At 63.2% G+C, this 56626-nt stretch carries 53 protein-coding genes and 1 pseudogene (2 of these 54 only partly in view); 33 read left to right on the top strand and 21 right to left on the bottom strand.

Annotation, left to right across the window (positions count from 1 at the left end; genetic code table 11):
• The 3 genes in view from M1E10_RS23015 to M1E10_RS23005 are tightly spaced (at most 13 nt apart) and all read right to left on the bottom strand, a layout consistent with a single transcriptional unit that may run on beyond the window.
• Positions 1–838 carry the 5' portion of an amidohydrolase family protein gene (locus M1E10_RS23015; protein WP_499175108.1) on the bottom strand. The gene continues 38 nt to the left of window position 1, outside the view, so 838 of the gene's 876 nt are visible here — the first part of the coding sequence; its start codon is at positions 836–838; its stop codon lies beyond the left edge, outside the window.
• A complete protein-coding gene (locus M1E10_RS23010) occupies positions 835–1305 on the bottom strand; it encodes a MarR family winged helix-turn-helix transcriptional regulator (RefSeq protein WP_499175107.1) in 471 nt (156 codons plus the stop codon). The genes M1E10_RS23015 and M1E10_RS23010 overlap by 4 nt, the downstream gene beginning before the upstream one ends.
• A gap of 13 nt (positions 1306–1318) precedes the next feature.
• Positions 1319–2113, bottom strand: a complete 795-nt coding sequence (locus M1E10_RS23005; protein ID WP_499175106.1) for a crotonase/enoyl-CoA hydratase family protein — start codon at positions 2111–2113, stop codon at positions 1319–1321.
• A 120-nt stretch (positions 2114–2233) separates the two neighbouring features.
• On the opposite strand from M1E10_RS23005, the gene M1E10_RS23000 reads away from it, so the two are divergent.
• Genes M1E10_RS23000 through M1E10_RS22990 form a run of 3 tightly spaced genes read left to right on the top strand, consistent with a single transcriptional unit; the run spans position 2234 to position 6440 of the window.
• Positions 2234–4090 carry a feruloyl-CoA synthase gene (locus M1E10_RS23000; RefSeq protein WP_499175105.1) on the top strand — a complete coding sequence of 619 codons (1857 nt, stop codon included), beginning with the start codon at positions 2234–2236 and terminating at the stop codon, positions 4088–4090.
• Entirely contained in the window at positions 4087–4848 is a 762-nt protein-coding gene (locus M1E10_RS22995) for a Rossmann-fold NAD(P)-binding domain-containing protein (protein ID WP_499175104.1), read from the top strand. Before M1E10_RS23000 ends, M1E10_RS22995 begins: the two co-directional genes overlap by 4 nt.
• Complete coding sequence (locus tag M1E10_RS22990; protein ID WP_499175103.1) at positions 4845–6440, top strand: acyl-CoA dehydrogenase family protein; 1596 nt, start codon at positions 4845–4847, stop codon at positions 6438–6440. Before M1E10_RS22995 ends, M1E10_RS22990 begins: the two co-directional genes overlap by 4 nt.
• Positions 6441–6472: 32 nt before the next feature.
• Here the strand turns inward: M1E10_RS22990 and M1E10_RS22985 are convergent, their stop codons facing one another.
• Complete coding sequence (locus M1E10_RS22985; RefSeq protein WP_499175102.1) at positions 6473–7213, bottom strand: GntR family transcriptional regulator; 741 nt, start codon at positions 7211–7213, stop codon at positions 6473–6475.
• 206 nt (positions 7214–7419) lie between these two features.
• On the opposite strand from M1E10_RS22985, the gene M1E10_RS22980 reads away from it, so the two are divergent.
• The 18 genes and pseudogenes from M1E10_RS22980 (at position 7420) to M1E10_RS22895 (ending at position 30279) form a co-directional block, all read left to right on the top strand.
• A complete protein-coding gene (locus tag M1E10_RS22980; protein ID WP_499175101.1) occupies positions 7420–8190 on the top strand; it encodes a LamB/YcsF family protein in 771 nt (256 codons plus the stop codon).
• Positions 8191–8236: 46 nt separating this feature from the next.
• Positions 8237–9838 (top strand): 5-oxoprolinase subunit B/C family protein, encoded by a 1602-nt coding sequence (gene pxpB, locus M1E10_RS22975; RefSeq protein WP_499177281.1) that lies wholly within the window; start codon positions 8237–8239, stop codon positions 9836–9838.
• A complete protein-coding gene (locus M1E10_RS22970) occupies positions 9835–11601 on the top strand; it encodes an acetyl/propionyl/methylcrotonyl-CoA carboxylase subunit alpha (RefSeq protein WP_499175100.1) in 1767 nt (588 codons plus the stop codon). The genes pxpB and M1E10_RS22970 overlap by 4 nt, the downstream gene beginning before the upstream one ends.
• Positions 11598–13424: an ABC transporter ATP-binding protein gene (locus M1E10_RS22965; protein WP_499175099.1), complete on the top strand. Its 1827-nt coding sequence runs from the start codon at positions 11598–11600 to the stop codon at positions 13422–13424. Before M1E10_RS22970 ends, M1E10_RS22965 begins: the two co-directional genes overlap by 4 nt.
• 42 nt (positions 13425–13466) lie before the next feature.
• Positions 13467–14999, top strand: coding sequence for an ABC transporter substrate-binding protein (locus M1E10_RS22960; protein ID WP_499175098.1), 1533 nt, complete (start codon positions 13467–13469; stop codon positions 14997–14999).
• A 61-nt stretch (positions 15000–15060) separates the two neighbouring features.
• Positions 15061–15984: an ABC transporter permease gene (locus tag M1E10_RS22955; protein WP_499175097.1), complete on the top strand. Its 924-nt coding sequence runs from the start codon at positions 15061–15063 to the stop codon at positions 15982–15984.
• A 5-nt stretch (positions 15985–15989) separates the two neighbouring features.
• A complete protein-coding gene (locus M1E10_RS22950) occupies positions 15990–16835 on the top strand; it encodes an ABC transporter permease (RefSeq protein WP_499175096.1) in 846 nt (281 codons plus the stop codon).
• 6 nt (positions 16836–16841) lie between these two features.
• Positions 16842–18590, top strand: coding sequence for a M14 family metallopeptidase (locus M1E10_RS22945; RefSeq protein ID WP_499175095.1), 1749 nt, complete (start codon positions 16842–16844; stop codon positions 18588–18590).
• A 431-nt stretch (positions 18591–19021) separates the two neighbouring features.
• Positions 19022–19537 carry a putative pterin-binding protein gene (locus tag M1E10_RS22940; protein ID WP_499175094.1) on the top strand — a complete coding sequence of 172 codons (516 nt, stop codon included), beginning with the start codon at positions 19022–19024 and terminating at the stop codon, positions 19535–19537.
• Positions 19534–21708: an ATP-binding protein gene (locus M1E10_RS22935; RefSeq protein WP_499175093.1), complete on the top strand. Its 2175-nt coding sequence runs from the start codon at positions 19534–19536 to the stop codon at positions 21706–21708. The genes M1E10_RS22940 and M1E10_RS22935 overlap by 4 nt, the downstream gene beginning before the upstream one ends.
• Before the next feature lie 11 nt (positions 21709–21719).
• On the top strand, positions 21720–22814 hold the full coding sequence (locus M1E10_RS22930; protein ID WP_499175092.1) for an HD domain-containing phosphohydrolase: 1095 nt from the start codon (positions 21720–21722) through the stop codon (positions 22812–22814).
• A 268-nt stretch (positions 22815–23082) separates the two neighbouring features.
• Complete coding sequence (locus M1E10_RS22925) at positions 23083–24438, top strand: ABC transporter substrate-binding protein (RefSeq protein WP_499175091.1); 1356 nt, start codon at positions 23083–23085, stop codon at positions 24436–24438.
• Between the two features lie 64 nt (positions 24439–24502).
• Positions 24503–25813, top strand: a complete 1311-nt coding sequence (locus M1E10_RS22920; protein ID WP_499175090.1) for a carbohydrate ABC transporter permease — start codon at positions 24503–24505, stop codon at positions 25811–25813.
• Complete coding sequence (locus tag M1E10_RS22915; protein ID WP_499177280.1) at positions 25807–26649, top strand: carbohydrate ABC transporter permease; 843 nt, start codon at positions 25807–25809, stop codon at positions 26647–26649. Before M1E10_RS22920 ends, M1E10_RS22915 begins: the two co-directional genes overlap by 7 nt.
• Positions 26649–27704 (top strand): ABC transporter ATP-binding protein, encoded by a 1056-nt coding sequence (locus M1E10_RS22910; RefSeq protein WP_499175089.1) that lies wholly within the window; start codon positions 26649–26651, stop codon positions 27702–27704. The genes M1E10_RS22915 and M1E10_RS22910 overlap by 1 nt, the downstream gene beginning before the upstream one ends.
• A gap of 1 nt (position 27705) precedes the next feature.
• Positions 27706–28473 (top strand): annotated as a pseudogene (locus M1E10_RS22905) (glycerophosphodiester phosphodiesterase); the annotation flags it as partial.
• Between the two features lie 24 nt (positions 28474–28497).
• On the top strand, positions 28498–29451 hold the full coding sequence (locus M1E10_RS22900) for a LacI family DNA-binding transcriptional regulator (protein ID WP_499177279.1): 954 nt from the start codon (positions 28498–28500) through the stop codon (positions 29449–29451).
• Entirely contained in the window at positions 29452–30279 is an 828-nt protein-coding gene (locus tag M1E10_RS22895) for an inositol monophosphatase family protein (protein WP_499175088.1), read from the top strand.
• On the opposite strand, the gene M1E10_RS22890 is transcribed toward M1E10_RS22895, so the two are convergent.
• From M1E10_RS22890 to coxB, 4 genes are all read right to left on the bottom strand, one after another.
• Positions 30276–31136 (bottom strand): glycerophosphodiester phosphodiesterase, encoded by an 861-nt coding sequence (locus tag M1E10_RS22890; protein WP_499175087.1) that lies wholly within the window; start codon positions 31134–31136, stop codon positions 30276–30278. The genes M1E10_RS22895 and M1E10_RS22890 overlap by 4 nt on opposite strands.
• A gap of 158 nt (positions 31137–31294) precedes the next feature.
• Positions 31295–31645, bottom strand: coding sequence for a hypothetical protein (locus M1E10_RS22885; RefSeq protein WP_499175086.1), 351 nt, complete (start codon positions 31643–31645; stop codon positions 31295–31297).
• The gene (gene ctaD / locus M1E10_RS22880) at positions 31642–34158 is read right to left on the bottom strand and encodes a cytochrome c oxidase subunit I (RefSeq protein ID WP_499175085.1); all 2517 of its coding nucleotides are present in this window, start codon (positions 34156–34158) and stop codon (positions 31642–31644) included. Before ctaD ends, M1E10_RS22885 begins: the two co-directional genes overlap by 4 nt.
• Positions 34155–34829 (bottom strand): cytochrome c oxidase subunit II, encoded by a 675-nt coding sequence (coxB, locus tag M1E10_RS22875; RefSeq protein ID WP_499175084.1) that lies wholly within the window; start codon positions 34827–34829, stop codon positions 34155–34157. Before coxB ends, ctaD begins: the two co-directional genes overlap by 4 nt.
• A gap of 54 nt (positions 34830–34883) precedes the next feature.
• Here coxB and M1E10_RS22870 point away from each other — a divergent pair, with 54 nt between their 5' ends.
• Positions 34884–35384, top strand: a complete 501-nt coding sequence (locus tag M1E10_RS22870; RefSeq protein WP_499175083.1) for a DUF2231 domain-containing protein — start codon at positions 34884–34886, stop codon at positions 35382–35384.
• On the opposite strand, the gene M1E10_RS22865 is transcribed toward M1E10_RS22870, so the two are convergent.
• Positions 35362–35862, bottom strand: coding sequence for a CopD family protein (locus M1E10_RS22865; RefSeq protein ID WP_499175082.1), 501 nt, complete (start codon positions 35860–35862; stop codon positions 35362–35364). The genes M1E10_RS22870 and M1E10_RS22865 overlap by 23 nt on opposite strands.
• A gap of 312 nt (positions 35863–36174) precedes the next feature.
• Here M1E10_RS22865 and M1E10_RS22860 point away from each other — a divergent pair, with 312 nt between their 5' ends.
• From M1E10_RS22860 to M1E10_RS22850, 3 genes are all read left to right on the top strand, one after another.
• Complete coding sequence (locus tag M1E10_RS22860; protein WP_499175081.1) at positions 36175–36708, top strand: DUF992 domain-containing protein; 534 nt, start codon at positions 36175–36177, stop codon at positions 36706–36708.
• A gap of 216 nt (positions 36709–36924) precedes the next feature.
• On the top strand, positions 36925–37971 hold the full coding sequence (locus M1E10_RS22855; RefSeq protein ID WP_499177278.1) for a carboxynorspermidine decarboxylase: 1047 nt from the start codon (positions 36925–36927) through the stop codon (positions 37969–37971).
• Between the two features lie 39 nt (positions 37972–38010).
• Positions 38011–39252 carry a saccharopine dehydrogenase family protein gene (locus tag M1E10_RS22850; protein ID WP_499175080.1) on the top strand — a complete coding sequence of 414 codons (1242 nt, stop codon included), beginning with the start codon at positions 38011–38013 and terminating at the stop codon, positions 39250–39252.
• Between the two features lie 55 nt (positions 39253–39307).
• On the opposite strand, the gene M1E10_RS22845 is transcribed toward M1E10_RS22850, so the two are convergent.
• Both M1E10_RS22845 and M1E10_RS22840 read right to left on the bottom strand, forming a co-directional pair.
• The gene (locus M1E10_RS22845; protein ID WP_499175079.1) at positions 39308–40030 is read right to left on the bottom strand and encodes a response regulator; all 723 of its coding nucleotides are present in this window, start codon (positions 40028–40030) and stop codon (positions 39308–39310) included.
• Positions 40031–40044: 14 nt separating this feature from the next.
• A complete protein-coding gene (locus tag M1E10_RS22840) occupies positions 40045–41268 on the bottom strand; it encodes a GAF domain-containing sensor histidine kinase (protein WP_499175078.1) in 1224 nt (407 codons plus the stop codon).
• A gap of 264 nt (positions 41269–41532) precedes the next feature.
• Between M1E10_RS22840 and M1E10_RS22835 the strand changes: the two genes are divergently transcribed.
• From M1E10_RS22835 to M1E10_RS22815, 5 genes are all read left to right on the top strand, one after another.
• Complete coding sequence (locus tag M1E10_RS22835; protein ID WP_499175077.1) at positions 41533–42549, top strand: ABC transporter substrate-binding protein; 1017 nt, start codon at positions 41533–41535, stop codon at positions 42547–42549.
• Positions 42550–42637: 88 nt separating this feature from the next.
• Complete coding sequence (locus M1E10_RS22830; protein ID WP_499175076.1) at positions 42638–44101, top strand: sugar ABC transporter ATP-binding protein; 1464 nt, start codon at positions 42638–42640, stop codon at positions 44099–44101.
• Positions 44098–45039, top strand: a complete 942-nt coding sequence (locus tag M1E10_RS22825) for an ABC transporter permease (protein ID WP_499175075.1) — start codon at positions 44098–44100, stop codon at positions 45037–45039. Before M1E10_RS22830 ends, M1E10_RS22825 begins: the two co-directional genes overlap by 4 nt.
• Positions 45036–45974: an ABC transporter permease gene (locus tag M1E10_RS22820; protein ID WP_499175074.1), complete on the top strand. Its 939-nt coding sequence runs from the start codon at positions 45036–45038 to the stop codon at positions 45972–45974. The genes M1E10_RS22825 and M1E10_RS22820 overlap by 4 nt, the downstream gene beginning before the upstream one ends.
• A gap of 47 nt (positions 45975–46021) precedes the next feature.
• On the top strand, positions 46022–46930 hold the full coding sequence (locus tag M1E10_RS22815; RefSeq protein ID WP_499177277.1) for an SMP-30/gluconolactonase/LRE family protein: 909 nt from the start codon (positions 46022–46024) through the stop codon (positions 46928–46930).
• Here the strand turns inward: M1E10_RS22815 and M1E10_RS22810 are convergent.
• Both M1E10_RS22810 and M1E10_RS22805 read right to left on the bottom strand, forming a co-directional pair.
• Entirely contained in the window at positions 46927–47184 is a 258-nt protein-coding gene (locus M1E10_RS22810) for a DUF982 domain-containing protein (RefSeq protein ID WP_499175073.1), read from the bottom strand. The genes M1E10_RS22815 and M1E10_RS22810 overlap by 4 nt on opposite strands.
• Before the next feature lie 138 nt (positions 47185–47322).
• Positions 47323–47802: a pyridoxamine 5'-phosphate oxidase family protein gene (locus tag M1E10_RS22805; RefSeq protein WP_499175072.1), complete on the bottom strand. Its 480-nt coding sequence runs from the start codon at positions 47800–47802 to the stop codon at positions 47323–47325.
• A 179-nt stretch (positions 47803–47981) separates the two neighbouring features.
• Here M1E10_RS22805 and M1E10_RS22800 point away from each other — a divergent pair, with 179 nt between their 5' ends.
• Complete coding sequence (locus tag M1E10_RS22800) at positions 47982–48809, top strand: bifunctional allantoicase/(S)-ureidoglycine aminohydrolase (RefSeq protein WP_499175071.1); 828 nt, start codon at positions 47982–47984, stop codon at positions 48807–48809.
• Between the two features lie 23 nt (positions 48810–48832).
• Here the strand turns inward: M1E10_RS22800 and M1E10_RS22795 are convergent, their stop codons facing one another.
• From M1E10_RS22795 to M1E10_RS22780, 4 genes are all read right to left on the bottom strand, one after another.
• Positions 48833–49453: a nucleoside triphosphate hydrolase gene (locus tag M1E10_RS22795; RefSeq protein ID WP_499175070.1), complete on the bottom strand. Its 621-nt coding sequence runs from the start codon at positions 49451–49453 to the stop codon at positions 48833–48835.
• A complete protein-coding gene (locus tag M1E10_RS22790; RefSeq protein ID WP_499175069.1) occupies positions 49450–50229 on the bottom strand; it encodes a sugar ABC transporter ATP-binding protein in 780 nt (259 codons plus the stop codon). The genes M1E10_RS22795 and M1E10_RS22790 overlap by 4 nt, the downstream gene beginning before the upstream one ends.
• Positions 50229–51311 (bottom strand): ABC transporter permease, encoded by a 1083-nt coding sequence (locus M1E10_RS22785; RefSeq protein WP_499175068.1) that lies wholly within the window; start codon positions 51309–51311, stop codon positions 50229–50231. The genes M1E10_RS22790 and M1E10_RS22785 overlap by 1 nt, the downstream gene beginning before the upstream one ends.
• A gap of 146 nt (positions 51312–51457) precedes the next feature.
• Entirely contained in the window at positions 51458–52483 is a 1026-nt protein-coding gene (locus tag M1E10_RS22780) for a sugar ABC transporter substrate-binding protein (RefSeq protein WP_499175067.1), read from the bottom strand.
• A 193-nt stretch (positions 52484–52676) separates the two neighbouring features.
• Between M1E10_RS22780 and M1E10_RS22775 the strand changes: the two genes are divergently transcribed.
• Positions 52677–53915: an ROK family transcriptional regulator gene (locus M1E10_RS22775; protein WP_499175066.1), complete on the top strand. Its 1239-nt coding sequence runs from the start codon at positions 52677–52679 to the stop codon at positions 53913–53915.
• Between the two features lie 71 nt (positions 53916–53986).
• Here the strand turns inward: M1E10_RS22775 and M1E10_RS22770 are convergent, their stop codons facing one another.
• The gene (locus M1E10_RS22770) at positions 53987–54175 is read right to left on the bottom strand and encodes a hypothetical protein (protein WP_499175065.1); all 189 of its coding nucleotides are present in this window, start codon (positions 54173–54175) and stop codon (positions 53987–53989) included.
• A gap of 128 nt (positions 54176–54303) precedes the next feature.
• Between M1E10_RS22770 and M1E10_RS22765 the strand changes: the two genes are divergently transcribed.
• A complete protein-coding gene (locus M1E10_RS22765) occupies positions 54304–54708 on the top strand; it encodes a DUF4112 domain-containing protein (RefSeq protein ID WP_499175064.1) in 405 nt (134 codons plus the stop codon).
• A 31-nt stretch (positions 54709–54739) separates the two neighbouring features.
• Here M1E10_RS22765 and M1E10_RS22760 read toward each other — a convergent pair whose 3' ends face one another.
• The 3 genes in view from M1E10_RS22760 to M1E10_RS22750 are tightly spaced (at most 31 nt apart) and all read right to left on the bottom strand, a layout consistent with a single transcriptional unit that may run on beyond the window.
• On the bottom strand, positions 54740–55078 hold the full coding sequence (locus M1E10_RS22760) for a cupin domain-containing protein (RefSeq protein ID WP_499175063.1): 339 nt from the start codon (positions 55076–55078) through the stop codon (positions 54740–54742).
• 24 nt (positions 55079–55102) lie between these two features.
• Entirely contained in the window at positions 55103–55951 is an 849-nt protein-coding gene (gene kduI / locus M1E10_RS22755) for a 5-dehydro-4-deoxy-D-glucuronate isomerase (protein ID WP_499175062.1), read from the bottom strand.
• A gap of 31 nt (positions 55952–55982) precedes the next feature.
• Positions 55983–56626, bottom strand: the 3' portion of a protein-coding gene (locus M1E10_RS22750; protein WP_499175061.1) for a FadR/GntR family transcriptional regulator. It continues 127 nt past the right edge of the window; 644 of the gene's 771 nt are visible here — the last part of the coding sequence; its start codon lies beyond the right edge, outside the window; its stop codon occupies positions 55983–55985.

The raw sequence follows: 56626 nt of genomic DNA, 5'->3' as shown, positions 1-56626 counted from the left end.
TCAACGGACGGACCTCGTCACGGATCTCGATGTTCTCGAAATCCGCCAGCCACCGGTCCGGGGTGATCGCCGGCCAATCGGAGCCGAACAGCATCTTGTGCTTCAGCATCGTGTTGGCGTAGCGGACCAGGATCGGTGGAAAGTACTTCGGCGACCAGCCGGACATGTCGATGTAGACGTTGGGCTTGTGGGTCGCGACAGACAGCGCCTCCTCCTGCCAGGGAAAGGAGGGATGCGCCAGGATGATCGGCATGTCCGGGAAATCGGCCGCCACATCGTCCAGGTGGATGGGGTTGGAGTATTTCAGGCGCATGCCCATGCCGCCGCGCATGCCGGCGCCCACCCCGGTCTGGCCGGTGTGGAAGAGTGTGATAGCTCCCTCTTCGGCGATCGCCTCATAGAGAGGATAGGCGCTGCGGTCGTTGGGATAGAAGCCCTGCATGGTGGGGTGGAACTTGAAGCCCCTGACGCCGAATTCGCGCACCAGGCGTCGCGCCTCGCGGGCACCGCTTTTGCCTTTCGCCGGATCGATGGAGGCAAAGGGGATCATGATGTCGCTGTTGGCAGCGGCGATCTGTGCCACCTCCTCGTTCTCGTAGCGCCGGAAGCCGGTTTCCCGTTCGGCATCGACGGGGAAGATGACGCAGCCGATCCTGCGTTCCCGATAGTAGGCCGCCGTTTCCTCGACGGTCGGCAGCATGCCCTTGGCGCCGGCCGGGTTCTTGAAGTATTTCGCCATGCCGGCCTGGAACTCGTCGTAGCCGTCGTCGCGGTGGCCGCAGCAGGGTTCCTCCGCATGAGTATGGATGTCTATGGCGATCAGGTCGTCGATGTTCACTGGCCCGTCTCCTCCGCCAGACCCACATATTTCTGCAGGAGCGCGATCAGCTGTGCCCTTTCTTTCCGGCTCAGCGGCGCGCCGGTCGTCTCTTCATAGCCGAAGAAGGCGGCACTGGCCTTGTCCACGGTCTGGCGACCCAGCGTCGTCAGCGTCAGTTCCACCGCGCGGCGATCGGCGTCCGGGATTTCCCGGGACACCAGACTTGCGTCCTCCAGGGCCCGGACGAGTTTCGTCATATGCGCACGCTTGATCATAAGGCGCTGGCCCAGCGCACTCTGGCGAATGCCGGGGTTGCAGGCGATGACCCACAGGACGGAGAACTCGCCCGGCTTCAGCCCACGGGGACCATGCTCGGAAAAGAAATCCTCGAAAGCGTGCAGTTGTGCGAGCCGCAGCAGAAAGCCGAGCGAACCTGCGAGTTCACCCACCTGGACCTTGTCGGAACGCCGTGTAGATACATCCATTCCGGCCTCTCCCTCAGCCTGCACCGGGCGCCTTCACCCGTGCCGCCCGCTTGTCGAGAAAGGCGCGAAGCCTTTCCTCGGCTTCCGGGGTGGTGGCGGTGAAGGAGGCGATGAAGGATTCGACAAACAGGCCGTCTTCCTTGGCCATGTCCTGGATCCGCGGCAGGGCGTTGATGACGGCATAGTTGGAGATTTCGGCATTGCTGGCGGCGGCACAGGCGAGCTCATGGGCCCTGCGGCGCGCCTCGCCCTTGTCCACGACGTATTGGACGATGTTCCAGCGCTCGGCCTCTTCGGCGGCCGCCACCCGGCCGGTCAGCATCATGTCGGTCATGCGTGGCACGCCTATCAGGCGTGCCACCCGGACGGAGCCGCCACCGCCGACGAAGATGCCGCGCTGGCCTTCCGGAAGCGCGAAGAAGGCGGAACGATCGGCAACGCGAATATGGGTCGAGGCGGCAAGCTCCAGGCCCCCGCCGACGACGGCGCCGTGCAGTGCGGAGATCCAGGGAATGGTGCCATGTTCTATGCCTGCGAAGACCACGTGCCATCGCCGTGAGCCGCGAACGCCCTGCATGGGTGTCTTCTTGATGTGTTCGGCGAGGTCCAGCCCGGCGCAGAAATGATCGCCGTGGCCGTAGAGAACGACGGCCTTTGCCTCGTCTTCGGCGCGGGCCACAGTCTCTGCGATGGTTTCGACGAAACGGTCACTGATGGCATTGCGCTTTTCGGGCCGGTTGAGGCCGATGTGAGCGATCTCGTCGCGAAGCTCATAGGTGACGAAGCTGCTCGCCGTTGCGTCGGCCATTGTGCATCCACTCCTCTGGTGACGGGCCTCCCGGAGCCGTCTTTATTGCATGATTGTTTACAGAGAGAATGTTTCCTTGTAAACAAAATTCGGGAGTATCAATCTCTGGGAGGAGATGTCATGGCCGACAACGCCGTGCAGGATGCAAAGCTGTGGTCGCCAGTGGTGAACTGGGAAAAGCGACCGAACGGGGAGGTGCTTGTCTGGCGGGAGGATCCGCTGGGCGCCTATCCCGACAAGCTGAACGAGCGTCTGGTGCATTGGGCGACAATCGCGCCGGACCGGGTGTGGATGGCGGACCGCGAGGGAATGGGTGACTGGACCACGGTCACCTACAGCCAGGCCCTCGGCCAGATCCGGCGCATCGGCCAGTTCCTGCTCGATCTCGGGCTGTCGGCGGAAAATCCCCTCGTCATCCTGTCGGAGAACTCCATCCCGCATGCGCTGATGGCGCTCGGGGCGCAGCATGTGGGGATCCCTTCCGCTGCCATCGCCCCCGCCTATACCACCAATCCCTCCGGGCTTGGCAAGCTCAGCGACATCGCCCGGCAGATCACGCCGGGACTGGTCTTTGCCGAAGACGCAGGACCTTTCCTCGAAGGCGTCACTGCGGCCTTCGGGGCCGACATTCCGTTTGCTGCCGTTCGCAACCTGCCCCCGGCGCGACCGTGTTCATTCCTGTTTCAGGATATCCTGACGACGGAGCCGACCGCGGCCGTGGACCGTGCCTTCGACAGGGTCGGTCCCGACACCGTGGCGAAATTCCTGTTTACCTCCGGGACCACCGGCTCGCCGAAGGCGGTCATCCAGACGCAGCGGATGCTGTGCTCGAACCAGGAGATGATTGCCGATTGCTACGGCTATTTCCGCGACGAGCCGCCGATCCTCGTCGACTGGGCGCCCTGGAATCATACGGCCGCCGGCAACAAGTGCTTCAACATCGCGATCTACAACGGCGGCACCTATTACATCGACCGCGGCAAGCCGGCGCCGGGGCTGATCGGGCAGACGATCGCCAATCTCCAGGAGGTCTCGCCGACCTGGTACTTCAACGTTCCCGCCGGCTTCGAGATGCTGATCCAGGCGATGCGCGAGGATCAGGCGCTGCGGGAGAACTTCTTCAAGGATCTGAAGCTGCTGATGTATGCCGGCGCCGGGATGGCTCAGCATACCTGGGATGCGCTGCTCGAGCTGTCGGAGATGGCAACCGGCCGGAGGATCCCGCTCTGCACCGGCATAGGCTCCACGGAGACAGCACCTTTTGCACTCTTCTGCACGGAGCCACAGGACAAGCCCGGAAACATCGGCATTCCGGCGCAAGGGGTGACGATGAAGCTGGTGCCTGCGGACGAGCGATACGAGCTGCGCCTGAAGGGCCCTAACGTCACGCCGGGTTATTGGCGAAACGAGAGGCTGACGGCGGAGGCCTTCGACGATGAAGGCTTCTATCGCATCGGCGACGCGGTCAAATTCGTCGAGGCAGACGACCCGCGACGAGGCTTCTATTTCGATGGGCGAACGGCGGAAAACTTCAAGCTCCAGACGGGCACCTGGGTGGCGGTCGGGGTTTTGCGAGCACAGCTCGTCAACCAGTTCGGCGGCCTGATCCGCGATGCGGTGATCACCGGCGAGAGCCGAGCAGAGCTCGGGGCGCTTGCCGTTCCCTTCATGCCGGCGCTTCGGGATCTGGTCGCCGGCGAGCCCGACCTCAGCGACGAGGCGGTGATTGCCCATCCCAAGGTGCGGGCGGCGATTGCGGCACGGCTCCTGGAACACCAGCGACAGTCGAGCGGGTCGGCAACGCGGGTGATGCGCATCCTGCTGATGACGGAGCCGCTGCGGTTCGAGAAGGGCGAGGTGACGGACAAGGGCTCGATCAACCAGCGGGCGGTGCTGGCGCATCGCGGTGAGCTGGTCGAGGCGCTCTACGCCGATGCGCCGGGTGTCATTCAGGTGGGCAAGGAGCTTGCGGCATGAAGATCGGAGGATCCAGCGCGATCGTCACCGGAGGGGGCTCAGGCCTCGGCGAGGCGACGGCGCGCCTTCTCGCAAGGCTTGGGGCGGTGGTGCACGTGTTCGACCGCAATGGCGATGCTGCCGAGCGGGTTGCGCAGGACATCGGCGGCGTGGCCGTCACGGGAGACGTCACGGACGAGGGGGATGCCACCAAGGTCTTCGGACTTGCAGCCAAGGCCGGCGACGGGCTGCGTATTCTCGTCAATTGCGCCGGCATCGGCACCGCAGGACGTATCCTCGGCAAGGAGGGCCCCATGCCGCTCGCTGATTTCGAGCGCGTCATCCGCGTCAACCTCATCGGCACCTTCAACATGATGCGCCTGGGGGCAGAATGCATGGCCGCAAACCCCGAACTGGACGACGGGGCGCGGGGCGTGATCGTCAACACGGCCTCCGTTGCCGCTTTCGAAGGTCAGGTAGGGCAGGCGGCCTATGCCGCGTCCAAAGGCGGGATCGTCTCCATGGCGCTGCCGGCCGCGCGCGAGTTTGCGCGGTTCGGCATCCGGGTTAACACGGTGGCGCCCGGGATCTTCCTGACGCCGCTGCTGGCCGGGCTGCCGCAGGAGGCGCAGGACAGTCTCGGCGCGGCAATCCCTTATCCCGCACGGCTCGGCGATCCGGCCGAGTTTGCCGATGCTGTCCGCTTCGTGATCGAGAACCAGTACATCAACGGCGAGGTCATTCGCCTCGACGGCGGAATCCGGATGCAGCCCCGGTGACGGCGAACGGATATTCCGACCAGGCGCGGCGGACACTGGCGCTTCTGGCAGTGACGCCGGGCTGGCAGCGGGTGAAGGAGCTGAGCCCGGACTGCGACGACGCGACGGTTTCAGCGATCGTCGAGGAAGCGGCGCAGTTTGCCGAAGGGGTTCTGGCACCGCTCAACATTCCCGGAGACAGGATAGGGGCGCAACTCGTCGAGGGGAGGGTGCGAACGCCGACCGGTTTTGCAGAGGCCTTCCAGCGCTACGGCGCATCCGGCTGGCTGGGGATGGACGTCTCCGATCGTTACGGCGGACAGGCGCTGCCGCTGACCGTCCAGGCGGCCTGCGCGCCACTGTTCGAGCGCGGCTGCGTGGCGCTGATGATGGCTGCCGGTTCAACGCGCGCTGCCGCCCACCTGCTGGCTGAGGCTGCCGACGAGGCAGTCGCGGATGAATGGCTGCCGAAGCTTCTGACAGGGGAGTGGGCGGCGACCATCTGCATCTCCGAGCCGGAGGCCGGATCCGATGTGGGCCGTCTGCGCACGAGGGCGCAATGCCGTGACGGGACCTGGCGGATCACCGGCCAGAAGATCTGGATCTCGTTCGGGGACCACGACATGGCCGACCGTATCGGCCACTGCCTGCTTGCCCGCACCAACGACCAACCCGGCACCCGTGGCATCAGCCTGTTCCTGGTGCCGGACGGGATCGATGGGCGCCGGAACGGCGTGAGTGTCGAGCGCATCGAGGAGAAGATGGGCCTGCATGGTTCGCCGACCTGCGCGATGCGGTTCGAGGAGGCTGGCGGGATCCTGATCGGTGACGAAGGACGCGGGCTGTCGCAGCTTTTCACGATGATCGAGCTGATGCGCCTGCAGACCGCCTGCCAGGGCCTGGGGCTCGCTTCGGCTTCGGCCGATATTGCGGTGGGCTATGCCCGAGAGCGGCGTCAAGGTGGACGTGCCGAGCGGCCACCGGTCGTGATCGCCACGCATCCGGACGTCCGGCGACAGTTGCACGAGATGCGCTGGCAGACGGAGGTGCTGCGGGCGGCGGTGCTGGAACTGGCGACCATCATGGATCTCGCGCGTCTGGAGCCGGACGAGCACAATCGCCGCGCGCTTGCAGACTTTGCCGGATGGATGCTGCCGCTGATCAAGAATTTCGGCGCTGCGGCGGGCTTTGATGTTGCCAATGCCGCCATCCAGGTGCTGGGCGGAGCCGGCTATACGCGCGACTGGCCGCTCGAGCAGTATCTGCGTGATGCGCGCGTTATGACCATCTACGAAGGCACCACCGGCATGCAGGCCATCGACTTTCTGACGCGACGGCTGTGGCGGGACGAGGGGCGCGGCCTGCGGGTGTCCGAGCAGCGGGCGAGGACGGAGATCGAGGCTCTCGCCGGCCAGCATCCGGACATGGCGGCGGGCGCGCTTCGGGCTCTGGGGGACCTCATGGACTTCAGCGCGCGCATGGCGCCCCTTCGCGACGATCCGGAAAGGGGTCTTTATCTGGCCGACAGCTATATGCGGGCGGGCTGGCAGGCGGTCAGCGCCTGGATGACAATGCGGATGCAGCAGTTGCCGGAGGGGGATGACCTCTCCTGATCGCTATCCGATCATTGGTCGGCTCTGGTTTATCAGGGATCTGCCGAGACCCTTGCATAGGCCCCCAGGATGAATCTTTCCGCCTGGAACAGATAGGCTTCCAGGATCTCGGAAGCACCTTTCGGATTGCCAGCTTCCAGCTGCGTGACGATGCTGCGGTTCTGGTCGATGAAGGGCGCGTGGAGAAATTCAGGGTCGTGCAGCAGTCCGAAGACCAGCCTGAGTTCCAGGGAGATCTGCCTGTAGAAATCGCTGAGACGCGGGCTGTCGGCAAGCTCGACGATTGCTGCATGGAATGCGATATCGGCTGTGCCGACGCCCAGCCAGTCACCCTTGTCCCGGCAATCATGGGCCGCTTCGACGGCAGTCCGCATCTTGGCTGCTGCCGGATGGCGGGGATGTGCCTGCGCCAGCGCCGGGCATTCGATGAAGCGACGCACCCGGTAGATATCGACGATCGTCGACATGCTGGGCGTCGTTACGAAGACGCCGCGATTGGCTTCGTAGCGCAGAAGCCCTTCCTTGGTCAGCTGCCGGAACGCCTCCCGCAGGGTGTTGCGGGAGACCTGCAGTTCGTCGCTGAGGTTCTGCTCGGAGAGATGGCTGCCCGGAACCAGCCTGCCGGAAATCACCTGTTCGCGAATCCGCCCGGCCAGCGTTTCCGCAAGCGTCGGGGAGGGCTCGACGCCGTTGCCGTTCAGTCGCGCAGGCCGCTTTACAATCAAGGCTTCCTGCTCGTTCTCGTTCAGATCACCTGTCCTTGAAATCGTCATCAGAATGCCCGTCCCCGCTTCACCCAAGCCAATCGCAGGAGCCCCTGCGGAGTTCAATAGAAATCCGTGCGGCCGCCATGGAACAGCCGCGCCATCCTAACCGAATGATTATTTGTAGGGCAATGTATGAAAATTGTTCAACAGTCTGGACAGGGATATCGGGAGTTGCTAGCTTTCACCGCAGTAATGAGTGGGAAACAGGTCTCATGAGGATGATCGACCTTAACAGCGACCTTGGCGAAAGCTTCGGCGCCTGGCGCATGGGCGATGACAGCGCGATGCTGGATGTCGTCAGCAGCGCGAACGTGGCCTGCGGCTTCCATGCGGGCGATCCGGCAGGCATTTTGCGGACGCTGCGGGCGGCTGCAGAGCGGGGTATCGCTATCGGCGCCCATGTCGGTTACCGCGATCTCGTCGGGTTCGGTCGGCGCAACATGGACCCCACCAGCGAGGAATTGATCGGCGACGTGATCTACCAGATCGGCGCGCTGAAAGGGCTTGCCGCAGCGGCAGGCACGCGCGTCACCTACGTCAAGCCGCACGGCGCCCTCTACAACACCATCGCCTTCGACACGCGTCAGGCGGCCGACGTGATCGCCGCCATTCTGACCGTCGATGCTTCGCTGGCGCTTGTGGCGCTGGCGGGCTCGCCGCTCATCGCGCAGGCGAGGGCTGCCGGTCTGACGGTCGTGGCCGAGGCCTTTGCGGATCGCGGCTACACGGCGGAGGGGGCACTCGTCTCCCGACGTGAGGCCGGAGCCGTCCTGCACGATCCGGAGGTCATTGCCAAGCGCATGGTGCGTCTTGTCCAGGAGGGCGTGCTCGAGGCCGTCGACGGCACGATGACGAAGATCGATGCCCAGAGCATCTGCGTGCACGGCGACAGCCCGGGTGCCGTTGCGATCGCGCAGCGTCTGCGCAGTGTGCTCGAGGAGGCCGGCATTGCGATCGGCCCCTGCGCCGGCGCGGCAGGCTGAGACTGGCATGCAAGCAACCGTTCCCGCACCGCTGCGCACTCCGTCCATGCGTGTCCTGCCCGTGAGGGAAGACTGCATTCTCGTGGAGCTTTCCGATCTTGGCGAAACGCTTGCGCTCTTCGAGGCCCTGCAGGACCATCCGATTGCGGGCATCCGCGAGATCATTCCCGCTGCCCGCACGCTGCTGATCGACTTCGATCCGCTGGAGATCTCTGCTGATGCGCTCGGATCTGCTGTTGCTTCGTATCTCGGAGGGGACAGCAAGGCGTCTTCCGGATCCCTGGTGGAGATACCTGTCCACTATGACGGAGAGGATCTCGGCGAGGTCGCAGGCATTCTGGGCATGACGACGGAAGAGGTCGTCCGCCTTCATGGCGCCGCCGAATATCTGGTTGCCTTTACCGGATTTGCGCCCGGCTTTGCCTATCTGGCCGGCGGCGATCCGCGGCTGGCAGTGCCGAGACGTAAGTCGCCACGCACGCATGTGCCGGCCGGTGCGGTCGGACTGGCAGGCGAATTTACCGGTGTCTATCCCAAGACGAGCCCCGGCGGCTGGCAGCTGATCGGCACGACTCCGCTGTCGATGTTCGACATCGACCGCGATCCGGCGGCGCTCCTGCAGCCCGGAAGCCGTGTCCGCTTCATCGATACCGCGAGTGCCAAGCCTTACCAGATGGCCGACGCGCCAAAGGCTCTGGCCAAGATCAGCCAGCCACCGGCCGAGGGCGCGGCTGGCATTGAAATTCTCTCCGTCGGCCTCCCGGTCCTGTTCCAGGATCTCGGTCGTTCGGGACAGGCAAACCAAGGTATCAGCCGGTCCGGCGCAGCCGATCGTGGAGCCCTGAAGTTGGCCAATCGGCTGGTCGGCAACTCGCCGAATGCAGCGGCGCTGGAGGTGACGCTCGGTGGGCTGGCGTTCCGGATGCGCGGTCGGGGTGTTCTTGCCGTGGCCGGGGCTCCGGCGCCTGTGTCGATCGTCAGCGCCAGAGGTGTGCGGCTGACGGCTCCCCATGCCCATCCGTTGGCGCTTGACGACGGCGATGTGGTGACGCTCGCGGCCCCTCCCGTCGGCATGCGCTCCTACCTGGCGATGCGCGGCGGCTTTGCCGTCGCTCCGGTGCTGGGAAGCGCTGCCACCGACACGCTGGCACAGATTGGTCCAGCGCCGCTTGCGGCGAGCGATCACGTTGCGGTCTGCAACGCGCCGGTCGGAAGCCTGGTCACGATCGATGAACTGCCGCCCGTCTCCCTGCCGCGTGCCGGCGAAGAGGTGGTGCTGGACGTAATCATGGGCCCGAGAACGGACTGGTTTACCGCAGGCGCCGTGGAAAGCTTCCTGTCCCAGCCGTGGCAGGTCACGGCGCAATCGAGCCGCGTCGGCATCCGGCTTACGGGCGAGGCACTGGAACGGGCGATCATCAAGGAACTTCCCAGTGAAGCCACCGTCCATGGCGCCATCCAGGTGCCGGCCAGCGGCCAGCCTGTGCTCTTCCTCGCTGACCATCCGCTGACCGGTGGCTATCCGGTGATCGCCAATGTCTCGGGCTACCACCTCGATCTTGCAGGGCAGATCCCGGTGGGTGCACTCATACGCTTCAACCCGACACACCGCTTCGTCGACAGACTTATTCCGGGGAAACAGACATGAAGAAGGTTCTGATCGCCAACCGCGGCGAGATCGCGGTGCGGATCATCCGGGCCTGCAAGGACTATGGGCTGGCCTCCGTCGCCGTCTACGCCGATGCCGATGTCGGTGCGCTCTTCGTCGCCCAGGCGGACGAGGCCTATGCGCTGGACGGGGCAAGCGCGAAGGACACCTATCTCGACATCGAGAAGCTGATCGCGATTGCCAGACGGTCGGGTGCCGATGCCGTCCACCCCGGCTACGGCTTTCTCTCCGAGCGCGCCGAATTCGCGCGGGCAGTGATCGACGCGGGGCTGATCTGGATCGGCCCGGATCCGCAGGTGATCGAGGCGCTGGGAGACAAGCTCGAGGCGCGCCGCATCGCCCAGCGGGTCGGGGCACCGCTGGTTGCCGGCAGCGAGGGCGCCATCTCCAGTGCGGCGGAAGCGCTGGCGTTTGCGAAGCGCTTCGGTCTGCCGATCGCCATCAAGGCCGCACATGGCGGCGGCGGGCGCGGGATGAAGGTCGCGCGCCACCTCGACGAGGTGGAGGAGATGTTCCTGTCGGCGACCCGCGAGGCGGTCGCCGCCTTCGGGCGCGGCGAATGCTTCGTCGAACAGTTCCTCGACCGTCCGCGCCACATCGAGGCGCAGGTGCTTGCGGACCGGTTAGGCAATGTGCTCGTCGTCGGCACCCGCGACTGCTCGCTGCAGCGACGCAACCAGAAGCTCGTCGAAGAAGCACCAGCCCCGTTCCTGTCGCCGGAGCAGCGGGAGAAGATCCACGGCGCGTCCCGCGATATCTGTGCCGAGGCCGGCTACACCGGTGCGGGCACCGTGGAGTTCCTGCTCAGCGCCGACGGGATGATCTCGTTCCTGGAGGTCAACACGCGGCTGCAGGTCGAGCATCCGGTGACGGAAGAGACGACGGGGCTCGATCTCGTCATCGAGCAGTTCCGCATCGCCGAAGGCCTGCCGCTCAGCACGACCGAAACACCTCTGCCGCGTGGCCATGCCATTGAGTTCCGGATCAACATGGAAGATCCCGGCCGCGGCTTCCTGCCCTCGGCTGGCGAGATCACTAACTTTTCTGCACCCTCCGGTCCGGGCGTGCGGCTCGATTCCGGCGTTGCCAGCGGTTGCGTCATCCCGCCGATGTTCGATTCGCTGGCGGCCAAGCTCATCGTCTGGGGTGCCGACCGGGCGCAGGCGCTTGCCCGCGCACGCCGGGCGCTCGGCGAGTTCCGGATCGAGGGTGTGCCGTCGGTGCTGCCGTTCCACCGGGGGGTCGTCGACCATCCCGATTTCGCCGGCGAGAGCTTCCGCGTTCACACCCGCTGGATCGAGACCGATTTCGCCGGGATGCTGGAGGCCGAGTCCCGGCCGCTGCAGCCGGACACGGCGCCGCTTCTGCGGGCCACCGTCGAACTCGACGGAAAGCTCGTCCGCCTCGGCATCCCGGACGCCTTTCTCAAACTGCTGGGTCAGGCGCCGTCTTCGTCGCAGCAGGAGCCGGACGCGCAAGCCGACGCGGGCGATGTTCGCGCACCCGTGCCCGGGACGCTGGTGCAGTGGAATGTTGCCGATGGCGACCTGGTGAAGAAGGGGGACGCGCTTGCGGTCATGGACGCCATGAAGATGGAAACTGCCGTCTCGGCACCGGCAGCGGGCGTCATCTCTCTCCTCGCGGAAGCAGGATCCTTCCAGAACGCAGGCGGCGTCATTGCCCGCATCTCGCCTTCCAGTTCCAACCTTGCCGGGCCGAGCGTGCCGGAGACACTGACATGAGCGCCACCATGGACAATCACACGCCGCTTCTGTCGGTCGAAGGGCTGAGTGTCGATTTCGGCGCCAGTCGGGTCGTCGAGGATCTCTCGTTTTCCGTCCAGCCGGGCCGGACGGTTGCCATCGTCGGCGAGTCCGGCTCCGGGAAGTCCGTGACGTCGCTGTCGATCATGCGGCTTGCCGACATGATGGGCGCAAGGTTTGCCGCAGGGCGCATCATGTTTGGCGGGCAGGACCTGCTGCAGGCGTCGCAGAAAGAGATGCGCAAGATCCGCGGCAAGGAGATCGCCATGATCTTCCAGGAGCCGATGACCTCGCTCAATCCGGTCTTCACGATCGGCGACCAGATCTGCGAAGTACTGCTTCTGCACGAAGACATGAACAAGGCAGAGGCTCTGGCCGAAGCCACGCGGCTGCTGGACCTCGTCCGACTGCCGGATTCCGCCGAGCTCGTATCGCGCTATCCGCATCAGCTGTCGGGCGGCATGCGCCAGCGCGTCATGATTGCCATGGCGCTCGCCTGCCGGCCGAAGCTCCTGATCGCCGACGAGCCGACCACGGCGCTCGACGTCACCATCCAGGCGCAGATCCTCACCATCATGCGGGAGCTCCAGAAGGATCTCGGCATGGGCATGGTGTTCATCACCCATGACATGGGCGTCGTCGCCGAGATGGCCGACGACGTGGTGGTCATGTGGAAGGGCAAGAAGGTGGAGCAGGGGCCGGTCGAGGAGATCTTCGCCAATCCGCAGCATCCCTATACCCGCACGCTCCTGGCCGCTGTTCCACGTCTCGGCAGCATGACCGGCGAGGCCTTCCCGAAACGCATGCCGCTCACCGTCCTGGAAGATGGCCAGCCGAAGTTGGTGGGTGAAGAGCGCGTCCAGGACACCGCCCGTTACGGGGAGAAGCCGCTCCTCTCGGTGAAGGACCTCTCCATCCGCTTCGATATCCGCAAGACGATCTTCGGAAAGGTGACGCACCGGCTGAGCGCCGTCTCCAAGGTCGCCTTCGACATCTATCCGGGCGAGACCCTGGCGCTGGTCGGGGAGTCCGGATCGGGAAAATCCACCATCGGGCGGACGATCCAGCAGTTGCAGTCGGCCCATTCCGGCGACATCTCCTTCAACGGTCGGGGCTATTCGGACATGTCGGCGGCGGACCGCTTCCGCATGCGCCAGGAAATCCAGTACATCTTCCAGGATCCCTTCGCGTCGCTCGATCCGCGCAAGACGGTCGGCTTCTCGATTGCCGAGCCGATCAACACACATGGCCTGATCTCCGGCAGCAAGGCCGTCCGGCGCCGGGTGGACGAACTGCTGGAGCGTGTGGGACTGGGTTCGGAATATGCGGATCGCTATCCGCACGAGTTTTCCGGCGGCCAGCGGCAGCGCATCTGCATTGCCCGCGCGCTGGCGTCCGATCCGAAGCTGATCATTGCCGACGAGGCGCTGTCTGCTCTCGACGTCTCGATCCAGGCGCAGATCATCAACCTGTTCATGGACCTGCAGGCGGAGCGCGGGCTCGCCTACCTGTTCATCAGCCACGACATGGCGGTGGTGGAAAAGATGAGCCACCGGGTGGCCGTCCTCTATCTCGGCCAGATCATGGAAATGGGCAGCCGCCGGCAGGTCTTCGAGACGCCGGAGCACGACTACACACGCCGGCTGCTCGCGTCCGTGCCGGTCGCAGATCCCGCCGCCAAGCGCAACACGGTGCTGATCGAGGGGGACATCCCCAATCCGGTCCACCGTGTCGGCGAGGAGCCCGCAATCCTCGCCCGCGAGGAAATCCATCCAGGCCACTTCATCGCGAAGAGCGCCTGAACAACCGCGAAGACATCGCACGCATCTGAGAGGAACAGATACATGACCATAATGAAACGGGGACTTCTATCGGCAGCCGTCGCGCTGGCCATGGCCGGAACGGCGTTTTCCGGCCCGGCGCTGGCCGCCGGCAAGCTAACGCTTTCGAGCTCGCAGGATCCAGGCAGCTGGGACCCGGTCGACACCTTCCTGGTCGCATGGGCTGCCGTCTCCACCAACATCTTCGACGGCCTGACCTACCGCGGCCCCGACATGGAGCTGGTGCCCGGCCTTGCGGAAAGCTGGGAAGAGCTGGACGAGGGCAAGCGCATCCGCTTCACGCTGCGCCAGAACGTTTCCTTCCACAACGGCGAGCCCTTCAATGCCGAAGCGGTGAAGTACACCTTCGACCGCCTGCTGGGCGAAGAAGGTGCCAAGGGTCCGCAGCGCTCGAACTACATCGCGATCGAGAGCGTCGAGGTCATCGACGAGTATACGGTCGACATGAAGCTCACCACGCCGGATCCGGTTCTCCTGACGAAGCTTGCCGGCTACGGCGCGATGATCGTTCCGCCGAAGTACATCGAGGAAAAGGGTGAGGACTTCTTCAACCTCAACCCGGTCGGTACCGGCGCCTTCAAGTTCGTATCCTACCAGCCGAAGGTCGCCATCAACCTGGAAGCCAACGCCGACTACTGGGGCGGCGCGCCGAGGCTCTCCGAGCTCGAGTACCGCTTCATCACGGAGCCGGCGACAGCCGTTGCCGAGCTGCAGGCCGGTCGCGTCGACATCGTCATCCCGCCGATCATTCCGATCGGCATGATCCCGGTCATCGAAGCCGACGATAACCTCGAGATCGTCAGCGTGCCCGGCCCGACCGTCGATGCGCTGCGCTTCAACACCCGCGACGGCATCACCGCCGACCCTCGCGTGCGCAAGGCGATCATCATGGCGGTCGATCGCAAGACCATCGTGGAATCGATCCTTGCCGGCCAGGGCGCCGAGATCGCGACCTTCCAGAGCGCGCTCTCCTTTGGTCATGACCCGGAACTTGTTCCGCTGCCCTACGATCCAGAAGCTGCCAAGGCACTGCTTGCAGAAGCAGGCGTTGCTGCCGGCACGCCGCTGCAGATCGACATCCGCGGCAATGATGCCACCATGAACGAAGTGGCGCAGGTCGTGGCGAGCTTCCTGCAGATGGTCGGTATCAACGCCACCATCCAGCCCTATGAAACGAACGTGCTGCTGAACGACATCATCCCGCAGGGCAAGACCGGCGCGATGTTCCAGCAGAAGTGGGGCGGCTGGACCTTCGACTACGACAACACGGCCTACTCGATGTACCACTCGGGCGAAAAGTGGAACCCCTACGAGAAGGACGAAACGCTCGACGCACTGCTGGAGTCCCAGCGGCCGCTGACCGATCGTGCCGAGCGCGAGCGGATCCTGAAGGAAGTCGGCGCCTATATCGCCGATCGTGCGCTGGAGCTTCCGCTCTACAACTCGAACGCCATCTACGGCGTCTCGAAGCGGGTGCAGAACTTCACGGCAGCTCCGGACAACCGCCTGAAGCTGACAGACGTCACCGTCGAATAATCGCCAAACCGGTGCCGCCCGGCTCGCGGGCGGCACCCCACTCGACTTCAAGGAAAAGAACGTGGCCGGCTTTCTTCTCAAACGCGTGTTGCAGGCGATCTTCGTCGTCATCGCCATCACACTGCTCGTCTCCTTCGCTATCCGGCTGACGGGCGACCCTGCCGTGACCATGTTCCAGGGTGGCGGCAGCATGACGGAGGACGATCTGGCGCGCATTCGTGCAGCGCTCGGAACCGACAAGCCGTTTTTCGTCCAGTACTTCGATTTCCTCAAGGGCATCCTGACCCTCGACTTCGGCCGCAGTTTCGTGGGCGGGACGCAGGTCTCGACGCTGATCGGCAATGCCATTCCGGCCACGCTGATGCTCGCCTTCGTCTCCATGGCGATCTCGATCGTGCTGTCGATCCCGCTCGGCATCATGGCCGCAACCTCGCGGGGCAAGGGGCTGGATCAGGCGATCCGGATCTTTTCGCTGATCGGGCTGTCCTTCCCCAATTTTTGGCTGGCCACCATGCTGGTGCTCTTGTTCTCGATCACGCTTGGTCTCCTGCCACCGAGCGGAATGGGCGGCATCGAGAGCTACATCATGCCCGGCGCCACGATGGCGATCATCCTGACGGCCACCAACGTCCGCCTGGTGCGCACCACCATGCTTGATACGCTTCAGTCGCAGTACGTGATGGTGGCCCGCGCCAAGGGCTTGAGCGAGACGAAGGTGCTCTACAAGCATGCGCTGCGCAATTGCGCGATCCCGCTCATCACCTATTTCGGCCTGCAGTTCGGCGGCCTGCTGGGTGGCATCGTCGTCATCGAGCGGGTCTTCAACTGGCCAGGTCTGGGAACGCTGGCCTTCGACGCCGTCGGCGCGCGTGACTACCCGGTCCTGCAGGCCGTCATCACCGTCCTTTCGCTGTTGATCGTCGGCATCAATCTCCTGGTTGATATCGCCTACGGGCTCATCGATCCCCGCATCCGCACGGAGTAAGCACCATGGCCGCAAAAACTTCCCCCCTGCAGCGGTTCTACAGCCTCGAGTTCATCCTCGGCGCCTCGCTCACCGTCATCATCTGCGGTGCCGTGCTTCTTTCGGACGTGCTCTTCCCGGGCGCCGAGAAGGTCAACCTGCTTTCCCGCCTGGTGCCGCCCTTCAGCGACATGACGCATATCTTCGGGACCGATCCGCTGGGCCGCGACGTGCTGGCGCGCGTGGTGGCGGGTGGCAAGATCTCGCTCCTGGTCGGCTTCACGTCGGTCATCGGCGCCGTCATCTTCGGCGTGCTGATGGGATTGATCGCCGGCTACTACCGCGGCTTCTGGGACATGCTGGTCATGCGCTTCGCCGACCTGCAGCTCGCGATGCCCTTCATCCTTCTCGCCATCACCTTCATCGCCATTGTCGGCGGCAGCCTGACGAACACGATCATCCTGCTGATCGTTTCGCAGTGGGTCCAGTACGCCCGCGTGGTGCGCGGCTCGGTCCTGACCCTGCGGGAGCGGGAATTCATCCTGTCGGCCCGTGCCATCGGCGTGCGCGACTGGCGGATCATCATTCAGCACCTGCTGCCGAACCTGATCGGGCCGGTGATCGTGCTGATGACACTGAACGTCGCCAACAACATCCTGCTGGAAAGCAGCCTGACGTTCCTCGGGCTCGGCGTCGATCCGACGATCCCGAGCTGGGGCGGGATGCTGGCCGATGGCCGGACCTATCTGCAGACAGCATGGTGGGTCAGCGTCTTTCCGGGCCTTGCCATCCTTCTGACGGTGCTCGGTCTCAACCTCCTCGGCGACTGGCTGCGCGACAGCCTCGACCCGACCGGCAGAAGCTCAAGGTAATTTCCCATGACCAAGATCCTGACGACGTCATTCGAGCGCACGCTCGACCAGTTGGTGGCGGGCGCGGTGGCCGGCCAGTCCTTCGAGGCCTGGACCTTCGACGACCGCAACAGCCGCAGCGCGGCGGAGCGCCGACTGGCGGAGAGGGGCGTGACCGCCCGCATCCGCAGCGCCTACAAGCCGCTCCTCTACACCTTCCTCGAAGAGGTCGACCTGCGCGGGGTCGAGGCGATCGAAATCCGCTATCCGGTGCATCCCGACGCGCCGCGCAACCGGTTCCGTCTCGAGGCCTATCCGCTGGCGGCACTCGTCGGCGATGCGAAAATCGATTTCGTCGAACGCGCGGACGGCGATTTCCACTACGACGTGCTGCTGACGCGGGCTGCCGGCGTGAAGATGCTGAAGGTTCTGGCGCCGAACCGCGTGCATGTCGATATCGTCGGCGAAACCAATGTGTCGCCGACAGGCTGGTATCGCGCCGCCGGCGACGAACAGGGTGAGCGCGTGGAGACGGACTACGAGGCGCTGTTTGCGGCGTCGATCGGTGCTGTCGCCGATCAGGATTGGGGCTCGGAGGAACCCTATTTCGAGGAGTTGAACATCCGGGTGGCGCATCCTGCCGAGGACGAGCCGCTGGCAGTGGGCGACGAAGTGGTCAGCCTGCGCGAGGCGCTTCACGAGGACTTCTACTTCTCGCTGCTGGAGTTCTTCCAGAAGAAGTCCGGTCGGCCGCTCGGCGATCGCGGACTGAAGCCCGGTCAGATCGTGCCGGAGATCGTCAAGAGCCAGGGCGAGATCTCGGTCGCGATTGAAGTGAGGCCGCTCTCGATCCATTTCCTGGACGGTGACGAGCAGGATGCCGACAATGCACGGGAGCCGCTGGCGGCCGCGCAGGTTGCCAAGCTACTCGGCGCGATCGATGGCGAGGCCTTTGCGGCAAGCTCGCGCTCGGGGCGCAGCGTTTCCGCCCGTTATGTGGCCGGTCACGATGTGCCGGTGATGATCAGCGGCGGGCAGCACCCCAACGAGACGACCGGTATCGTCGGGGCCCTGCGCGCGGCCGACAGGCTTCGCCAGATGCCGGAGGCCCACTTCACCATCTCGCCGCTGGAAAACCCGGACGGCTATGCCATCCACCAGCGCCTGAGGGTTGATAACCCGCGCCACATGCATCATGCGGCGCGCTACACTGCCCTTGGCGACGATCTCGAATACCGCACGCCGGAGAACGCCGGACCGCATCTGAACGAGAAGGAAATCCGCTTCAAGGCGCAGGAGATCAGTGGCGCGGCGCTGCACGTGAACCTGCACGGCTATCCGTCGCACGAATGGACACGACCGCTGTCGGGCTATGTGCCGCGCGGGTTCGGGATGTGGACGCTGCCGAAGGGGTTCTTTCTCATCATGCGGCATCACGCCAGCTGGGAAGGTGAGGCCGAAGCGCTGCTCGACCGGGTCACGCGCCACCTCGGCGCCATCCCGGGTCTCCTCGACTACAACAACCGGCAGATTGCCCTCTACGAGATCCATGCGGGCGAGACGGGGTTCCGGATCATCAACGGCTTCCCGTGCCTGTCCTCGATCGACGACCGCCATACGGTGCCGATGACGCTGATCACCGAGTATCCGGACGAGACCATCTACGGTGACGCGTTCATCGCCGGCCACACCGCCCAGATGGAAACCGTTCTTTCCGCCTATGCCGCCTGGCAGGAAATCCTTCCCGCCAGACAGGCCGCCGCAGCCTCCTCCTGACGGGGTCTGCCTTTGACAGGGGAGGTGGAGCGTTCGACACGTTCCACTTCTTCCGTCAGTGCACCTGCACTCGATTGCCTGAATAGGTCTCGCGGTTCTGCCGTGAAGGAGCTCTCGGTCCATGAGGAGGGCTCTCTACGACTGACTGTCGCGCACAGATCTCCACCAATTTCAGTTCTTCAGATGACTGCTACATGACGGCTGGTGCGCGACACGTCCGTCACTCAGACGATTTCCTGTCGATCCGGCGTAATTTAGCGGTTTGCTTTAAAAGCGGTATACATTTCTACGTTAGAAATCAGGGTCTGCTCAGACCCACGACCACCAGCATGATGCGGCGGTAGACACGTCAAGGCCTCGGCCTCTCGTTCGGCAGGATGATGTTTCAGTCAAACAGCTCGGCCCAGATATGGCCGACATCCGGGCGCCCCATGCACAGCAGACTGCTCTCCAGGTTTTTCGGCTTCTTCGCTGCAGCGATGTCGGTCGCACTTCCAGCCATGGCTCTGGAGGCTCCCAAAGGTCCCGTCGTGCTGACGGTGTTGTCGCCGGTGCTCGATCATCCCAACGTCGGCGCGACCGCACAATTTGATCTGCAGATGCTGGAAGCGCTCGCCGGGAGATCTGCGACGGTCAGGACGCCATGGACATCGGGAGAGGTCGAGTTCTCGGGGCCATACCTGCGGAGCGTCCTGGAGGCAGCCGGTGCCAGGGGAGCAAAGCTTCGCATCACCGCTCTCAACGACTACTACGCCGATGTGCCGATGGAAGACGTTGCTGAACTGGACACAATCCTGGCCACCCGTCTTCACGGGAAGACCATGTCGGTTCGTGAAAAGGGGCCGCTCTTCCTCATCTATCCCTTCGACCTGGATCCAAATCTTTACAACGAGAAGTACTTCTCCCGTTCCGTCTGGCAGATCGTGAAAATCGAGGTGTCGGATTGAGCGAAGTTTCCGATACCGACGCCATCCGGAAGGCAAGCAGGGCGACCGCCGTCCTGCAGACGTTCTCCGTCGTCCTGCTGCTCGGGCTGGCGGTGGTTTTCGCGCTGATCTCCAACCGCTATTCCAGCCTTCAGGACGGCATCCGCGAGAATGCACTGTGGTCGATCTATCAGCTGGATCGGGAGACGAGAAAGCTGCACGAGACGATGCACGATCTTACGACGCGGCGGGACTATGACCCCGACAGCCTTCGTCCGGCTCTGCTACGCTACGACATCCTGTATTCGCGCATGGCGATCCTCAACTATGGCGATTTCGACCCGAAGTTCGGAGGCGACAGGGACGCTGCTCCGCTGCTTTCATCGATCCAGTCGAGCATTACGGCCATCGAGCCGGTCTTCAACGAGATTGCCGCCGCAGGCAGCACATCGGAAGCGTCGTTTCAGGCCGCGAAGGTTCAGGTCATCCGCCTGATGGCCGATACCGAAGATCTTCTCCTTTACGCCAACAGCGCCGTCAGCCTGGATCGCGCCGAAAACAGATCACAGCTGCTTTCCCTGCAGGTCAAGTCAGGCCTTCTCGTGATCCTCCTCGTCGTCTGTGTCGGCGTCCTTGTCCATCTTCTCCGGCGGCAGTTGCAGTCGGTCAGGGCTGCGGGATCGAAGCTCAAGGCGATGACGGGAGACCTGGAGCTGGCCTACCGTGCCGTCGAGAGTGCCAACCAGGCGAAATCTCAGTTCCTGGCGACCATGAGCCACGAGGTTCGCACGCCGCTCAATGCCATTCTGGGCACCGCCGAGCTGCTCGATCTGTCGGATATCCCCGCCGCTGCCCATCACAGCGTTGCAACCATTCGTCGCTCAGGCGAAGCGCTGCTCGAGATCATCAACGAGATCCTAGACTACGGCAAGATCGAGAACGGCATGCTGGAGATCGAGGCCCGGCCGACGGGGATCCGGTCCGTCGCCTGCTCGGCGCTTGGCATCGTGCAGGACCGGGCGCGGGAGAACAGGAACCTCCTGCAGTTCGAGATCGATGAGGACCGCGTGTTTCCAGTGATCCTCTGCGACCCGACGCGCCTGCGGCAGGTCTTGCTGAACCTGCTCAGCAATGCCTGCAAGTTTACCTCCGACGGCGTCATCACGCTCACGATCAGCCAGTTTCAGGCGGATGGCGGCGACCGGATGCGGTTCGAGATCTCCGACACCGGCATCGGCATCGACGAGGACGGCATCGGGAAGCTCTTCCAGCCCTTCAGCCAGGTGGATGCCTCCATCAACCGGCGTTTTGGCGGGACAGGCCTTGGTCTGACAATCTGTCGGCAGATCGTGGAGCGCCTGTCGGGCAAGATCGGCGTGTCGAGCATACCGGGAAAAGGCAGCATCTTCTGGTTCGAGATCCCGGCCACCGCTGCCGAACCCGAGGCGGGAGCAAGCGATGTCGCAACGACAGGCCCGCGGGAACTTCCACAGCTGAAGGTGCTCCTCGTCGAAGACAACAAGGTGAACCAGGATGTGGCGAAGGGTTTCCTCCTGCGCCTCGGCCAGCACGTCACGGTGGCCAGCGACGGGCTGGAGGCAGTCCGGGAGGTGAGCGAGGGAGACTTCGATCTGGTGCTGATGGACATGCAGATGCCTGTGGTCGACGGACTGGAGGCCACGCGGATGATCCGGGCACTGCCTGGCCTGGCGCGACTGCGCATCATCGCCATGACGGCCAATGCCTCCGATGACGACCGGCGGCTCTGTGCGGACGCCGGAATGGATGGTTTCCAGTCCAAGCCGATCACGATGGCAACCCTGCGCAAGATCGTTCTTGAGACAGCCACCGTGGCGCCAGGGGCGCGGACCGTGGTTCAGGAGGAGACGGGTTTTGAAGCGCGTCGCCTGGAGCTCGTCGAGGCGCTTGGTAATGACGGTTTCAAAGAGCTTCTCTCGGACTTCTTCGAGGATGCGGTGAAGCTGCTCGCGCAGATCAAGACTGCGGCAAATGAGGGCGACGTGAAGCGGACTGAGCGACTGCTGCATTCGCTTCGGGGAGCCTCGGCAAACCTCGGTTTCACAAGTGTTGTCAGCTCATGCTTGGCTCTGGAAGCGTCAGGTTTGGCCGCCACCGAAGTGGACGCCTTGGCGGCGACCTTTAACGAACAACGGCGCCGCGTAGCGGCATAGGGGAAATTTTGATGCGTATCCTGCTTGTAGACGACAATAGCACCAACCTCTCATTTCTGAAGAACCTGGTCGAAAAACTCGGCTACCATGTTCTGGAATATAGCTCCCCCGAAGCGGTTCTGGCGGATATGCCGGATCTCGACTACGACGTGGCGGTGATCGACTACCTGATGCCAGCCTATACCGGCGTCGAGTTGCTGGCGGAAATCTGTCGATTTCCGAAATACCGCGACAAGCCCGCCGTCTTCGTAACCGCCGACACGCAGATGTCCGTGCGGATGTCGGCACTGGATGCAGGCGCGATCGACTTCCTGACGAAGCCGGTCGACCCGTTGGAATTCCAGGCACGGATGCGCAACCTTGGAGCGCTCGTCGAGGCCCGCAATCAGCTTGCCGAAAAGGCGGAATGGTTGCGGCGGGAGGTCGACAAGGCGCTCAAGGAACTGCGGGCGCGGGAGGAGGAGATCATCGAGAGGCTCACCATCGCTGCCAGCTACAAGGATTCCGACACGGCCAAGCACACGAGAAGGGTCGGCGCCTTTTCGGAAGCCATTGCCAGCGCCTACGGTCTCGATCCGGAATACTGTCGAGACATCCGGTTGGCTTCGCCGATGCACGATATCGGCAAGGTCGGCATTCCGGACGCCATCCTGCTGAAGAGGGGCAAGCTGACCGAGCGGGAGTTTGCCGAGATGCAGCACCACACCCTGGTCGGACGCAGTATTCTGCAGGAATCGAACTGCAGCCTGCTGCAACTCGCCGCCGAAATCGCCGCCACCCATCATGAGCGGTGGGACGGTCAGGGCTATCCCAACCGCCTGTCGGGTACGGATATCCCTCTGGCAGGCCGCATCGTGGCACTTGCCGACAATTTCGACGCTCTGACCACCGCGCGACCCTACAAGGAAGCATGGAGCGTGGAGCGGACCGTCGAGCATATTCAGAAGCGCGGAGGCTCGCAGTTCGACCCGGCCTGCGTGTCGGCCTTCTTGATGGCGCTGCCGACGATGATGCGGATCATGCTCGAGAACATCGATGAGCCTCGGTGGTCCGATGCTCCGATCGCCACGGCTGAGCGCGGCGAAAAGGAACGCGCGGTCGCCTGATGTTCAGAGAGGTGAATCTGTAGGCCCAAGCGTCGGTCGGATGTGCTTCCAGCCGACGTAGTCCTCCGGAACGACCGGTTTAGCCTTACCCTGACCCTCAGCAGATGCGCCCCGCGATGTTTTTTGTACACGCGTGCAATTTGTCATTTGGATGTTATGCGAGGCCTCTAAAGCGGATCCGTTGATGATCGTTTCAACGCTTCTGCGGCATCTCGCGCACCGTTCGGCGGGCAGCAGAAGAGTCCATTTTCTCTTCGGAGGTTCAACCATGACCGTTGCTTCATTCATGAAATCCGCAACGCTGGCAGCGGCGCTGCTTGCGTCGACTGCGGTTCTTGCGTCCGCCAAGGATGTCACCATTAAGGTATGGGCCGGCGGCACCGGCCCCACCAACGACTACCGTATCGAAGCCATCAAGATGGCGGCCGATATCCTGGAACGCGAGGCGGTGATCCGCGGCGAAGAACTGAACATTACCGTCGACGGCCAGACCTGGACCACCTGGGACGATTTCAAGCAGGCGGTGACGCTGGCTGCTGAATCCAATACGGCACCCAACATCATCGTTTCCGGTCACGAGGACATCGGCACCTGGTCGCAGTCCGGCCTTCTGCGCCCGATCGAAGATTACGTCGATTTCGATGCCTGGCCGCTCAACCAGCTCTACCCGAACCTGATCGACGTCGCGTCCTTCGACGGCCGGATCTGGGGCATTCCGCAGGACGCCGAGTCGCGTCCCTTCTTCTTCTCGCGCAGCCACATGAAGGCGATCGGCTATACGGATGCCGATATCGAGGCGCTGCCGAGCAAGGTCGAGAGCGGCGAATACACGCTCTATTCCATGCTGGATGATGCCAAGAAGATGCAGGACGCCAAGCTCGTCGAACCGGGTAAGGGCTTCATGCCGCGTCCGTCGAACGGCACCGACTACTGGCAGTTCTACCAGAGCTTCGGCGGCGAGATGACCGACCGCGAATCCGGCAAGCTGGTTCTCGACCGGCAGGCGCTGACGGACATGTATCAGTTCTTCGTCGATGCGGTGGAGAAGGGCGTGGTTCCGGCGACCTACCTCGGGACCACCTGGGACAGCTGGCATGATGCGGTTGCCCACGACAAGGCCGGCATCTGGCATGGCGGCACCTGGCACAAGGCCGAGTGGGAAACCAAATGGGGCCTGACGGACTTCTTCGGCCAGATGCAGTACAGCCTCATCCCGGCCGGCAACGAGAAGGGTCGTGCCAACACGATCACTCATCCGCTGGTCTACCTCCTGTCCACGACAGGCACCGACGATGACGCGACGATTGCCGCCGAACTGATCACCATCGCTTCGGAGCCGCGCATCAACGCCCTGCATGCGGTTAAATCCGGCCACCTCGCCATCGGCACCGCCGAAGCGGACATTCCGCTCTATGCCAACGATCGCTGGACGACGGTTGCGACCGAGGCCCTGCTGCCGCACGCGACGTCGCTCCCGAACGATCCGGACTTCGGTGTTGTCTGGAAAGCCATGTACAAGGGGCTGGAAGCGTCGTGGACCAAGACGACCCCGGTCGCCGATGCCGTCAGCGGCGTGGAGAGCGAGATCAAGGCGACGCTGGGCGACAAGGTCGTCATCCGCTGAAGCCGATTGCCGGGCGGAGCTGATGTTCCGCCCGGCACCATTCCCTTAAATTTGAGAGATACCGATGCGTACGCGATCCTACATGGTCGGGCTCGCCTTCATGAGCCCTGCGCTCGTCGTGCTGATAGGGTTCTTCTTCCTCCCTGTGGTGCTGACGGCGGTGTTCGCCTTCACCAACATGAGCACGTCGACCGGCATCAGCGGCGGCTCCTATGTGGTGACGGGAAACCTGCTGACCACGCTGAAAGAAAACGGCGTTCCGGCGGAAGTCGCCGATGCGCTGGCCAAGGCGAGCTTCGTCGTCGATGCGGCAGGGATCGCCAAGGCCAGGGAGGCTGGGACCGATTCGGCGTTTCTTGCAGAGATCGAGCAGCAGTTCGGCGGCAGAACGTTTACGGATGAGCGTCTGTTCGAGCGCGAGCTGAAGGCGCTGCAGAACCGGCCGCGCTCGATCCGCGACCTGAAGCTTGCGGTCGACCAGTTCGAGCTCTCCATCCTCAATACCCGCTTCACCGGTGAAGCCACGGCGCGTCAGGCGATCGCCAAGTTCCTGCCTTCGGCGCCTGCCGATACGGTCGATCAGATCGTCGAGGCAAGCTACACCGGCTGGACCTGGACGACGGCCAATTTCAAGCAGCTGTTTTCCACCAGCGACACGTGGCGGATTGTGCTCAATACCGTCTTCTACGTGGCGGTCACGCTATCCTTCACGGTGTTCGTCGGCCTGTTCCTGGCCGTGACAACGTTCTATCTGCCTGCGGGCGCCGCAAGCGCGTTCAGCATGCTCTGGCTCCTGCCGCGGATCACACCGATCGTCCTCTATGCGGTCATGTGGAAGTGGTTCACCTGGGAGGGCGGCTTCCTCTACACCGCCGCGGATGCTCTCGGTCTGCCCGCCTTCAACTACATGACGGGCTCGGTGCCCACCGCCTGGACCATCGTCATCATGGTCAACGGCTTCATCGGTGCCGCTTTCGCAATGATCCTGTTTTCCAGCGCGCTCAAAGCCATCCCGGTCCAGCAGCTCTGGGCAAGCGAGGTCGACGGGGCGAGCCGCTGGCAGCAGATCCGATACATCATCCTGCCGCACCTGCGTTGGCCGATCCTCTTCGTGACGAGCTACCAGACGCTGTCGCTGTTGTCCTCCTACCAGGAGATATGGCTGACGACGAACGGCGGTCCCGGTCGCACCACGACCGTCTGGGCACTGGAATCCTTCAACACGGCGCTGAACAGCTATACCGGCAACCTCCAGTATGGCCTCGGTGCCGCCATGGCGCTCATCCTGGTCGTCGTCGGCGTTTCGCTGTCGATCATCTACCTCAGGCTGTTCCGGTTCGACGAGCTTCTCGGCCGGCCGAAAATCGAATTCTGAGGGAAGAGCAGATGACACGCAATTATTCCAACTGGCCGATCATCCTGGTGCTGCTCCTGATCAGCGCGCCGATCATCGTGATGTATGCCTTCCTGCTGATCGACACCGTCACCACCTCGCCGCCCGGCTCGGCGATCCCGAACGGCTTCACGCTGTCGCACTGGCGTTTCCTGATCGATCCGACCGCGACCGGCGACGTCTGGGGGCCGACGCTGACGACGATCCTGTTCACGGCGAGCATCGTCCTCATCGTGCTCGGGATCTCCTCTACCGCCGGCTACGCGTTATCGCGGCTCAATATGCCATTCCGCCGGTTCTTCCTTGGCGGCATTCTCGTCATGCACGCGTTTCCACTGGTGACCTTGATCATCGGCGTCTTCCTCGTGCTGCAGTACGTCGGCCTCTACAACACGCTGACGGGCGTGGTTCTGGTCAAGGCCGGGCTGATGCTGCCCTTCGGCATCTGGATCATGAAGGGCTTCTACGACACCGTTCCGTGGGAGATCGAAATGGCGGGCGTGCAGGATGGTGCTAGCCGGTTCACGGTCTGGCGTCGGCTGATCCTGCCGCAGGTCAAACCCGGCCTGTTCGCGCTGGCGCTGTTTGCGGCCATCGACGCCTGGGGCGAATACATGCTGCCGCGCATCCTGGCGCCGTCGGCCGATTTCGAGGTGCTGTCGATCTACCTGAACACCGTCTCGGACCCGGATTCCACCACCTACAACTTCAACCTCTTCAAGTCGGTCGGGCTGTTCTACACGCTGCCCATCCTGGCGCTCTACGCCATCTTCCGGGACCGACTGATGAACATTTTCGGCGGAGGCACGAAAGGCTGATGCAAATCGTCCTGAAAGATTTCACCAAGACATTCGACGGAAATACCGTCATCGACCGCATGAACCTGACGGTCGAGGACGGCGAGATGCTCGCCCTTCTCGGCCCATCGGGGTGCGGGAAGTCGACGACCCTTTTTGCCGTCTGCGGTATCCATCGGGTCAACGGCGGGCAGATCCTGTTCGGCGACCGCGATGTCAGCAATCTGCCGAGCCAGAAGCGCAATGTGGGCGTCGTGTTCCAGAACTACGCGCTCTACCCGCACATGAGCGTCTTCGAGAACATCGCCTTCCCGCTGACCGTTCGCAAGGACGGCAAGGCGGATGTCGATCGCGCTGTTCGGGAAATCGCCGAGCTGACACATATCACCGAACTCCTAGAGCGGCGTCCCGGCCAGCTGTCGGGCGGACAGCAGCAGCGGGTGGCGCTGGCGCGGGCCCTGGTGCGCAAGCCCGACGTGCTGCTGCTCGACGAGCCACTTGCCAACCTCGACGCCAAGCTGCGGCTGGAGATGCGCTCGGAAATCCGCCGTATCCAGCTGGAGACCGGAATCACCGCTATCCTGGTGACGCATGACCAAGTGGAGGCCATGTCGATGTGCGACCGGATCGCCATCATGAAAGGAGGCAAGATCATCCAGATCGACACGCCGAAGGATATGTACAGCAATCCGCGCACGTCCTTCGTGGCCGGTTTCCTGGGCAATCCGCCGATCTCCTTTCTCAAGGGGCGGGCGCAGGGAGGCAACTTCCTTCTCGATGGTGGCAGCCTGACGTTTCCGCTTCCCGTCGCCTCCGAGATCCCGGAGGGGATCGATCTGACGCTCGGCATTCGGCCGGAACACTTCGGCCGGACCGGCGATGTGCCGATCTTGGGGAAGGTGGTGTTTGCAGAGACGCAGGGACGCGAAAACCTGTATGATGTCGCCTTGCCGGACGGCTCCGTGCTGCGCTCGGTCCAGCCCGCGCAGGACGATGTGAGGGCAGGGGACAGCGTGAGCTGGAAGCTGGAGAGCGCCGCGGCGCTGGTCTTTGCCGAGGATGGCCGGAGACTTTAGCATGAACGATCTCTCGGACTTCCTCGCCCGCTTTGCCTGGCCGTCTGCCGCATCGAGCCGGCCATTCTGCATCGGGCATCGAGGGGCAAGCGGCCATAGCGTCGAGAACACGCTGTCTTCGTTTCGCCTCGCTGCCGAACTCGGTGCCGAGATGTGGGAACTGGACACTCAGATGACGGCCGACGGCGTGGTCGTCGTCTCCCATGACGACCATCTCCAGCGGGTCTTCCAGAAGGATCTGCATATTTCGCAGATCTCGTTTGCGGACCTGCAGAGAGAGGTTCCGGATGTGCCGAGCTTCGAGGACGTGGCGGCCCTGGCGCGCGAGACCGGCTGCGGCCTTTACGTCGAATTGAAGCGGGCTGGCACAGGCCCGCTCTGCTGGCAGCACCTGAAGGATAAGGACCAGCGCTTCGCCTGCTTCGGCTCCTTCGACGTGGCGCAGGTGCGCGAACTGCGGGATCTGGGATGCGACTACCCGCTCTCCGTGCTGATCCGGGTCGGGGCTGATCCGCATACCCTTGGTGATGAAGCGGGCGCCGATATCCTGCACCTCTGCTGGGAGCGGGCAAGCGAGACGCCGCAGCAGTTCGTCACCGAGGCGCTTCTGGAAAGAGCCTTCGCCGACGGCAGGCAGATCGTGCTGTGGCACGAGGAGAGACCTGAGGTCCTGAGCGACATCATGACCCTTCCGGTTCTCGGCATCTGTACCGATCTGCCGGATCTGATGCGGTCGAAGCCGGGCAATGGCAACGGCCAGGCGCGCGAATTGCGCAGGGTCACCTCCTTCGACGTGGCAAAGGCGGCCGGCGTGTCGCGCGCCGCTGTATCGAGGGCGTTCACACCGGATGCCAGCGTTTCGGACAAGACGCGGCAGAAGGTCTACCAGGCGGCCAAGGAGCTTGGCTACCGCGTCAACTATCTGGCCCGCAGCCTCACCAACAAGCGCTCCGACCTCGTGGGGCTTGTCGCCGCGGGTCTCGACAATCCGTTCCGCACGCTGCAGCTGGAGCAGCTGGCGCACACGCTGATCGCACGCAATTTCCGGCCGATCCTGCTGCCGACATCCAAGGAGGCCGACAGCGCGACGGTCATCGGTCAGCTGCTGCATTACGCCGTGTCGGGCGTGATCGTCACCTCCGACGCGCCTCCCTCCCATATTTTCGAAGAGTGTGCCGCCGAGGGCGTTCCGGTCGTGCTGATCAACAAGGGAGAAGACTTTCCCTTCGTCGACCGGGTCGTTTCCGACGATCGCATGGCGGGCTACACGGCTGCCGATGTTCTTCTGAAGTCGGGCGCGAAAAAGCTCGCCGTGGTCTCGGGAACCGCCGTCTCCTATTCGTCACGCCGAAGGGCGGAGGCCTTTCTGGCCCGCTGTGTGACGCTCGGTGTCGAGGCGCAGCTGGTGCCGGTCGCGATCAACGATTACCTCCATGGTCAGCAGGTGGCAGGAGAGCTGCTCGATCTGGGCATCGACGGCGTCTTCTCCGTGAATGACTACATGGCCTGCGGCGTGCTGGACGGTCTCTCAGCCAGGGGCCGCAACGACGGGTCCATCAAACTCGTCGGTCACGACGACATCCCCCAGGCAAGCTGGAGCCCCTATCAACTGACGACCTTCCTGCAGCCCTGTGACGTGCAGGCGAGCCAGGCCGTCGACCTGCTGACCAGCCGCATGTCCGAACCGGATGCCGTGGCGCGGGTAGAGTTCACCCCCGTCACCCTGATCACGAGAAGAAGTGCATAGATGACACCATTCGATATCGCCTCGCTCAAGCCCCGCGCCGAGGCAGCCATTTCCGTTGCCCGCAAGGTTGGTCGAGCGGCTGCCGCTTTCAGGGCCGAAGCCCTGCCGGAGACGCTTGCCGTGGAGAGCAAGGGAACCCAGGATTTCGTCACCGTGGCCGACAAGCGCGCCGAAGACTCCATCCGGACCACGCTCCTGGGCGACTTCCCGGAGGACGCTTTCATGGGCGAGGAGGGGGGCGGAGTTGCCGGTGAAGGCGGGACCTGGGTGGTCGATCCGATCGACGGAACCACAAATTTCATCCGCGGCTTCCGGCACTGGGGCGTCTCCATCGCATTCGTTGCCGCGGGCGAGATCCTGATCGGGGTGATCTATGACGTCGCGCAGGACAAGGTGTTCCACGCCGTTCGCGGTGAAGGTGCCTTCAAGGATGGCGCGGCCATCAAGGCATCCACCACCACCGATCCCGGGCATGCCATCGCCATCCTTGGCCACTCCCGCCGCACGGATTTCGAGGACTATCTCGCTGTTGCTCGCGACCTCTACGACCGCGGCATCGACTATCGGCGCATGGGAGCGGCCGCAATCGGGCTTGTCCGGGTCGCGGAAGGCATCTCCGATCTCTACTACGAGCGGCAGCTGTCGGCCTGGGACATGCTGGCCGGCATCCTCATTGCCCGCGAGGCTGGCGTGGACGTGTCTGCGCCGACGCTGGCGCAGATGATCGCCCGTGGCGGCCCAGTTGTCGCCTGCACGCCAGGCTTGTCCGCCGAACTGGCTTTCTTGCTGGAAGCGGCCGGCTTGTCTGCGAGCGCTGCTGTCGCCTAGGCCGCGGCGGCCACTCTGGCGGCCCAGGCGCGTTCGGTGGCCGGAGCCTCGTCGGTGGTGATCTGGTCGGGTTTGAGCGCCATCAGCGACCGGAATTCCTGCCATTCGGTTTCGCTGAAGCCGCGGGCAGGATCACGCAGGTTGTAGGTCCAGGCGTCGACGATCTTGCCGTGGTCATGGCAGATCCCGATCATGTCCAGCCCCTGCCTGGCGGCGTCCAGCAGAAGCGGCCAGGCCAGATAGATGGTCTCGGGTTCCGTCGGACCCGTGATGTCTGCGATCAGGGCCTTCTCGACTGCGCCCGGGCCCGCGCCGTGGAGCAGATCCACCAGCTGATCGGTCGGGTCGATCCCGCGCCGCAGATCGGGCATGCGTTTCTTGATGGCGAGGATCAGATCCAGGTCGGATGCACTGACGATCACGTGCTGCCCCAGGTGACGGAAATGATCCGCGAGATGGTCCAGTCCCCGTTCGCTGATCAAGGCAAGATCATCCTTCATGTCGAACTGCAGAAGCGCATCCGGATGCGCCGTGGGGAGCATGTCGGCCAGATCTTCGCTGAGCGTCAGAGCCTCGCCACCAACCTTCATGTGCAGTTCCCGGAGGTCGGCAGCCAAGGCATCGCGCACGGGGCCGCGACCGGTCGTCTCTCCCTCCAGAACATCGTCGTGGAGAACCACGAAGCCACCGTCGGCTCGGACCTTCAGGTCCAGTTCCATGGAGGCGCCGAGGCGGAAGCCGTCCTTCATGACTGTGGCTGAAAACAAGGGGTCGTCGAGCCGGCGGCGAAGGCGGTGCCATTTTAGGCGGGTGATGTGACCCTCGTGGGATATGGCGAGCCCTCGGCAGTCGCTCATCGGACGCGGCGCCGGGGTGACAGTGGGGTCGCTGGCGCACTTGGCATGACCGAATCTCCTGATGCTGTTGGTTCGTTCCTCCTAGGCACCAACAATGTCAGTTTTGCAAAAAAAACCGAAAACCAGTGCTGCGTATCCAGGCGGCAACGTCGGTGGGATCATGTTCCGCAGAGGGTGAGCCAGACGACGCCGCCGAAGGAGAAGGGGATGGCAATGGCTGCGGCAAGCCAAACGTAGCCGCCAACCTCGCGCACGAATTGCGCCGTGTCGTCGGCGGGCTGTCGTTCTGCCCTGCGTTTTCGGGCTCCCAGGAAGGGAATAATTCCCGCCGCGATCGACAGCAGAAGCAATCCGATCAGCACCGACCGCAGAACGGGATGTTCGCCGAGCGCCGAAACATTATCGCCGGCAAGATGGCAGCCGGTTGCCTGGACGCCGTAGAACAGCAGGAAAAGGACACTCCAGAACAGAAACCCGGCGATGATGTAGATGATCGGATGAATGGTCATGGAGAAACCTCGCTGGTGAGGCTGGCGAGCACGAAGGGGAAGCCCGCGGCGGCGAGCCCCACCATGGCGGCAAAACCGTGCCAGAGCATGCCGATGCGCAGGTCCAGATTGCGTCTCGGCGAGACGAAGCCGCTGCGCACCCGCCAGATCCCGTAGCCGGCAAACACGGCTCCAAGCCCGCTGTGCATTGCGGCGTAGATGAAGACGACGAAGATACTGGCGACGGCTGCATGGCTGCGGGGGGATGGGAGGGCAGTCAACGCCAGCCACAGGAAGACGGTGGTGGCGATCAGGTGGCCGATAGCGGCAAGCGAAAGCCAGCCGATCGCGCCCTTGCCGCCCCCGGCGGAAGCCTGGCGACCGGACCACGCCGCCAGCACCAGCGCGACGGCGGCGATTGCAGGCCCCAGCAGGCCGATCTGGCCGATGTCCTGAGGTGGCCAGTTCGGGGCTGAGATCCAGAGGAAGAGGCTCCCGAACAGAAGCGAGATATAGGCGGTCGCATCGGCGACGAGCGCAAAGACCATGGCCCACCACGATGGCGGCCGCTCCGCCTCGATGTGCGACGGCAATTCCTGGCCGTTGCCGATCGGGAGGTTTCCGATGTCATTCTTTTCTGCGGTGTCCCTGCTCCACAGGAGGAACATGAAGACCACGGAGGCGAGGGCGAAGGGCGTCACCCAGTAGAACTTGAAGAGCAGCGACAGGAAGAAGAAGCCGGTGCCGATCGCTGTCCAGAGCGGCATGAAGGACTGGCGCGGCAGACGAACCACGTGCTCGGGTTTGCCGGTCACGATGTCGACGGCCAGAAGCTCCATGCGCCCGTCGCGCGGAAAGCCGAGCAGTCCCTTGCCGGCGGCAAGCTGCGGTCCGATGACATCGGGATCGAGCAGGTCCGCCCGTCGATCGATGACCGGGAGGGACGCGAAATTGTAGGAGGGTGGCGGTGTCGGCATCGCCCATTCCAGCGTCCCGGCCCGCCAGGGGTTGCGGTGGTAATTGCGGCCGAAGCGAAAGAGGAGGATGAAGTCCAGTGCCACCAGGGCAAAGCCCATCGTCATCACGAAGCTGCCGAGGGAGGAGAAGAAGTTCAGCATCTCCCAGCCCGATTCCGGAGGATATTCGAACACTCGCCGCGGCATGCCCCGCAGGCCGGTCAGATGCATCATGAAGAAGGTGATGTTGAAGCCGAGGAAGATCATCCAGAAGGCGGCCTGCGACAGATGCTGCACGGGCTGGCGACCGGTGATGTGCGGCAGCCAGTAATAGGCGGCCGCCAGCATGGGAAACACGAAGCCGCCCACCAGGACGTAATGCAGGTGCGCGACCACGAAGTGGGTGTCGTGCGCCTGCCAGTCGAAAGGCACCATGGCCAGCATCACGCCCGTCAGTCCGCCGATCACGAACACGAAGAAAAAGCCGATGATGTGCAGCATCGGAATGGAAAAGCGCGGTCGCCCGTGGCTGATAGTCGCCAGCCAGGCGAAAATCTGGATGGCGGTCGGGATCGCCACGAGCGCGCTGGCGGCGGAAAAAAACGAGAGCGCGACGTGCGGGATCCCCACCGTATACATGTGGTGGACCCAGAGCCCGAAGGACAGGAAGGCCGTCGCGACGAGCGCCGATATGATGATCCTGTAGCCTGCAAGCGGTGCTCCGGCAAAGACCGGGAGAATTGTCGATATGGCGCCGGCCGCCGGCAGGAAGATAATGTAGACCTCCGGATGGCCGAACAGCCAGAAGAGGTGCTGCCACAGGAGCGGGTCGCCGCCGCGGTTCGGGTCGAAGAAGGGCAGGCCGAACGCCCGTTCGGTCTCGAGCAGGATCGAGCCGAGGATCAGCGGCGGAAAGCCGACCAGCATCATCGTTGCGACGATCAGCATGTACCAGGCAAAGATCGGCATCCTGTCGAGCGACATGCCGGACGCCCGGAGCTTCAGGATCGTCACCATGATCTCGATGGCTGCCGAAAGCGCGGAGATCTCGACGAAGGTGATGCCCAGCAGCCAGACGTCGGAGTTGATGCCCGGAGAATAGATGTCCGAGGAGAGCGGCGTGTACATGAACCAGCCGCTGTTGGGCGCCACGCCGCCGATCAGGGCGATGATCAGAATGCTGCCGCCAAAGAGATAGCACCAGAAGCCGTAGGCGGTAAGCCTCGGGAAGGCCAGGTCACGGGTGCCGAGGAGCTTCGGGAGGAGGTAGATCGTCAATCCCTCGAAGAACGGTATCGCAAACAGGAACATCATCACCGAGCCATGCATGGTGAAGACCTGCGCATATTGCTCGGCATCCATGAAGGCACTTTGCGACGACGCAAGCTGCGTGCGGATCAGCATGGCAAGCAATCCGCCGATGGCAAAGAAGATAAGCGCGGTCAGCATGAAGCGCTTGCCGACCACGTTGTGGTTGACGGTCGCCAGCCGGGCCCAGCCGGGCTTCGTCGCCCAGATCCGGTCCAGCGCATGGTGAAGGGCAATCGGCGTAGAGGGTTTGTCGTGGTGATCTGTCATGGAGCTTTCTCGATGCCAAGGGCGGCGGCGTAATCCTCTTCCGCGTGTGCGTGGACCTCGAAGTTCATCCCGGCATGGCCGGTGCCGCAATATTCCGCGCACTGGCCGCCGTAGCGACCCGGTCTATCTGCGCGCAGCCGCAGATAGGTGACATGACCCGGGACGGCATCGATCTTGCCCGCCAGGCGCGGGATCCAGAAGCTGTGGATGACGTCGATGCTGGTGACCGCAACCTCGACCGTTTTCCCGGCGGGAATGTGCAGGACGCCCGAGGTCACCGGGCTCTCAGCTGTTTCCGGGTAGCGGAATTCCCACTGCCACCGCGTTCCCAGGGCCTCGACGCGAATGAGCTCCTCAGCTTCTGTGCCGCCACCCCTTAGCAAGTACTCGCCTTGCCAGAAGGCGTAGAAGGTCAGGGCGAACAGGATCGGGATCGGCAGCGCGAGCCCGCCCGCCAGGATCCACGATCGTTGCGAGATCCGCCTGCCGAAGTGCGGGAACATGAGGGCGACGAAAAGCAGCCCCATGACCAACAGGAAAAGCAGAACGGATGCCCCCAGCATCACCCACCACAGCCGCGCGATCGACGCCGCGGAGGGCCCCGCCGGATCCAGGGCCGACAGGTTGCCGTTGCAGCTGGCGAGGAGGGGAGTACCAAGGCCGAACAGCAACCTTGGGAACCACTGGCGGCATTGCCGGATTATCCCGCGAAAGGGAGAACGGTCATGGCGGACGTCGAAGATAGGGAAAATCCGGTAGTCTCCGAGGTTATGGAAAAGGACGTGACCTCCGCAGTTGCCGTGGCCGGGCACCCGCTGCATGCGATGACGGTTCATTTTCCCATTGCACTCGTGTTCGTCACCCTGGCGATCGACGTCATCTACTGGTGGTCCGGAGATGCGTTCTGGCTGCGGGCCGGCCTGTGGTCCTCGGGCGGTGCCTTTTTCATGGGCGCGGCAGCCGGTGTGGTCGGGACCATCGAGCTGCTTTCGGTTGCCGGCATCCGCGAGCGTGTCGCCAGCTGGGCGCATGCCATCGCGGCCATCATGCTGATTGCGCTCGCCGGATTGAACTGGGGTCTGCGCGTGACAGAATCGGCCGAAGTCCTGCCTCACGGGCTGCTGGTTTCCATGATGGCGGCAGTCGTGACGGGAATGGCCGGTTGGCATGGCGGCAAGCTCATCTTCGATCATGGCATTGGCCTCATGGTATCGCCCAAGGACTGACGGACTGCACGAGACGTCGAAGTCCGCCGGGCTCGAACATGCCCTCGATGATCGCCGCGTGGATCGTCGGCTTGGCGAGCACGATGAACAGGATTGCGAGGACCACGCCGCCCGTCAGGACGGTCGTCATGACAAAGCGCCAGACGGGATAGACCTCGCCTTCGCGAAACAGGCGGATGATGACCAGTCCTGTCAGGACATGCAGCACGGCGAGCAGGGCGACAAAGAAGAGCTTGAGCGAAAACCAGCCGGCGAAGGTCTGCTGACCGAAGATCAGCATGATCCCGCTTGCAACTGCTATGAAGGCCGCCGGAGAAATGATGGCCACATAGGCAAAGCGAACGATCATCTGCAGGCGGTAGAGCGAGTCCTTGTCCTCCACATAGGCGCGTTGCACATAGAGGCCGGGCAGGCTGACGAGGCCTCCCGCCCAGATCGCGATCGCGGCAATATGCAGAAACTTCAGGCTGAGGATCATGAAGATCCTCGATTCAGCCCATCGGTCGCCGATCCGACTCCCCAACTCATTCCGTGACCCATCCCTTGGCTTGACTGTTCACGACCGCAATTAGGGCGGGAGCGGGAGGCTTCTAGTCACGACGGTGTGAGAAAGCGGCAGCTGGCGTCGACCCTTCGCCCAGGCATACGTTCGCACCCCGCCTGAAACACATCTTAATGAACCGTTATCACCGGCGATGGATCATTTTTCCATCACATTCGTTCTCTTCAACTGAAAGCACGCATGGCGCCATGAGGCGATGTGCGACAGCATTTTCAGAAGGAGCTAAAAATGAAAAAGATTCTTGCGCTCACCGTATCCGCAGCCACCGCCGCATTCGCATCGGCACCGGCCGCATTCGCCGCTGACGCAGTTCGCTATCAGGAAACCGCACCGGTCTATCAGGACGCTGGCGCGCGCAACGGCGTGAAGCTCGGCTATCTGGCCTGCGACATCGGTGGCGGCGTCGGCTACGTGCTGGGCTCGGCCAAGGAAGTAAGCTGCGTGTTCACCTCCACCGACGGCGATCGCAGCGACGCCTACGTCGGCAGCCTGCGCAAGATGGGCATCGACCTCGGCTTCACGACACGCGGCAAGATGGTGTGGGCCGTCTTTGCACCGACGGCTGGATATCACACGGGCTCGCTCGGTGGTCTCTACCAGGGCGCAACCGCCGAGGCGACCGTCGGTGCCGGCATCGGTGCCAACATCCTGATCGGTGGCACCTCCGGGTCGATCCATCTGCAGACCGTCAGCGTCCAGGGACAGTTGGGCCTCAACATCGCGGCCACCGGCACGTCCATGACGCTGACGCCGGCCAGCTAATCTGACGAATGGCCCTCTCTTCCAGGAGGGCCATTCGCTTCTGCGGGCAGCCGTGCTCTCGCAAGCTTGTCTGTCACATATGCGCTGTTGGGTTGAACCTCCGGGCGATCCGGGGTATTCGGCCCCCTTTGTGACGAGCAAGCTCCGAGGCTAGGCGTGACCAGCACTATCCAGACCCCCTATTACCTGATCGACAAGTCGAAGCTTCTTCGCAACATGGAGACGATCGCCACCTTGCGCGAACTCTCCGGTGCAAAGGCACTGCTGGCGCTGAAATGCTTTGCCACCTGGGGCGTGTTCGACTTCATGCGCGACTACATGGACGGCACAACCTCGTCCTCGCTCAACGAAGTACGCCTCGGTCATGAGCGGTTCGGCAAGGAAACGCACGCCTATTCCGTCGCCTATGCCGACTACGAGATCGACGAGGTTGTCAGCCACGCCGACAAGATCATCTTCAACTCCATCGGACAGCTCACGCGGTTTGCCGACAAGGCCTCCGGCATCACCCGCGGCCTGCGGCTGAACCCCGGCGTATCCTCCTCCAGCTTCGATCTTGCCGATCCCGCCCGCCCGTTTTCAAGGCTGGGCGAATGGGATCTTGCGAAGGTCGAGCCGGTCATGGACCTCGTGTCGGGGTTCATGATCCACAACAACTGCGAGAACGGCGATTTCGAGCTCTTCGACCGCATGCTCGGCCAGATCGAGGAAAAGTTCGGGCCGCTTCTCCGCAAGGCTGAATGGGTGAGTCTTGGCGGCGGCATCCACTTCACCGGCGAAGACTACCCCCTCGAAAAGCTCGCAGAGCGGCTGAAGCGGTTTGCCGGCGAGCATCAGGTGCAGGTCTACCTGGAGCCCGGCGAAGCCGCAGTCACCAAGTCGACGACGCTGGAAGTCTCCGTGCTCGACACGCTCTACAACGGCAAGAACCTCGCCATCGTCGATTCCTCCGTCGAAGCGCACATGCTCGACCTGCTGATCTACCGCGAGAGCGCCAAGATGCTTCCGAATGAAGGACCGCATCGGTTCATGGTCTGCGGCAAGTCCTGCCTCGCCGGCGACATTTTCGGTGAGTTCAATTTCGACCAGGAACTGAAGGTCGGCGACCGGATTTCGATCCAGGACGCGGCCGGTTACACGATGGTCAAGAAAAACTGGTTTAACGGCGTGCAAATGCCGTCAATCGCCATTCGCGAACTGGATGGCAGCATCAGGACGGTCCGTGAGTTCGACTATGCGGATTACGAGCAAAGCCTCTCCTGAGGCTTCTGACGATTGGACACGAAGGAGCAAGTCCCTATCATGAAGAAGAACGTCCTCATCATCGGCGCCGGCGGCGTCGCGCAGGTGGTGGCGCACAAGTGCGCTCAGAACAACGACGTGCTGGGCGATATTCACATCGCATCGCGCACGAAGAGCAAGTGCGACGCGATCATCGCCTCGGTTCACGAGAAGAAGGCGATGAAGCAGCCGGGCGTACTGGAAGGCCATGCGCTCGACGCGCTGGACATCGAGGCCACCAAGGCCCTCATCCAGAAGACCGGCTGCCAGATCGTCATCAATGTCGGCACGGCCTTCCTCAACATGTCGGTGCTGCGCGCCTGCATCGATACCGGCGTCGCCTATATCGACACCGCGATCCATGAGGAGCCGAACAAGATCTGCGAAACGCCCCCGTGGTACGGAAACTACGAGTGGAAGCGTGCGGCCGAATGCGAGGAGAAGGGCATCACCGCCATTCTCGGCGCCGGTTTCGACCCGGGCGTGGTCAACGCCTATGCGCGTCTGGCCAAGGACGAGTACCTGGACAAGGTCACCGACGTCGACATCGTCGACATCAATGCCGGCAGCCACGGCAAGTATTTCGCCACCAACTTCGACCCGGAAATCAACTTCCGCGAGTTCACCGGCGTCGTCTATTCCTGGCAGGGCGGCGAATGGCAGGTCAACAAGATGTTCGAGATCGGCAAGGACTACGACCTGCCGGTCGTCGGCACGCGCCGAGCCTATCTCTGCGGTCATGACGAGGTGCATTCGCTGGCCAAGAACATGGACGGCGCCGACGTGCGCTTCTGGATGGGCTTTGGCGATCACTACATCAACGTCTTCACCGTGCTGAAGTCGATCGGCCTCTTGTCCGAGCAGCCGGTCAAGCTGGCCGACGGTTCCGAGGTCGTGCCGCTCAAGGTCGTCAAGGCGTGCCTGCCCGATCCGTCGTCACTGGCGCCGGAATACGAAGGCAAGACCTGCATCGGCGACTTCGTGAAGGGCATCAAGGACGGCAAGGAACGGACGGTTTTCATCTATAACGTCGCCGACCACAAGGAAGCCTACAACGAGGTCGGCTCGCAGGGCATTTCCTACACCGCCGGTGTGCCGCCGGTTGCGGCGGCCATGCTGGTCGCCACAGGCGAGTGGGACGTGAAGAAAATGGCGAATGTCGAGGAACTGGCGCCGAAGCCTTTCCTCAATATCCTGAACCACATCGGCCTGCCGACCTGGATCCGGGACGAAGAGGGCGAACGCCCGCTGACGTTCTCCTGATTCATCCAAAGGACCTGACCCTGGTGCCGCGGCGTCTGCTGCGGCACTTTCGTTTTCACTTGATGCCCAACCACTCGTTGAGTTCGGCTTCCGCCCGCTCCAGCGCGCTGTAGTTGATCAGCTTGCGCAGGAAGGCGACCGAAACGGCGCGGCTGCGGAGGTTGTAGCGGCCTTCGTCGCCGTCTTCGCCCAGCCGCTGGTAGACGTCGAGCTTCTCGTAGAGCTGCTGCAGCCGGTTCTGGACGCTGCGCAGTGAGAGGTTCTGCCGCCTTGCAATCATCCGGTCGGTCAATCCCAGAGCGATGTCGATGAGGATCTCATATTCGACATCGGTGAAGCCATGGCTGTTGCCGAGGCTCTTCTGCTGCATGCCGCGGACCTCGCGGTCGACGACGCATTGCGATTCCATGAAGATGCCGCGCAGGGCCAGCTTGAGCCTGTCGTCGGAAGCAGATTTGAGAACGTAGCCGTAGGCGGCACCCTCCGGGACGATGCGTGACACGCCCCGCACATAGGCTTCGTCGGCATAGTTCGACCAGAACAGGATGCGGGTGTCGGGTCTTTCCTTCCAGATGGTGCGGGCGGCCTCGATGCCGTTGCGTTCCGCCATCTGCAGATCCATGACGATGTGAGCGGCGCGGTGCTGGCGCGCCAGCCCTTCGCCGATCCTGCCGTTCTCGGCCTCCAGCACCGTATCGCATTCCGGCAGGGCGGCTCGAACCGCATCGTGCAGGTAGGACCGGTGAAGAGGATCGTCTTCTATAATGAGGACTTCCATGGTGGTTTCCTTGCTCATGCTGTGCGTGTGCCGTCCTCACCGAGGAACAGGCGGATGCGGGTGCCTTGCCCGCCGCTGCTGCCAATTTCGAACCGCGCGCCGATGAGACGGGCCCTGGTGCGCATATTGTCGATGCCGTGGCCGGCCTGCTCCTGCGGGTTGCCGATGCCGACACCGTCGTCGGTCACGGCGACGGAAAGGCCGGTCGGGGCGCTCTGGAGTACGACGATGATGTTGGCGGGCTGACCGTGCCGGACAGCATTGTTGATCGCCTCCTGGACGATCCGGAACAGGGCGATCGCCACCGTCTCTTCCAGGCCGTCAAGCTTGCCTTCGCTCTCGTCGACCATCTGCCAGTCTATCGGCAGGCCGCTTTCCCGGACGGACCTGTCGAGGTGATTTTCGATCGCCTGGGCAACGCCGAAGAGCTGCAGGACGGAGGGCTTGGCCTCCTCGATGATCTGCCGCAGGTCGTGCATGCAGTGCTGGAGACTGCGGAACATCGGCTCCAGCGCTTCTCCCGGCACATCCGGCAGGTGCGTCATCCGCTCCATGCGCCGGGCCAGCCGCGTTAGGTCCGCCAAGGTCTGGTCGTGCAGATCCATGCCGATCCGCTGCCGTTCCGCTTCAAGGGCTTCCGTAAGTTTCAACGCACCAAGCCTCAGTCCCTCTTCGCGCGCCCGTGCCTCCGTTTCCACCACGGCGGAACGCTTTGCCTGCTCGGCGGCGCGCAGGGCAAAGAAATAGGGTGCCAGCAGGTCGGCGATCGAACGGGCGTTTTCGACGTCGTCCATCGTATAGTGATCAGCCTGGTGGCTGGAGCAGCTGAGGGCGCCGATGAAATCGCCCTGGACGCGTAAGGGGACATGCAGGCGGCTGCGCAGCGAGAGCTCGATGATCGGGCGCGAGAAGGCGCCGGCAAAGTGGAAGCGGGGATCGTTGCAGGCATCGCCGGACAGCAGGTAGTCGACCTCGCCGGAGAGCAGGCTGCGGATCGGGCTTCCGGTCAGCAGGGCAGGGGGCTGCTTGCTCCAGTCCGTCTCAAGGCCGCTTTCGTAGGCGATGTGATACTTCCCGTCGACCATCTTGATGCAGACATCCAGATGGTCATGAGGGATGATGTGCCCGATCTCGATGGCGACGGCCTGGATGATGGAATGGAAGTCCAGCTGGCCGGCCAGCAGCCGGGATATGCCGAGATAGTGATCGAAGAGCGCGCTTCGTGTCGGAATGAGCATTGGCGACGTCCTCCCAGCCGTCGGATTTAAGGTGGATGGCCACCCGGCACGATTAAGCGCTTCCTCGGTGCGATTGTCTTGCGGGATCCCGCATATTTCGCGCGCGTCTCCGCAAGATGCTTGCATGGATTCACCTTTGCAAGTTTGCGCTTCTGCTTCATTCTCCGCTGACTGACGCATTGGCGCCAGTGAAGACATTCGTCTGATACCGTTGAGGAGCGGGACCTGATGAATGAGCCCGTGAGGCCCAAAGGGAGGAAAATCATGACCATCAAGAGGATGCTTCTGGCATCGATCGCTATCGCATGCGTGACAGCACCCGTTTCTGCGTCGGCCGAGACGGCTGACAAGAAGATCGCGCTGTCCAACAACTATGCCGGCAATTCCTGGCGCCAGGCCATGCTGACGAGCTGGGACAAGATCACCAAGGACGCCGTCAGCCAAGGCGTCGTCGCTGCTGCCGATCCTTTCACGACCGCCGAGAACCAGGCGACGGAACAGGCGGCCCAGATCCAGAACCTGATCCTGCAGGGCTATGACGCCATCGTCATCAATGCGGCATCGCCGACGGCATTGAACGGCGCGGTCAAGGAAGCCTGCGACGCCGGCATCGTCGTCGTGTCCTTCGACGGCATCGTCACAGAGCCCTGCGCCTGGCGAATTGCCGTCGACTTCAAGGGCATGGGCGAGAGCCAGATCGAATACCTGGCCGAGAAGATGCCCGACGGAGGCAACCTGCTGGAGATCCGCGGTCTGGCCGGCGTATCGGTCGACGACGAAATCCATGCCGGCATCCAGGCCGGTGTCGAAAAGCACCCGCAGTTCAAGATCGCCGGCGCCGTCAACGGCGACTGGGCGCAGGATGTCGCGCAGCGTGCCGTCGCGGGTATCCTGCCGAGCCTGCCCGAGATCAAGGCGGTCGTCACCCAGGGTGGTGATGGCTATGGTGCTGCTCAGGCGTTTGCCGCAGCCGATCGTCCAATTCCGACGATCATCATGGGCAACCGCGAGGACGAGCTGCGCTGGTGGAAGGAGCAGAAGGACGCCAACGGCTACGAGACCATGTCGGTTTCCATTGCGCCGGGCGTCTCGACGCTTGCCTTCTGGGTCGCCCAGCAGATCCTCGACGGCAAAGATGTGAAGAAAGAGCTCGTCGTCCCCTTCCTGCGCATCGATCAGGACAATCTCGAGGCCAACCTCGAGACCACGGAAGCGGGCGGCGTTGCCAACGTCGAATACTCGCTGGAAGATGCGCAGAAGGTCATCGACGCGGCCATGTAACGGAGCAGTCATTGCTCCACCTCCCAGTCGGATGCGGCGCGTGGCGTCGCATCCGGTGGAACCCCTCTTGTCCAGTTGATCCTTCCCCATGAATGACAGAGTGCCGAAACAGGAAGTGGTGGCCGCGCGCGAGGTCAAGGTTGCCTTCGGTGCCGTCAAGGCACTGGACGGTGCCAATCTCGTGATCCATTCCGGCGAATGCGTCGGTCTCGTCGGCCACAATGGCGCCGGCAAGTCGACGATCGTCAACGTCATCAATGGTGGCCTGACCCCACAAGAAGGCGCGATCAGCTATGGCGGCGCTTCCGTCGATCACGGTATCACGGCGGCGCGCGCCAGCGGCGTACGCTGCGTCTTCCAGGAGCTGTCGCTCTGCCCGAACCTGACGATTGCCGAGAACGCCCGCGTCATGCTGAGCGACCTGAAGGGCGCAGGCTGGCGCAGGCGCGGCCTGGCGCTCGTGGCGCAGCAACTGGCGGACATCTTTCCCGGCCACGGCATCGATTGCGAAAGTGTCGTCGAGGACCTCACCATTGCCGAGCGCCAGATGGTCGAGATCGCGATCAGCTTTGCAGCTGTTGACGAACGTCCGAAGCTCGTCATCCTCGACGAACCGACATCGTCGCTCGACGCAGGGCTGGCAGCGCAGCTGATGGCCTATGTTCGCCGCTTCGTGGAGAGGGGCGGCTCGGTGCTCTTGATCTCTCACATTCTCGGCGAAATTCTCTCCACCTCCGACCGCATCGTCGTGATGAAGGACGGCAAGGTGGTGGCCGACCGGCCGGCATCTGAATTCGGCACCCGCCGGCTGGTGGAAACCATGGGCAGCGTGGTGCGCGAACAGGGCTGGCAGCGCTCGGCAAGAACGAAGACAGGTGCGCCAGTGCTTTCGGTGCCGCCGCTGAAGGACGCAACGATCCAGCTGGAAGCCTTTGCCGGTGAGATCGTCGGTCTCGCGGGGCTCGGCGGTCACGGCCAGACCGAGGCGCTTCTCGATCTCTATCTTGCCGCCAACAGCAACTGGTGGCCGGCCGGCGAGCCCAAGATGGCCTTCGTGGCCGGCGACCGCGGCTTGAACGGCACATTCTCGCTCTGGAGCATCCTCAAGAACCTCAGCATCTCCTCGCTCAAGGGGCTTTCTTCCCGCAGCGTCATCGACACCGACCGGGAAAAGCAGGTGAGCGAGAGCTGGAAGAAACGCATCGAAATTCGCACGCCGGACATGCACAACCCGATCCTTTCCCTCTCCGGCGGCAACCAGCAGAAGGTACTGTTTGCACGGGCGCTCGCGACCACCGCAAAGATCGTCCTGATGGACGACCCGATGCGCGGCGTGGACGTCGGGACAAAGCAGGAGGTCTACGAGATCCTTCGTGCCGAGGCAGCTTCGGGGAGAACATTCATCTGGTACTCGACAGAGATGGACGAGATCCGGCTTTGCGACCGCGTCTATGTCTTCCGCGACGGAGCCATAGCGGCCGAACTGGTAGGAGATGACATCACGGAGGCCGGCGTGCTCTCCGCGTCCTTTGCCGGAGGAGAAGCAGCATGAGACTGTCCTCCAGCGCCGTCCGCCTGATCATCCCCGCCGCATCGCTGGCCGTGCTTCTGGCCGCCGTCTTCTACATGCAGCCGCGGGCGATGAGCTACACCGGCCTCAACCTCCTCTTCAATCTCGCCGTCCCCATCGCGCTCGCCACGATCGCGCAGATGCTGATCATGTCGGTCAACGATCTCGACCTGTCGATGGGCGCCTTCGTCAGCTTCTGCGCCTGCGTCACGGCAACCTTCCTTCAAACCTCGCCGGTGATCGGCGTCCTGATCTTCCTCGGTGCCATAGCCGTCTATGCGGGCATCGGCGTCGTCATCCACCTGCGCCAGCTGCCGTCGATCGTCGTGACGCTGGGGATGAGTTTCGTCTGGGGTGGGCTCGCCGTCCTGCTGCTGCCCTCGCCGGGCGGCGCCGCGCCGGGATGGGTCCGGTGGCTGATGACCGTCAAGCCGCCGCTCGTGCCGATGGCGATCGTCGCCAGCGTCATCATCGCCGCCGTCACGCATTACGTGGTGATGCGGTCCTCCTTCGGCGTGCTGGTCCGGGGCGTCGGCGGCAACACCCGCTCGGTGGAGCGGGCCGGCTGGTCGGTGGTCGGCATCCGGGCGGCCGCCTATGCGCTGGCGGGGCTCTTCGCGGTGCTGGCCGGGATCGCCCTCGTCGGCCTGACGACGGCGGCGGACGCCAATATCGCTCTGCGTTACACCCTGCTCTCGATTGCCGGCGTGATCCTCGGCGGCGGCGAGTTCGTTGGCGGCCGTGTCTCGCCCATCGGAGCCGTGATCGGAGCACTTACGCTGACGCTCGCGGGCTCGTTCCTGTCCTTCATGCGGATCTCGCCGGACTGGCAGATCGGTGCGCAGGGCGCCATCCTGATCGTGGTCCTGGCGCTGCGCCTTTTCCTGAACCGCCTGGAAAAGCGGGAGAAGAACCGATGACTGCTCTCACCGCCAAGCCCTGGATCTGGTCCTTTGCCGCGGCGATCCTCGTGTGGATCGTCACGGTGCTGTTCACCGGCGGATCGAGTTCCGTCGGCCTGTCTCAGGCAACACTCACCTTCGCGGCCTTCTCCGTGATCGTCGGCATCGGCCAGATGTTCGTGATCACGCTGGGGCCCGGCAACATCGATCTTTCCGTCCCCGCCACCATGACGCTGTCTGGAACGCTGGCGCTGAAGGTGATGGATGTCCAGGACAGCATGATCGCGCTGGGCCTTCTGATCGCCATCCTGGTCGGCGTTGCGATCGGCATCGGCAACTATGCGCTGATCAAGCTTCTGCGCATTCCGCCGATCATCGCGACCCTGTCGATGAGCTTCATCGTGCAGTCCTGCGCCATCTGGACGAACCGCGGATTGCGCATCAAGCCGCCGGAGATGCTGTCAGATTTCACGACCTCCTACAGCTTCGGCATTCCGAACGTCGCGCTGGTGGCGCTAGCTCTCTCCCTGGCGGCCTGGTTCCTGCTGGAAAAGACGACCTACGGCCGGTGGATCTCGGCGATCGGCCAGAGCAGCTTTGCGGCGCGCATGGCCGGCATACCGGTCGACGGCACACGTTTCATCACCTATGTCCTCTGCGCCGTTCTGGCCGCTGTCGCCGGCTATATGCTCGCCAGCTTCTCCGGAGGTGCGGCGCTCAACATGGGGGCCGAGTACCTGCTGATGTCGATCGCGGTGGTGGTCATCGGCGGTACGGCCGTTGCCGGCGGGAACTCCAACGTTCCCGGGATCTGGGGGGCCTCGCTCTTCATGTTCCTCGTCGTCTCCATGCTCAACACCTATGGCTTCGGCGCCGGTGTCCGCCTCATCCTCACCGGCGTCATCATCATCGCCGTCATTCTCGCCGCCGGCGGCAGGAGGGTTTTGCGATGACCGCACCAAACGTCTTCTCCCGCCACAACAGTTCCCGGATGCCAGACATGCCGCAGTCACCTTCGATCTACGAAATCCACGACGAGCGTTTCCGCCAGCTGACGGTGGCCAGTTCGGGCCTCGACGAGCTATACGCGGGATGCCGATGGGCGGAAGGGCCGGTGTGGATTGCCGACATGCAGTGCCTCCTCTTCAGCGACATCCCCAACCAGCGGATGTTGCGGTGGGTCGACGGCGGCGGCGTCTCCGTCTTCCGGTCGGCCTCAAACTTTGCCAACGGCAACACCCGCGACCGCCAGGGGCGGCTGATCTCCTGCGAGCATGGCGGGCGCCGGGTGGTGCGCACCGAGCTTGACGGGTCGCTGACGGTGCTCGCCGACCGGTACCAGGGCAAGCGGCTCAACTCGCCGAACGACGTGGTGGTGCGGTCGGACGACAGCGTCTGGTTCACCGACCCCACTTACGGCATTCTCTCCGACTACGAGGGTTACAAGGCCGAGCCGGAGCAGGCGACGCGCAATGTCTATCGTCTTGATCCCCGCACAGGAGAGCTGGAACCTGTCGCGACGGATTTTGGCCAGCCCAACGGCCTGGCCTTCTCGCCCGACGAGAGCAGGCTCTACGTGGCCGACTCCGCCGCAAGCCACGACATCGACGCGCCGCGGCATATCCGGGTCTTTGACGTTGCAGACGACCGCCGGCTCGTCAACGGCCGGGTGTTCTGCACGATCGACAACGGCGTGCCCGACGGCTTCCGGGTCGATGCGGACGGCAATGTGTGGACGAGCGCGGGAGACGGGGTCCACTGCTTTTCCGCCGAGGGAACGCTGCTCGGCAAAATCAAGGTGCCGCAGGTGGTGGCCAATGTTGCCTTTGGGGGACCTCGCCGCAACTGCCTCTTCATCACCGCGACCAGGAGCCTCTATGCCGTCTACCTGGCGGTCAACGGCATCTAGTCCAGCATCTCGGCTTCTATACAGGCATTGAGGAACGCGTCTCGCGCGACATCGGGAGAGACGCGGAATTCCAGCGCCTCGGCACAAATTGCCTTCGCGCTGCGGCAGTAGTCGCCATCGACGGCGGGCCAGCGGAAGTTCAGGTAGCTCAATGCCTCCCGCGGCCCACGAATGGTTTCGGGAAACCCGTAGCCGATCCTGACGCGGATGGGAGAAGACCAGCGCACGTCGCCGGTTCTGATCATCATGTTCATTGCGATACCCTATGCTTTCGGGCACCTCAACGAATGCTCAGGGCGAAAGTTGCATCTCGCCTGACGATAAAAATCTGCGGGTGTCGACGCCGATATTTCGTTGGGATCTACCGGCGTCGGCTAGGCTTCTGTGACAGCTCAGAGGCTGACTTTTTCGTTGTCGCCCATGTCGGGCTTCAAGCTGGACACGGCGGCTGCAGCCATCTTGATATAGCTGACGATGGTGCCGGGGCTGTCCCAGTATTCAGCAGAGGCGGGCTTGACCTTCAGGAGGCGGATCGACGGATCGTCGGGGCTATCCCACCAGGCTTTGGCCGGAACAGAGAAGATCTCGCGGATCAACTCACGGTCGTTGAGGACCTCTGCGGTGCCGGATACCGAGACGTATTTCTGACCCTTGGTGTCTGCGAAGGCGAGGCAGACGTTCGGGAAGCGTGCGACCTCCTCGTCCTTATGGCTGGCGACGTCGGTCAGGAAGTACACAGCGCCGTCGTGTCTCTTCGTGTAGGCAGACATGGGGCGCGACCGGATCTCGCTGCCGTCGTGGGTGGCCAGCATGCAAAAGCCAATCTTGTCGATGAGTTCCCATACCTTGGCTGTGTCATCGTGGTCAGACATTCCTGATCTCCTTTGTTCAGACCAGAAAAACCCGGTGGACCGCCGTCGGTTCCGTTTCCGGTGATCGCGAAATTATTTGCGTGCAGAATGCCCCGCGCCTAAACCGAATGGACAGGCTGCAGCAGAGCCGATGTCGATGCTGCGGCCTTCCCTTCCGCCTGCGCAAATGGATGCCGTAGATGACGACGAAAGACACCACCTACTTCTCCCGCCTGGGCGGTCTGCCCGGGCAAACCGAGCTGCTTTCCAGCAAGGCGGTGTTCACGACATCCTACGCGGTCATCCCGCGCACGGTGATGACGGACATCGTCACCAGCGTCCTGCCGCACTGGGAGAAGACGCGGGCCTGGATCATCGCCCGGCCGCTGACCGGATTCTCCGAAACCTTCGCTCAATATGTGATGGAAGTTGCGCCCGGTGGCGGCAGCCGTCGGCCGGAGCCGGATGCGCGGGCGCAGGCGGGCCTCTTCGTCACCGAGGGCGAGATGACGGTCGAACTCGATGGCGCCGCGCATGTCCTGCGAACCGGATCATTCGCATATCTTCCAGCCGGTGCCGGCTGGACACTCCACAATCATTCGTCCGAGCCGGTCCGTTTCCACTGGATCCGCAAGGCCTTCCAGGCGGTGGACGGGCTGGAAGCGCCGCCGGCCATCTTCACGAGCGAGAGCGAGCAGGAGATGTTCGCCATGCCGGACACGGACGGCAGATGGGCGACGACGCGCTTCATCGACCCCTCGGACGTGCGCTACGACATGCACATCAACATCGTCACCTTCGAGCCCGGCGGCACGATCCCGTTCATGGAAACGCATGTCATGGAGCACGGGCTCTACGTGCTGGAGGGCAAGGCGGTGTACCGGCTCAATCAGGACTGGGTCGAGGTGGAGGCGGGTGACTTCATGTGGCTGCGCGCCTTCTGCCCGCAAGCCTGCTATGCCGGCGGGCCGGGGCGTTTCCGCTATCTGCTCTACAAGGACGTCAACCGGCATGTGGCGCTCTGGTAGGTCTAGGAAGGGGCGTCGCGACGTCAGGGTAGCGTCACATCCGCCTGTCGGCTGCGCATCCTGACCAGCCTGCCGTTCGGCAGATCATTGTCGGCGACCTTGGCGCGTGCTGCGTCGGCGCCGAGACCGAGGTCAAGCCAGCGGCGCATCAGCCGCTCCTCCAGGACATCTTCCGGCGGCAGCAGCATGATCGTCCAGTCGAAGAGCCGCGCCAGCCTGTCCCAGCCGGGCTCGTCGAGAAGAAGGTAATTGCCCTCGATCAGCACGAAGCGCTCCTGTCGATCGACAACGCGTGCGCCGGCGATTGCCAGCTCGCGGCTGCGGTCGAAGAGCGGAACGAGCACCTCATCATCCGCTTGCCGCAGGGCGCGTGCGATGTCTACCAGTCCCCGGATATCGAAGGTCTGCGGCGCTCCCTTGCGGGTGAGAACGCCTTTCTCCCGCAGCACGGCGTCATCCATGTGAAAGCCGTCCATGGGAACAACCGCGGTCTGTTCGCCGCGGTTGCGAAGCTCGGCGGCAAGCTCTTCCGCCAAGGTGGATTTTCCCGAGCCCGGTGGGCCGGCGATGGCGACAAGGAACCGCGAACGGCCTTCCGCGTGAAGCAGGATGGCGTCGGCAAACGGCCTCATGGATGAACTCATGCGGCGACCGGCTCCTCCGGTGCCTTCGCGCCTGTCATCAGCGCGACCGCATCCGACATGCTGTAGTCCTTCGGGTTGATCACCGTCAGACGCTTGCCGAGGCGATGAATGTGTATGCGGTCGGCGACCTCGAAGACATGCGGCATGTTGTGCGAAATGAGCACGATCGGGATGCCCCTGCCACGGACATCGAGGATCAGTTCCAGCACGCGGCGGCTTTCCTTGACGCCGAGTGCGGCGGTCGGCTCGTCAAGGATGATCACCTTGGAACCGAAGGCTGCGGCACGGGCCACAGCGACGCCCTGCCGCTGGCCGCCGGACAGCGTCTCCACCGCCTGGTTGATGTTCTGAATGGTCATCAGGCCGAGTTCCGAGAGCTTGTCGCGCGCAAAGCTCTCCATGGCGGAGCGGTCGAGCTTGCGCAGCCACTTGCCCATGAAGCCGGGTTTGCGGATTTCCCGGCCGAGAAACATGTTGTCGGCAATCGAGAGGGCCGGCGACAGGGCAAGATTCTGGTAGACCGTCTCGATCCCCACCTTGCGGGCCTCGATTGGGGAGCGAAACTGAACCTGCTTGCCTTCCAGCCGGATCTCCCCTTCGTCGGGAGTGATCGCGCCGGAAATCGCCTTGATCATCGAAGACTTGCCGGCGCCATTGTCACCGATCACGGCGAGAATCTCGCCGGGATAGAGGTCGAAGTCCGCATGATCGAGGGCGGTGACGCGGCCGTAGCGCTTGACGAGGCCGCGGGCGCTGAGAATGGGTTCCTGGGTCATCAGCCTGCTACCCTCCTGATCCATTGGTCAATGGCCACGGCGGCTATGATGAGGACGCCGATCAGCAGATATGTCCATTGCGGGTCGGTGCCGATCAGCCGCAGTCCGAGCGAGAAGACGCCGACTATCAGCGCCCCGAACAGCATGCCGAGGATCGAGCCGCGACCGCCGAACAGCGACAGGCCACCGATCACCACTGCGGTGATGGACTCGATGTTGGTGAACTGGCCGGCCGTGGGCGAAACGGAACCGATGCGGCCGATCAGGACCCAGCCGGCGAAGGCGCAGATCAGGCCGGACAGGGTGTAGACGGAGATGAGCATGCGCCTGACGTTGACGCCGGCAAGTTCGGCCGCATCCGGATCATCTCCGACGGCGTAGACGTGGCGGCCCCAGGCGGTGTTGTTGAGCACATACCAGAGGAAGGCGACGAGCAGCACCATGCCAATCACCCCATAGGTGAGGACAGCGCCGCCAAGGCGCAGGTTTTCGCCGAAGAACTGCAGGATGGGTGCGTTCTGGGCGATGTCCTGGGATCGGATGGTCTCGTTGGCCGAGTACAGGAAGTTCGAGGCCAGCACGATCTGCCACATGCCCAGCGTGACGATGAAGGGCGGCAGCTTCATGCGCGCGACCAGCACGCCGTTGATCCAGCCGCAGAAGGCGCCGACCATGAAGCCGCACAGGATGGCGATGGTCGGGGGCAGACCGTAGCGGAAGGTGAACTGGCCCATGATGACGGACGACAGAACCATGATGGCGCCGACAGAGAGGTCAATGCCGGCCGTCAGGATAACCAGCGTCTGTGCCGCACCGACAATGCCGACTATGGCGACCTGCTGCAGGATCAGCGTCAGCGTGAAGGCGGAAAAGAACTTGCCGCCCAAGAGCAGGCCGAAGACCACGAGCGACATGATCAACACGATCAGTGGCACCGCGGCAGGGCTGGAGTGCAGGAAATGCTGCAGCTTCTGAAGGAAATTCCGGTCGTGTGTGTCGAAGGCGGCTACCGACGACGGTCCTCCGGACACTGCACTCTCGTAGTCGGTCGTCGATTTCGACGCGGCGTGCGGTTCACTCATTGGGGCTCTCCCGAGTAGGTCCCTCATGCTGAATTGGGATCGCGCTAGTCCACCGGGCTATGCTCGCCGAGCGGTGATCTACCCGATGGCGCCAGGGCTCCGAGGGGCGCTGGCGCGCCCCTCGTCGATGGTGGCTTGTGGCATGCTCAGCCCCAGCACTTCTCCATGCCTTCCTTGGTGTCGATCGACTCGACTCCTTCGGCAGGCTTGTCGGTTACCAGCGCGACGCCCGTGTCGAAGAAATTCTTGCCTTCGGTCGCCTTCGGCTTTTCGCCGCTGTCGGCATAGGCCTTGATGGCCTCGATCCCCTTGGATGCCATCAGCAGCGGATACTGTTGCGAGGTGGCGCCAATGATGCCTTCCGAGACGTTCTTGACGCCCGGGCAACCGCCATCGACCGAAACGATCAACACGTCGCTTTCGCGTCCGACGGATTTCAGAGCTTCATAGGCGCCGGCTGCGGCAGGCTCGTTGATGGTGTGAACGACGTTAATGGTCGGGTCCTGCTGAAGGAGGTTCTCCATGGCCGTGCGGCCGCCTTCTTCATTGCCGTTGGTCACGTCGTGTCCGACGATCCGCGAGTCGCTCTCGTCACCGATGCGGTTGATGTCGGCGACATCGATGCCGAAGCCCTTCATGAAGCCCTGGTTGCGCAGGACATCGACCGACGGCTGGGACGGCGTCAGGTTAAGGAAGCCGATCTTGGCGTCCTTTGCGGCGTCGCCAAGGGTTGCTGCGGCCCATTTGCCGATCAGTTCGCCGGCCAGAAGGTTGTCGGTCGCAAACGTCATGTCGGCCGCGTCCACCGGCTCAAGCGGGGTATCGAGAGCGATGACGAGAATGCCGGCGTCACGGGCCTTCTGCACGGCCGGAACAATGCCCTTGGTGTCGGAGGCGGTGATCAGGATGCCCTTGGCGCCATCGGCGATGCAGGTCTCGATCGCGGCCACCTGGCTTTCGCTGTCGCCGTCTATCCGGCCGGCATAGGACTTGAGGTTGACGCCGATTTCCTGGGCCTTGGCCGTCGCGCCTTCCTTCATCTTGACGAAGAAGGGATTGGTGTCGGTCTTGGTGATCAGGCAGGCGGATACTTCCTGTGCCTGTGCGGGCAGCGACAGTGCAGTGCCCAGAACAAGCGCGCCAAACGCGGTGGCGCAAATTGATGTCTTCATGGTCTCCTCCCAGAGCCTTTGATTTTCGATCAGGGACTATCGTCGTGCGGCGTCAGAAACCTCCTCCAAGGCCGTCCTCGATCCCTGTCTTCATTAAGAGGAAAGAGGTTTGGCTTGTCAATAAATAATTCCGATTGATTTATTTATCCGAGGTGCCATTGTCTGCCGGTGCCATAGCGGCGAGGAGCACGCCATGTCCGCAGCAGACATTGGGTTCAGGAGCAGTTCACTTGGTCAACACTCCGGCTTTTCCGGCGGTGCGAACCAGGTGCGTGTTCGCGCGTATAACGAGCGGCTCGTGCTTTCGCTCGTCCGCCTGCACGGCTCTCTGTCAAAGGCGGACATCACCCGGCGTAGCGGGCTATCGGCTCAGACGGTCTCAGTGATCATGCGTTCGCTGGAAAGCGAAGGTTTGTTGCTGCGCGGAGAGCCTGTGCGCGGAAAGGTCGGTCAACCTTCGGTGCCGATGCGGCTCAATCCGGACGCCGTCTATTCCTTCGGCGTCAAGATCGGCCGACGCAGCGCGGATGTGGTGCTGATGGATTTCGTCGGCGAGATCCGTCTGCAGTATCACCAGACCTATGCCTACCCGCAACCGGACCAGATCATGGAGATCATCACCTCCGGGATCGCACGCCTGGAGACGCAGCTGGATGCCCGCCAGAAGGACAGGATCGCCGGCGTCGGAATCGCCGCACCGTTCGAGTTGTGGAACTGGGCCGACGAGGTGGGTGCGCCTCCCGAAGCGATGAACCTCTGGAGAGGGTTCGATCTGCAGGCCGAGGTGACGGCGCGCGTCCGCCATCCCGTCTTCCTTCAGAACGACGCGACGAGTGCCTGCGGTGCGGAACTGGTGTTCGGCGTCGGTCCGTCCTATCCCGATTTCATCTATTTCTTCGTCGGGTCCTTCATCGGCGGCGGCATCGTCCTCAATTCGGCGGTCTTTTCAGGCCGAACCGGAACGGCTGGAGCCGTGGGGCCCTTGCCGGTGCGGGGCAGCGCCGGAGAAACCCGGCAGTTGCTCGACATCGCCTCCATCTTCGTGCTCGAAAATCTTTTGCGCGAGCGGGGCATCGACCCGCAGCCGCTCTGGTATTCGGCGGACGACTGGATCGATTTCGGGGCACCGATGGAGCTGTGGATCCGCAACAGTGCAGCGGCGCTGGCTCAGGCCATCGTGGCTGCAGCCTCCGTCATCGACTTCGGGGCAGCCGTGATCGATGGCGGCTTTCCGCCCTGGGTGCGGCAGCGGCTCGTCGCCGCGACGATCGATGCCGTGGGCGATCTCGACCTGCAGGGCGTCATCATGCCCGATATCATAGAAGGGCAGGTGGGTTCACAGGCGCGAGCCATCGGCGGGGCCAGCCTGCCGATCTTTGCGCGCTATCTGATCGACCAGAACGTGCTGTTCAAGGACCTGAGCGAGATCTGACCCGGAAAGCAACGGATGGGTAGAGCGGCCGAGGCGGACGCCGATGCCGCTTCACATCGATTTTCCCGCCGTCAGCCGATCTGCTTTTCGCCCGGACCGCGCCCATCGGAACTACGGGAGCGTTCGTCCACACGATCGGCGCCCTTGGCCAGATCCGACCCCTTGCTGTCCTCAACGCGCTCCTCTTCGGACCTGCTGCTGTCCTTCAACCCTCGGGCAGAATCCTTGCCCTTTTCCGTCGGTGCCTGTTCGATACCCATGTCTTCCTCCCAGCATGTGAGGAAGTTCAACTCGATTACCTGATGCTTGTTCCGCGGTTGCGTGGAACTCCACGCCTCGAGTTCCATTATTACGGGTTGGGCTGAAGGCCCAAGAGCAGGAGACGGGCATGGCAGGACGGATGGACGACCCAGATTTCGAGCAGACCGAGCGACTGCGGCGGCTGCGCCGTCTGAGCAGTGCGGCACGGCTCATGGACACTGCGCTGCGGATCCCCGGTACCAATATCCGCTTCGGAGCCGACTCGCTGATGGGGCTGGTTCCCGGTATCGGGGATGCGAGCGGCGCAATCGTCGGCCTTGCCATCATCTACGAAGCCCGGCGGCTTGGCGTGCCCACGCACAAGCTCGGGCGCATGGTCGGCAATGTCGCATTGGATGCTGTGGTGGGCAGTGTGCCCCTGCTTGGCGACCTCTTCGATGTCTACTTCAAGGCCCATAAGCGCAACATCGAGATGATCCTCGACCATTTCGAGGTGGATCGGGTCGATCTCGACAGGTCGCAGGCGCGTTAACGCTGCGACCTGTCGATTTTCACTTTGCTTCTCAGACCAGGAAGTCTGCCCGGTGCGGCGTGAAGCTGTCGACGAGCCGGCCGGCCTCCAGTGCCTTCACCCCATGGACGACGTTAGACGGCACGATGAAGGATTCGCCGGCGTCAAGCGTGTCGGTATGCTCCCCGACGGTCACCTCGAAGCGGCCTTCCGCAACATAGCTCGCCTGGACATGCGGATGGTTGTGAAGGGCGCCGATGCCGCCCTTCTCGAATGAAAATTCCACCATCATCAGTTCGTCGGTATGCAACAGCACCCGTCGCCGGTTGCCACCGCCAAGGTCGGTCCATTCGCCGTCTCCGGCATGGAAGAAGATCTTCAGGTCAGTCATGATGCACTCTCATCGATTGGCGGATCAGCGAAGCATATCCATGGGAACGGCGTCGACATCGGTATAATCCACGTTATCGCCGGCCATGGCCCAGATGAAGGCATAGTTGGACGTGCCGCAGCCGGAATGGATCGACCAGGGAGGCGAGATGACGGCCTCTTCGTTCGCCATGACCATGTGGCGGGTCTCGTCCGGCTCGCCCATGAAATGGAAGACCCGGGCCGTCTCCGGCAGGTCGAAGTAGAGATAGGCCTCCATGCGACGGTCGTGCACGTGGCACGGCATGGTGTTCCAGACCGAGCCTGGAGCGAGCTGCGTCATGCCGACCACCAGCTGGCAGGTCTTGGCGCCCTCGGCGTGGATGAACTGGAAGATCGATCGCTCGTTGGAGGTTGCCTGGCTGCCGAGGTCGACGCGCTTGGCGTCGCCGATGCGGATGAGCTTGGTCGGGTACTTCTGATGCGCCGGCGCGCTGAGGAGGTAGAATTTCGCGGGCGTGCCCGCTTCGTCAGAGGCGAAGGTGACCTTGCTGCCCATGCCGATGTAGAGCATGTCGCGGGTGTCGAGCGCGTGGCTCTCGCCGTCCACGGTGATCGAGCCTTTTGCGCCGACGTTGACCGCGATCATCTCGCGACGGTCGAGAAAGCCCGGCGTGCCCGTCGGCCTGATCGTTTCCAGTTCCAAGGTGGCGGTGGTGGGCACCGCAGCCCCAACGATCATTCGGTCGTAGTGGGTGTAGACCAGATTGATGCGGTCGGGATTGAACAGATCGCCGATATGGAAATTCTCGCGGAGCTCGCCGCTGCCCATCTGCGATCCGGTCGCCGGATCAAACGCCTGGCGGATTGAATAGTCCATATGGTTTGCAGTCATGGCATCCTCATTTTTACTTCTGGAATTAGGGTCAGGGCACAGCATTGGAGCCGAACTGGTAGTCTGCCTGCTGGCCCGTCAAACGATCGTGGTAGCGTTGTTGGCTCTCGGTCAGATGCGCGCGCATGGCGGTCCGCGCTGCATCCGCGTCACCGGCGGAAATGGCTCGTAGTATGGCAAGATGCTCGCGCTGAAGCGTGGCTTGGTACTCTCGCGTCAAGACGCTGTCTGTCCCCCAGGGGGAGGTGATGTCGCAGGGGATGGCCCGCAGTCCCAAGGCATCCAGAACTTCGACGTAGAACGGATTGTTGGTGGCCACCGCAATCGAGCGGTGGAACATGAAGTCGCTGCGCCCGGTGGCTTGACCGTTGGAGAGAAGCCGGTCGAATTCAAAGAAGGCCTCCTGGATCAAGGCTTCCTGGGATGCATTGCGGCGAACGGCAGCAAGCCCGGCGCTTTCGATCTCCAGTCCCATGCGCACTTCGATGACGTTGAGGGCATGCGATATCTTCACTCCTACATCCTGCGTGATGGAGGCGAATGCCATTGCCGGCCGCTGGCATACGAAGATGCCGGCGCCCTGGCGGGGTTCCACCAGCCCGTCCGCCGCCAGGCTGGCCACGGCCTCGCGCACCACCGTGCGGCTGACGCCGAAGGTCTCCGTAAGCTGGCTCT

The sequence above is a fragment of the Rhizobium sp. PK7-22 genome (assembly GCF_056530405.1).
The sequence above is the reverse complement of the archived record's forward strand: the minus strand, read 5'-3'. Positions and strand labels throughout refer to the sequence as shown.

Bases quoted from the DNA above. Each gene is read 5' to 3' on its own strand.
- M1E10_RS23010 (WP_499175107.1), bottom strand. From the start codon at position 1,305: ATGGATGTATCTACACGGCGTTCCGACAAGGTCCAGGTGGGTGAACTC.
- M1E10_RS23005 (WP_499175106.1), bottom strand. From the start codon at position 2,113: ATGGCCGACGCAACGGCGAGCAGCTTCGTCACCTATGAGCTTCGCGAC.
- M1E10_RS23000 (WP_499175105.1), top strand. From the start codon at position 2,234: ATGGCCGACAACGCCGTGCAGGATGCAAAGCTGTGGTCGCCAGTGGTG.
- M1E10_RS22995 (WP_499175104.1), top strand. From the start codon at position 4,087: ATGAAGATCGGAGGATCCAGCGCGATCGTCACCGGAGGGGGCTCAGGC.
- M1E10_RS22985 (WP_499175102.1), bottom strand. From the start codon at position 7,213: ATGACGATTTCAAGGACAGGTGATCTGAACGAGAACGAGCAGGAAGCC.
- M1E10_RS22980 (WP_499175101.1), top strand. From the start codon at position 7,420: ATGAGGATGATCGACCTTAACAGCGACCTTGGCGAAAGCTTCGGCGCC.
- pxpB (WP_499177281.1), top strand. From the start codon at position 8,237: ATGCGTGTCCTGCCCGTGAGGGAAGACTGCATTCTCGTGGAGCTTTCC.
- M1E10_RS22970 (WP_499175100.1), top strand. From the start codon at position 9,835: ATGAAGAAGGTTCTGATCGCCAACCGCGGCGAGATCGCGGTGCGGATC.
- M1E10_RS22965 (WP_499175099.1), top strand. From the start codon at position 11,598: ATGAGCGCCACCATGGACAATCACACGCCGCTTCTGTCGGTCGAAGGG.
- M1E10_RS22960 (WP_499175098.1), top strand. From the start codon at position 13,467: ATGACCATAATGAAACGGGGACTTCTATCGGCAGCCGTCGCGCTGGCC.
- M1E10_RS22950 (WP_499175096.1), top strand. From the start codon at position 15,990: ATGGCCGCAAAAACTTCCCCCCTGCAGCGGTTCTACAGCCTCGAGTTC.
- M1E10_RS22945 (WP_499175095.1), top strand. From the start codon at position 16,842: ATGACCAAGATCCTGACGACGTCATTCGAGCGCACGCTCGACCAGTTG.
- M1E10_RS22940 (WP_499175094.1), top strand. From the start codon at position 19,022: ATGCACAGCAGACTGCTCTCCAGGTTTTTCGGCTTCTTCGCTGCAGCG.
- M1E10_RS22930 (WP_499175092.1), top strand. From the start codon at position 21,720: ATGCGTATCCTGCTTGTAGACGACAATAGCACCAACCTCTCATTTCTG.
- M1E10_RS22925 (WP_499175091.1), top strand. From the start codon at position 23,083: ATGACCGTTGCTTCATTCATGAAATCCGCAACGCTGGCAGCGGCGCTG.
- M1E10_RS22920 (WP_499175090.1), top strand. From the start codon at position 24,503: ATGCGTACGCGATCCTACATGGTCGGGCTCGCCTTCATGAGCCCTGCG.
- M1E10_RS22910 (WP_499175089.1), top strand. From the start codon at position 26,649: ATGCAAATCGTCCTGAAAGATTTCACCAAGACATTCGACGGAAATACC.
- M1E10_RS22895 (WP_499175088.1), top strand. From the start codon at position 29,452: ATGACACCATTCGATATCGCCTCGCTCAAGCCCCGCGCCGAGGCAGCC.
- M1E10_RS22890 (WP_499175087.1), bottom strand. From the start codon at position 31,136: ATGAGCGACTGCCGAGGGCTCGCCATATCCCACGAGGGTCACATCACC.
- M1E10_RS22885 (WP_499175086.1), bottom strand. From the start codon at position 31,645: ATGACCATTCATCCGATCATCTACATCATCGCCGGGTTTCTGTTCTGG.
- ctaD (WP_499175085.1), bottom strand. From the start codon at position 34,158: ATGACAGATCACCACGACAAACCCTCTACGCCGATTGCCCTTCACCAT.
- M1E10_RS22870 (WP_499175083.1), top strand. From the start codon at position 34,884: ATGGCGGACGTCGAAGATAGGGAAAATCCGGTAGTCTCCGAGGTTATG.
- M1E10_RS22865 (WP_499175082.1), bottom strand. From the start codon at position 35,862: ATGATCCTCAGCCTGAAGTTTCTGCATATTGCCGCGATCGCGATCTGG.
- M1E10_RS22860 (WP_499175081.1), top strand. From the start codon at position 36,175: ATGAAAAAGATTCTTGCGCTCACCGTATCCGCAGCCACCGCCGCATTC.
- M1E10_RS22855 (WP_499177278.1), top strand. From the start codon at position 36,925: ATGGAGACGATCGCCACCTTGCGCGAACTCTCCGGTGCAAAGGCACTG.
- M1E10_RS22850 (WP_499175080.1), top strand. From the start codon at position 38,011: ATGAAGAAGAACGTCCTCATCATCGGCGCCGGCGGCGTCGCGCAGGTG.
- M1E10_RS22845 (WP_499175079.1), bottom strand. From the start codon at position 40,030: ATGGAAGTCCTCATTATAGAAGACGATCCTCTTCACCGGTCCTACCTG.
- M1E10_RS22840 (WP_499175078.1), bottom strand. From the start codon at position 41,268: ATGCTCATTCCGACACGAAGCGCGCTCTTCGATCACTATCTCGGCATA.
- M1E10_RS22835 (WP_499175077.1), top strand. From the start codon at position 41,533: ATGACCATCAAGAGGATGCTTCTGGCATCGATCGCTATCGCATGCGTG.
- M1E10_RS22830 (WP_499175076.1), top strand. From the start codon at position 42,638: ATGAATGACAGAGTGCCGAAACAGGAAGTGGTGGCCGCGCGCGAGGTC.
- M1E10_RS22825 (WP_499175075.1), top strand. From the start codon at position 44,098: ATGAGACTGTCCTCCAGCGCCGTCCGCCTGATCATCCCCGCCGCATCG.
- M1E10_RS22820 (WP_499175074.1), top strand. From the start codon at position 45,036: ATGACTGCTCTCACCGCCAAGCCCTGGATCTGGTCCTTTGCCGCGGCG.
- M1E10_RS22815 (WP_499177277.1), top strand. From the start codon at position 46,022: ATGCCGCAGTCACCTTCGATCTACGAAATCCACGACGAGCGTTTCCGC.
- M1E10_RS22810 (WP_499175073.1), bottom strand. From the start codon at position 47,184: ATGAACATGATGATCAGAACCGGCGACGTGCGCTGGTCTTCTCCCATC.
- M1E10_RS22805 (WP_499175072.1), bottom strand. From the start codon at position 47,802: ATGTCTGACCACGATGACACAGCCAAGGTATGGGAACTCATCGACAAG.
- M1E10_RS22800 (WP_499175071.1), top strand. From the start codon at position 47,982: ATGACGACGAAAGACACCACCTACTTCTCCCGCCTGGGCGGTCTGCCC.
- M1E10_RS22795 (WP_499175070.1), bottom strand. From the start codon at position 49,453: ATGAGTTCATCCATGAGGCCGTTTGCCGACGCCATCCTGCTTCACGCG.
- M1E10_RS22790 (WP_499175069.1), bottom strand. From the start codon at position 50,229: ATGACCCAGGAACCCATTCTCAGCGCCCGCGGCCTCGTCAAGCGCTAC.
- M1E10_RS22785 (WP_499175068.1), bottom strand. From the start codon at position 51,311: ATGAGTGAACCGCACGCCGCGTCGAAATCGACGACCGACTACGAGAGT.
- M1E10_RS22780 (WP_499175067.1), bottom strand. From the start codon at position 52,483: ATGAAGACATCAATTTGCGCCACCGCGTTTGGCGCGCTTGTTCTGGGC.
- M1E10_RS22775 (WP_499175066.1), top strand. From the start codon at position 52,677: ATGTCCGCAGCAGACATTGGGTTCAGGAGCAGTTCACTTGGTCAACAC.
- M1E10_RS22770 (WP_499175065.1), bottom strand. From the start codon at position 54,175: ATGGGTATCGAACAGGCACCGACGGAAAAGGGCAAGGATTCTGCCCGA.
- M1E10_RS22765 (WP_499175064.1), top strand. From the start codon at position 54,304: ATGGCAGGACGGATGGACGACCCAGATTTCGAGCAGACCGAGCGACTG.
- M1E10_RS22760 (WP_499175063.1), bottom strand. From the start codon at position 55,078: ATGACTGACCTGAAGATCTTCTTCCATGCCGGAGACGGCGAATGGACC.
- kduI (WP_499175062.1), bottom strand. From the start codon at position 55,951: ATGACTGCAAACCATATGGACTATTCAATCCGCCAGGCGTTTGATCCG.